This is a genomic window from Antribacter sp. NEAU-D49 (assembly GCF_057158775.1).
On record NZ_JBXTSN010000013.1, the window covers coordinates 1 to 57,129 of the forward strand.

Annotated in this window: 51 protein-coding genes, 4 tRNA genes, 1 pseudogene and 1 riboswitch (1 of these 57 only partly in view); of the genes and pseudogenes, 44 read left to right on the forward strand and 12 right to left on the reverse strand. The window is 70.7% G+C overall.

Annotated features, from left to right (window positions below; all coding sequences use genetic code 11):
- The 11 genes and pseudogenes from AC060K_RS11465 to AC060K_RS11515 all read left to right on the forward strand — a co-directional run.
- A partial coding sequence (locus AC060K_RS11465; RefSeq protein WP_483765559.1) for a hypothetical protein occupies window positions 1-216 on the forward strand: 216 nt, incomplete at its 5' end.
- Window positions 217-307: 91 nt separating this feature from the next.
- Window positions 308-1,315 carry a WXG100 family type VII secretion target gene (locus AC060K_RS11470; protein WP_483765560.1) on the forward strand — a complete coding sequence of 336 codons (1,008 nt, stop codon included), beginning with the start codon at window positions 308-310 and terminating at the stop codon, window positions 1,313-1,315.
- Complete coding sequence (locus AC060K_RS11475; protein WP_483765561.1) at window positions 1,312-2,109, forward strand: hypothetical protein; 798 nt, start codon at window positions 1,312-1,314, stop codon at window positions 2,107-2,109. The genes AC060K_RS11470 and AC060K_RS11475 overlap by 4 nt, the downstream gene beginning before the upstream one ends.
- Entirely contained in the window at window positions 2,106-2,324 is a 219-nt protein-coding gene (locus tag AC060K_RS11480; protein ID WP_483765562.1) for a hypothetical protein, read from the forward strand. Before AC060K_RS11475 ends, AC060K_RS11480 begins: the two co-directional genes overlap by 4 nt.
- Before the next feature lie 196 nt (window positions 2,325-2,520).
- Entirely contained in the window at window positions 2,521-2,799 is a 279-nt protein-coding gene (locus AC060K_RS11485) for a WXG100 family type VII secretion target (protein ID WP_483765563.1), read from the forward strand.
- A 103-nt stretch (window positions 2,800-2,902) separates the two neighbouring features.
- A complete protein-coding gene (locus AC060K_RS11490) occupies window positions 2,903-4,150 on the forward strand; it encodes a WXG100 family type VII secretion target (protein WP_483765564.1) in 1,248 nt (415 codons plus the stop codon).
- A 38-nt stretch (window positions 4,151-4,188) separates the two neighbouring features.
- The gene (locus AC060K_RS11495) at window positions 4,189-4,662 is read left to right on the forward strand and encodes an LpqN/LpqT family lipoprotein (protein ID WP_483765565.1); all 474 of its coding nucleotides are present in this window, start codon (window positions 4,189-4,191) and stop codon (window positions 4,660-4,662) included.
- Between the two features lie 217 nt (window positions 4,663-4,879).
- A complete protein-coding gene (locus tag AC060K_RS11500; protein WP_483765566.1) occupies window positions 4,880-6,286 on the forward strand; it encodes an FAD-dependent oxidoreductase in 1,407 nt (468 codons plus the stop codon).
- 142 nt (window positions 6,287-6,428) lie between these two features.
- Window positions 6,429-7,346 carry a zinc metalloprotease HtpX gene (htpX, locus tag AC060K_RS11505; protein ID WP_483765567.1) on the forward strand — a complete coding sequence of 306 codons (918 nt, stop codon included), beginning with the start codon at window positions 6,429-6,431 and terminating at the stop codon, window positions 7,344-7,346.
- 93 nt (window positions 7,347-7,439) lie between these two features.
- Window positions 7,440-7,934: pseudogene (locus AC060K_RS11510) on the forward strand (YajQ family cyclic di-GMP-binding protein).
- Window positions 7,935-7,965: 31 nt separating this feature from the next.
- Window positions 7,966-8,784 carry an HAD family hydrolase gene (locus tag AC060K_RS11515; RefSeq protein ID WP_483765568.1) on the forward strand — a complete coding sequence of 273 codons (819 nt, stop codon included), beginning with the start codon at window positions 7,966-7,968 and terminating at the stop codon, window positions 8,782-8,784.
- A gap of 82 nt (window positions 8,785-8,866) precedes the next feature.
- Here AC060K_RS11515 and rarD read toward each other — a convergent pair whose 3' ends face one another.
- Window positions 8,867-9,826, reverse strand: a complete 960-nt coding sequence (gene rarD / locus AC060K_RS11520; protein ID WP_483765675.1) for an EamA family transporter RarD — start codon at window positions 9,824-9,826, stop codon at window positions 8,867-8,869.
- Window positions 9,827-9,969: 143 nt separating this feature from the next.
- Between rarD and AC060K_RS11525 the strand changes: the two genes are divergently transcribed.
- The 6 genes from AC060K_RS11525 (at window position 9,970) to AC060K_RS11550 (ending at window position 11,681) form a co-directional block, all read left to right on the forward strand.
- Window positions 9,970-10,050: transfer RNA gene (locus AC060K_RS11525), tRNA-Tyr, on the forward strand.
- A 203-nt stretch (window positions 10,051-10,253) separates the two neighbouring features.
- Window positions 10,254-10,326, forward strand: a tRNA-Thr gene (locus AC060K_RS11530).
- A 62-nt stretch (window positions 10,327-10,388) separates the two neighbouring features.
- Window positions 10,389-10,465, forward strand: a tRNA-Met gene (locus AC060K_RS11535).
- A gap of 106 nt (window positions 10,466-10,571) precedes the next feature.
- On the forward strand, window positions 10,572-10,742 hold the full coding sequence (gene rpmG, locus AC060K_RS11540) for a 50S ribosomal protein L33 (RefSeq protein ID WP_125773515.1): 171 nt from the start codon (window positions 10,572-10,574) through the stop codon (window positions 10,740-10,742).
- Window positions 10,743-10,773: 31 nt separating this feature from the next.
- Window positions 10,774-11,244 (forward strand): FAS1-like dehydratase domain-containing protein, encoded by a 471-nt coding sequence (locus AC060K_RS11545; RefSeq protein WP_483765569.1) that lies wholly within the window; start codon window positions 10,774-10,776, stop codon window positions 11,242-11,244.
- On the forward strand, window positions 11,241-11,681 hold the full coding sequence (locus AC060K_RS11550) for a MaoC family dehydratase (protein ID WP_483765570.1): 441 nt from the start codon (window positions 11,241-11,243) through the stop codon (window positions 11,679-11,681). Before AC060K_RS11545 ends, AC060K_RS11550 begins: the two co-directional genes overlap by 4 nt.
- Before the next feature lie 41 nt (window positions 11,682-11,722).
- Here the strand turns inward: AC060K_RS11550 and AC060K_RS11555 are convergent, their stop codons facing one another.
- Window positions 11,723-12,910, reverse strand: a complete 1,188-nt coding sequence (locus tag AC060K_RS11555; protein ID WP_483765571.1) for a C39 family peptidase — start codon at window positions 12,908-12,910, stop codon at window positions 11,723-11,725.
- Between the two features lie 61 nt (window positions 12,911-12,971).
- Window positions 12,972-13,077, forward strand: a riboswitch (TPP riboswitch).
- Here AC060K_RS11555 and thiC point away from each other — a divergent pair.
- Window positions 13,075-14,802: a phosphomethylpyrimidine synthase ThiC gene (gene thiC / locus AC060K_RS11560; protein WP_483765572.1), complete on the forward strand. Its 1,728-nt coding sequence runs from the start codon at window positions 13,075-13,077 to the stop codon at window positions 14,800-14,802. (Overlaps the previous riboswitch by 3 nt.)
- Window positions 14,803-14,949: 147 nt before the next feature.
- Here the strand turns inward: thiC and AC060K_RS11565 are convergent, their stop codons facing one another.
- The gene (locus AC060K_RS11565; RefSeq protein ID WP_483765573.1) at window positions 14,950-16,065 is read right to left on the reverse strand and encodes a LacI family DNA-binding transcriptional regulator; all 1,116 of its coding nucleotides are present in this window, start codon (window positions 16,063-16,065) and stop codon (window positions 14,950-14,952) included.
- 165 nt (window positions 16,066-16,230) lie between these two features.
- Between AC060K_RS11565 and AC060K_RS11570 the strand changes: the two genes are divergently transcribed.
- Window positions 16,231-17,589 (forward strand): MFS transporter, encoded by a 1,359-nt coding sequence (locus tag AC060K_RS11570; RefSeq protein WP_483765574.1) that lies wholly within the window; start codon window positions 16,231-16,233, stop codon window positions 17,587-17,589.
- A gap of 94 nt (window positions 17,590-17,683) precedes the next feature.
- Here AC060K_RS11570 and AC060K_RS11575 read toward each other — a convergent pair whose 3' ends face one another.
- Window positions 17,684-18,733 carry a lytic polysaccharide monooxygenase auxiliary activity family 9 protein gene (locus AC060K_RS11575; protein ID WP_483765575.1) on the reverse strand — a complete coding sequence of 350 codons (1,050 nt, stop codon included), beginning with the start codon at window positions 18,731-18,733 and terminating at the stop codon, window positions 17,684-17,686.
- 218 nt (window positions 18,734-18,951) lie between these two features.
- On the opposite strand from AC060K_RS11575, the gene AC060K_RS11580 reads away from it, so the two are divergent.
- Window positions 18,952-20,130, forward strand: coding sequence for a UDP-N-acetylmuramate dehydrogenase (locus tag AC060K_RS11580; RefSeq protein ID WP_483765576.1), 1,179 nt, complete (start codon window positions 18,952-18,954; stop codon window positions 20,128-20,130).
- Between the two features lie 53 nt (window positions 20,131-20,183).
- On the opposite strand, the gene AC060K_RS11585 is transcribed toward AC060K_RS11580, so the two are convergent.
- Together AC060K_RS11585 and AC060K_RS11590 are read right to left on the reverse strand one after the other, a co-directional pair.
- Complete coding sequence (locus AC060K_RS11585; RefSeq protein ID WP_483765577.1) at window positions 20,184-21,128, reverse strand: L,D-transpeptidase family protein; 945 nt, start codon at window positions 21,126-21,128, stop codon at window positions 20,184-20,186.
- Window positions 21,129-21,247: 119 nt separating this feature from the next.
- The gene (locus AC060K_RS11590) at window positions 21,248-22,339 is read right to left on the reverse strand and encodes an adenosine deaminase (protein WP_483765578.1); all 1,092 of its coding nucleotides are present in this window, start codon (window positions 22,337-22,339) and stop codon (window positions 21,248-21,250) included.
- A gap of 102 nt (window positions 22,340-22,441) precedes the next feature.
- Between AC060K_RS11590 and AC060K_RS11595 the strand changes: the two genes are divergently transcribed.
- Window positions 22,442-23,158 (forward strand): lytic murein transglycosylase, encoded by a 717-nt coding sequence (locus tag AC060K_RS11595; protein WP_483765579.1) that lies wholly within the window; start codon window positions 22,442-22,444, stop codon window positions 23,156-23,158.
- Between the two features lie 18 nt (window positions 23,159-23,176).
- Here AC060K_RS11595 and AC060K_RS11600 read toward each other — a convergent pair whose 3' ends face one another.
- From AC060K_RS11600 to AC060K_RS11615, 4 genes are read right to left on the reverse strand one after another with little or no spacing between them, the layout of a single operon-like run.
- On the reverse strand, window positions 23,177-23,803 hold the full coding sequence (locus tag AC060K_RS11600; RefSeq protein ID WP_483765580.1) for a response regulator: 627 nt from the start codon (window positions 23,801-23,803) through the stop codon (window positions 23,177-23,179).
- A complete protein-coding gene (locus tag AC060K_RS11605; protein WP_483765581.1) occupies window positions 23,800-25,053 on the reverse strand; it encodes a sensor histidine kinase in 1,254 nt (417 codons plus the stop codon). The genes AC060K_RS11600 and AC060K_RS11605 overlap by 4 nt, the downstream gene beginning before the upstream one ends.
- Window positions 25,040-25,879, reverse strand: a complete 840-nt coding sequence (locus AC060K_RS11610; RefSeq protein WP_483765582.1) for an ABC transporter permease — start codon at window positions 25,877-25,879, stop codon at window positions 25,040-25,042. The genes AC060K_RS11605 and AC060K_RS11610 overlap by 14 nt, the downstream gene beginning before the upstream one ends.
- Entirely contained in the window at window positions 25,876-26,787 is a 912-nt protein-coding gene (locus tag AC060K_RS11615) for an ABC transporter ATP-binding protein (protein WP_483765583.1), read from the reverse strand. Before AC060K_RS11615 ends, AC060K_RS11610 begins: the two co-directional genes overlap by 4 nt.
- Before the next feature lie 205 nt (window positions 26,788-26,992).
- Here AC060K_RS11615 and AC060K_RS11620 point away from each other — a divergent pair.
- The 5 genes from AC060K_RS11620 to rplA all read left to right on the forward strand — a co-directional run bounded on the left by AC060K_RS11620 (window position 26,993) and on the right by rplA (window position 29,733).
- Window positions 26,993-27,068 (forward strand) — tRNA-Trp (locus tag AC060K_RS11620).
- Between the two features lie 112 nt (window positions 27,069-27,180).
- Window positions 27,181-27,447, forward strand: a complete 267-nt coding sequence (gene secE, locus AC060K_RS11625) for a preprotein translocase subunit SecE (RefSeq protein WP_483765584.1) — start codon at window positions 27,181-27,183, stop codon at window positions 27,445-27,447.
- Between the two features lie 165 nt (window positions 27,448-27,612).
- Window positions 27,613-28,422: a transcription termination/antitermination protein NusG gene (gene nusG, locus AC060K_RS11630; RefSeq protein WP_483765585.1), complete on the forward strand. Its 810-nt coding sequence runs from the start codon at window positions 27,613-27,615 to the stop codon at window positions 28,420-28,422.
- A gap of 85 nt (window positions 28,423-28,507) precedes the next feature.
- Entirely contained in the window at window positions 28,508-28,939 is a 432-nt protein-coding gene (gene rplK, locus AC060K_RS11635) for a 50S ribosomal protein L11 (RefSeq protein ID WP_483765586.1), read from the forward strand.
- Between the two features lie 83 nt (window positions 28,940-29,022).
- A complete protein-coding gene (gene rplA, locus AC060K_RS11640) occupies window positions 29,023-29,733 on the forward strand; it encodes a 50S ribosomal protein L1 (protein ID WP_483765587.1) in 711 nt (236 codons plus the stop codon).
- On the opposite strand, the gene AC060K_RS11645 is transcribed toward rplA, so the two are convergent.
- The gene (locus AC060K_RS11645; RefSeq protein WP_483765588.1) at window positions 29,648-31,000 is read right to left on the reverse strand and encodes a glycosyl hydrolase family 18 protein; all 1,353 of its coding nucleotides are present in this window, start codon (window positions 30,998-31,000) and stop codon (window positions 29,648-29,650) included. The two genes, rplA and AC060K_RS11645, sit on opposite strands and share 86 nt — an antisense overlap.
- Window positions 31,001-31,279: 279 nt before the next feature.
- Here AC060K_RS11645 and AC060K_RS11650 point away from each other — a divergent pair, with 279 nt between their 5' ends.
- From AC060K_RS11650 to AC060K_RS11660, 3 genes are all read left to right on the forward strand, one after another.
- Window positions 31,280-31,918, forward strand: coding sequence for an RNA polymerase sigma factor (locus tag AC060K_RS11650; protein WP_483765589.1), 639 nt, complete (start codon window positions 31,280-31,282; stop codon window positions 31,916-31,918).
- Window positions 31,906-32,460, forward strand: coding sequence for a hypothetical protein (locus tag AC060K_RS11655; protein WP_483765590.1), 555 nt, complete (start codon window positions 31,906-31,908; stop codon window positions 32,458-32,460). The genes AC060K_RS11650 and AC060K_RS11655 overlap by 13 nt, the downstream gene beginning before the upstream one ends.
- Window positions 32,461-32,575: 115 nt before the next feature.
- The gene (locus AC060K_RS11660) at window positions 32,576-34,084 is read left to right on the forward strand and encodes a S8 family peptidase (RefSeq protein WP_483765591.1); all 1,509 of its coding nucleotides are present in this window, start codon (window positions 32,576-32,578) and stop codon (window positions 34,082-34,084) included.
- 297 nt (window positions 34,085-34,381) lie between these two features.
- On the opposite strand, the gene AC060K_RS11665 is transcribed toward AC060K_RS11660, so the two are convergent.
- A complete protein-coding gene (locus AC060K_RS11665; protein ID WP_483765592.1) occupies window positions 34,382-34,633 on the reverse strand; it encodes a hypothetical protein in 252 nt (83 codons plus the stop codon).
- Between the two features lie 81 nt (window positions 34,634-34,714).
- On the opposite strand from AC060K_RS11665, the gene AC060K_RS11670 reads away from it, so the two are divergent.
- From AC060K_RS11670 to rplB, 15 genes are all read left to right on the forward strand, one after another.
- Complete coding sequence (locus tag AC060K_RS11670; RefSeq protein WP_483765593.1) at window positions 34,715-36,892, forward strand: CHAT domain-containing protein; 2,178 nt, start codon at window positions 34,715-34,717, stop codon at window positions 36,890-36,892.
- Window positions 36,893-37,312: 420 nt separating this feature from the next.
- A complete protein-coding gene (locus AC060K_RS11675) occupies window positions 37,313-39,961 on the forward strand; it encodes a CHAT domain-containing protein (RefSeq protein ID WP_483765594.1) in 2,649 nt (882 codons plus the stop codon).
- A 262-nt stretch (window positions 39,962-40,223) separates the two neighbouring features.
- On the forward strand, window positions 40,224-40,754 hold the full coding sequence (gene rplJ / locus AC060K_RS11680) for a 50S ribosomal protein L10 (protein WP_483765595.1): 531 nt from the start codon (window positions 40,224-40,226) through the stop codon (window positions 40,752-40,754).
- 81 nt (window positions 40,755-40,835) lie between these two features.
- Window positions 40,836-41,219: a 50S ribosomal protein L7/L12 gene (rplL, locus tag AC060K_RS11685; protein ID WP_483765596.1), complete on the forward strand. Its 384-nt coding sequence runs from the start codon at window positions 40,836-40,838 to the stop codon at window positions 41,217-41,219.
- A 406-nt stretch (window positions 41,220-41,625) separates the two neighbouring features.
- Window positions 41,626-45,138, forward strand: coding sequence for a DNA-directed RNA polymerase subunit beta (gene rpoB, locus AC060K_RS11690; protein WP_483765597.1), 3,513 nt, complete (start codon window positions 41,626-41,628; stop codon window positions 45,136-45,138).
- Between the two features lie 30 nt (window positions 45,139-45,168).
- Window positions 45,169-49,050, forward strand: a complete 3,882-nt coding sequence (locus AC060K_RS11695; protein WP_483765598.1) for a DNA-directed RNA polymerase subunit beta' — start codon at window positions 45,169-45,171, stop codon at window positions 49,048-49,050.
- A 417-nt stretch (window positions 49,051-49,467) separates the two neighbouring features.
- A complete protein-coding gene (gene rpsL / locus AC060K_RS11700; RefSeq protein WP_168732023.1) occupies window positions 49,468-49,842 on the forward strand; it encodes a 30S ribosomal protein S12 in 375 nt (124 codons plus the stop codon).
- Window position 49,843: 1 nt separating this feature from the next.
- The gene (gene rpsG / locus AC060K_RS11705; protein ID WP_483765599.1) at window positions 49,844-50,314 is read left to right on the forward strand and encodes a 30S ribosomal protein S7; all 471 of its coding nucleotides are present in this window, start codon (window positions 49,844-49,846) and stop codon (window positions 50,312-50,314) included.
- 95 nt (window positions 50,315-50,409) lie between these two features.
- The gene (fusA, locus tag AC060K_RS11710) at window positions 50,410-52,512 is read left to right on the forward strand and encodes an elongation factor G (protein ID WP_483765600.1); all 2,103 of its coding nucleotides are present in this window, start codon (window positions 50,410-50,412) and stop codon (window positions 52,510-52,512) included.
- Between the two features lie 128 nt (window positions 52,513-52,640).
- On the forward strand, window positions 52,641-53,837 hold the full coding sequence (gene tuf, locus AC060K_RS11715) for an elongation factor Tu (RefSeq protein WP_483765601.1): 1,197 nt from the start codon (window positions 52,641-52,643) through the stop codon (window positions 53,835-53,837).
- A gap of 505 nt (window positions 53,838-54,342) precedes the next feature.
- Entirely contained in the window at window positions 54,343-54,651 is a 309-nt protein-coding gene (gene rpsJ, locus AC060K_RS11720) for a 30S ribosomal protein S10 (protein ID WP_019146773.1), read from the forward strand.
- Between the two features lie 14 nt (window positions 54,652-54,665).
- Window positions 54,666-55,319 (forward strand): 50S ribosomal protein L3, encoded by a 654-nt coding sequence (gene rplC, locus AC060K_RS11725; protein ID WP_483765602.1) that lies wholly within the window; start codon window positions 54,666-54,668, stop codon window positions 55,317-55,319.
- Between the two features lie 5 nt (window positions 55,320-55,324).
- Window positions 55,325-56,023: a 50S ribosomal protein L4 gene (rplD, locus tag AC060K_RS11730; RefSeq protein WP_483765603.1), complete on the forward strand. Its 699-nt coding sequence runs from the start codon at window positions 55,325-55,327 to the stop codon at window positions 56,021-56,023.
- Window positions 56,020-56,322, forward strand: a complete 303-nt coding sequence (rplW, locus tag AC060K_RS11735; protein WP_125773579.1) for a 50S ribosomal protein L23 — start codon at window positions 56,020-56,022, stop codon at window positions 56,320-56,322. Before rplD ends, rplW begins: the two co-directional genes overlap by 4 nt.
- 33 nt (window positions 56,323-56,355) lie before the next feature.
- Window positions 56,356-57,129, forward strand: partial view of a 50S ribosomal protein L2 gene (gene rplB / locus AC060K_RS11740; RefSeq protein WP_483765604.1) — the 5' portion only. 63 nt of this gene lie beyond the right edge of the window; only the first 774 of its 837 coding nucleotides appear in the window; the start codon lies at window positions 56,356-56,358; its stop codon lies off the right edge, out of view.

Consider the following 57,129-nt stretch of genomic DNA (forward strand, 5'->3'; position numbering starts at 1 on the left):
ACCCAGAAGGCGGACGAGGTGGACCAGATCGTGAACCAGGTCTCCTCGCAGGTCGAGTCCGTCTCGTGGAAGGGCCCGGACGCGGAGCGCTTCAAGAACGAGTGGAACAGCCAGCACAAGGTGGCGCTGAAGAAGGCTGCCGAGTCGCTGCGCGAGGCCGGCCGCAACGCGACCAAGAACGCTCAGATGCAGGAGCAGACCTCGAACCAGAGCTGACGCTCTGCATCGAGTCACGGACAGCCACCCCGCGCTGCGGGGTGGCTGTCCTGCGTACGGGAACCCGCGACCACTGGAGAGGATCTGACCGTTGGGGGAGTTCTACGGGGCCGACGTCGCGCAGCTGCGCGCGCTGGCGAAGTCGCTGGACCGGGCGGGGGAGAACCTCGCGTCGCTCGAGCGTGAGATCACCGGCGACGTCATGGCTGCACGCGCCTGGAAGGGGCCGGCCGCCGACGACTTCCGGCGCTCGTGGACGGCCCGCCACCGCCCGTCGCTCGCCGCGGCGTCGACCGGCCTCGACGATGCTGCGCACCGGCTGGCCCTGAACGCCGACGCGCAGGACCGTACCAGCAACACGTACGAGAGGGTCGGCGACCTCGCGCACCCGGCGCTGTGGGGGCCGTTCCCGCCTGACAGCGGTCTGGGCGTGCTGCACGCGGTCCACGGCACCATCTCGGACGGCAAGAAGTTCGTCACGAAGAGCGTCACGATGGCGAAGTGGGCCACGGCGTTCCGGGGGCTGCAGGCGGCTGCGGGTCTGGACGACGCGGCCCGGCTGGCCGCCACGGCCAACGTGTACAAGGCCGTCGGCGGCCTGCACGGCTACACCGCCGGCGCCCTGGGCGTGGCCGAGGAGTTCGGCAGGCTGGGCAAGCTGGGCCCGGTGTTCGGTGGCCTCGGGGGCGTCGCCTCGATCATCGGTGGCGTCAACCAGATGTTCAACACCCAGTACGACGGGGCGCGCGGCGTGGTCGACCGCGTGATGGGCGGGGTGTCGGTCGTCGGCGGTGCGGGTAGCATCGCGATCGCGCTCGGTGGCGCTGCTCTGCTCGGACCGGTCGGTGTAGGCATCGTGGTCGGCGCGGGCGTCGTCGCAGGCGCCTGGGCTCTCGGCAACGCGATCTACGACAACTGGGACGCGATCTCGGCGTTCAAGGACGACGCGGTCGGCGTCGTCACGGACGCCTTCGGCGAGGCCGTCGACCTCGCCGGGGACGCGGCCGGTGCGGTCAAGGACGTGGCCGGTGACGTGGCGGGCGCTGCCAAGGACGGGCTCAAGAAGGCCGGCGACTTCATCGGAGGATTGTTCTCATGACCAACGAGACCCTGCGCTTCTCGCGCGAGGACATCGAGGCTGCCCGGGAGGTGCTGGGCCGGGCCGTCGAGGGCAGTGCGACGCATGTCGTCACGCTCACGGACGAGCAGGTGGTCATCCTCGACGGCCTGCACGTCGAGCAGGTGGTCCCGACGCCCTGGCTGTCGCAGCAGGAGGGCGCGGACCTCGAGCTGGTCGGCAAGGTGGCGCTGCGTGCGCTCCTCTCGCAGGGGCTCGTGGTGCCGGAGGCGCGCGAGGGTGATACCGAGATCGGGCTCCGCGCCGCGACGGAGATCACCGGGCCGCTCGTCCTGCGGCGCACGGCCCAGACCGTCCTCGGGTTCGAGCGCACCACCTCGCTCGACGTGTCGTGGGCGTTCTGCTACGTGCACGACGGCACCACCGTGCTCGAGGAGGAGGTCGTGGACAGCGGTCACCACTCGTTCTCCGTGTACCCAGTCGCCCACCTCGCACAGCGGCTCGGCACCTACCTCGATCCCACGGGCGCGGCCGTGATGAGCGGCGTCCCGCGCACGCTGACCACGACCGAGCTGGAGCAGCAGCCGCTGCCCGAGCTCACCGAGGCCCTCGCAGTGACGCAGGTGTCGGTGGTCCGCAGCGGGAGCGACGTCCTCGACACGCAGACGGTGTACGCGGGGCCCCGCGGGGTCTTCGTGGTCAGGGGCGGGGAGCGCACCTCGGAGCACGAGGAGGCGACCCTGACGCTCACGGAGCTCGGCAAGGCGGCCGTCAGGTCCCTCCCGGTCAGCCTGGCCGCGGGGGAGCAGGCATGAGCCGGATGTGGCGCTCGCGCGCCTTCTGGATCGGGCTGGTCCTCGTCGTCGGCGGGGCTCTCGGCTGGTTCGCCGGGCAGGCCACCTACTCGGACGGGCTCGGGACCGGTGGCTTCCTCGCTCTGCTCGGCGGCCTCGCCGTCTGGGGCGGCAGGGTCTGGTACTACCTGACGGTCGCCACGGATGACCCGGTGCGCCGCCGCGACGAGGGGTGAGAGCGGTGCGGGCGACGTGCAGCCGGTGACGTATTTTCTCCGAGCAAACGTCTGACCTGGCCTTTTATGAGCCACGTTTCCGTATGGGGAGTAATACCCATACGGAAACGTGGCTCTTCTGCTTTTTCTTTGGTTCAGTTCTCCTGTCAACACACCGGTTGCCCTCAGGGGGCGGCTCTGATCGAGGGAGAACATCATGGCTGACGGCGGCATGTGGGGTCTGAACGTCTCGCAGGTTCGTGAGCTGGGTCAGCGTCTGACCCAGAAGGCGGACGAGGTGGACCAGATCGTGAACCAGGTCTCCTCGCAGGTCGAGTCCGTCTCGTGGAAGGGCCCGGACGCGGAGCGCTTCAAGAACGAGTGGAACAGCCAGCACAAGACGGCGCTGAAGAAGGCTGCCGAGTCGCTGCGCGAGGCCGGCCGCAACGCGACCAAGAACGCCCAGATGCAGGAGCAGACCTCCAACCAGAGCTGACCTGGTGATCCGGGGCGCGGGACCGGCAACCGGTCCCGCGCCCCGCTCAGGTCCGGGTCTGCCGACCCGGGCTCGACCGGCCGACTTCTTCCGAGGGGCGCAGATGAACGAGATGTACGGAGCCGATGTGGCGCAGCTCCGCGCCCTCGCCAAGAAGCTGGACGGAGCGAGCGAGGCCCTGGAGAGCGCGGCGCGGACGCTGGGCGACCAGATCACGGCGACGCGCGCGTGGAAGGGTCCCAACGCGGACCGGTTCCGCGCCGACTGGTCGGGTCAGCACCAGCCGGCGATCAAGACAGCCTCTCAGGGGCTGGCCGAGGCCGCCCGCGGCGCGGTACGGAACGCGGACGCCCAGGAGCGCACGAGCACCAGCTACGACGGTTCCGCCGGTGGCAACGGCCACAGCGGCGGTGGTGGTGGCGGTGGCGGCGGCGGGAGCCAGGGCGGCGACAGCGGGGCGGAGAAGCCGGGCGAGGAGAAGGACGACCCCTCGAAGATGCCGAAGGGCGCCGACCCGGACGACATCAAGAGGGGCCACCACTACGACGGTACCGAGGGTGACGACAAGGACCTCCCGGACGACCCGACCCCGGGCGACGGTGACCGCGACGACGACGGTGTCCCCGACACCGAGGACGACTCGGACCACGACGGCATCCCGGACGCCAACGAGGACAACCCGCACGACCCGACGCCGGGCGACGGTGACTCGGACAACGACGGGCGCCCGGACTCCAAGGACAACAAGGTCGAGACGAACGTCAAGATCGCCGAGGCCCAGGCCAGCGGGGTCGTGGGTGCCGAGGGCAAGGTCGAGGGCGAGTTCGGCGACAAGGACGGCCTCAACGGCTCCGGGCACGTGGGCGGCTGGGCCGGTGCACGAGGTGACGCGAACGCCGGCGTGAGCTACGGCGAGAACGGCCTCAAGGCCGAGGCCGGCGCGAACGTGGCCGTGGGTGCCGGCGGGGACGCGCACGGTGAGATCAACTACGGTGTGGTCGGGGCCGAGGGCAACGCCCAGGTGTTCGCCGGGGCTCGTGCGGGTGCCAACGGCTCGGTGTCGTTCGGTCCGGACGGCGTCGGTATGGACATGGGCGTCGAGGCCTTCGCGGGTGCGGAGGCGAGCGCCGACGGTTCGGTCAAGGTCTCCGGCGTCGGGGTGGGCGCCGAGGGCAACGTGTACGCCGGGATCGGTGCCAAGGCCAACATCGACGGCAACATCGGCTGGGAGAAGACCTCGATCGACGTCGACCTCGGCCTGGCGCTCGGCGTCGGCGCCGGTGGCTCCTTCAAGATCGACATCGAGCCCAAGAAGATCGTCGAGGACGTCAAGGACCTCTGGCCCTTCTGAGCTCGGCTGGCTGACGGACAACAGGACGGACGGATCTCATGACCACGGTCTCCTTCCCGAGCGCGGACTTCCCGGCGTTCCCGAGCGTGACGATGGACTGCCCGGACGGGTGGTCGCCCCTGCCCGCGCCGGCGGTACAGCTCGCCGTCGCCAAGGACGTGGTGCCGGGCGAGTTCCGGCCCAACGTCGTCGTGGTGATCTCGCGGCTCCAGGCCGGGCAGACCCTCGAAGCGGCGGTGGCCGAGGCCGCGGCGCGGCTCGAGCCGCTGCCCGGGTACGCCGAGATCGGGCGCGAGGAGCGGGAGATCAGCGGCTTCAAGGGCTTCCGGCTCGAGGCGGCCTGGCGCGACGAGCGCGTCGGGACCGTGACCCAGGCGGTGCGCCTCGCCGTGGTGGAGCAGGGGCCCGTGGCCGACCTGGTCCAGATCACGGGCACGTGCGCGGGAACGCAGGCGCGCGAGCTCTGGGGCCAGGTGCGGGCCGTGCAGGACAGCGTGGCGATCTCCGTCTGACCGGAGCGGACCGTGGGGCGAGGGCTTCTCAGCACCTGAGACGCCCCTGTTCGCAGCGCGAGACGTGAGGCACAGTAGGGGAACTGGGGGCCCGGTCGGTAAGGCGTACCTCACCTGGTCGATAGAATCGGCAGGGTCCCCGCGGCCCTCGGCTGCGTGCGGCGGTCGGGCGAGCCGACCCCGGGCCACCAGTCCTCGATCGGAAGGCGCACACTCAGTGAGCACCACTCGTCCCTTGCGCGTCGCCGTCGTCGGCGCCGGTCCTGCCGGCATCTACGCGGCCGACATCCTGTCCAAGACCGACCTCGACGTGAGCATCGACCTGTTCGAGCGGCTGCCCGCGCCGTTCGGCCTGGTCCGCTACGGCGTCGCTCCGGACCACCCGCGGATCAAGCAGATCATCGTCGCGCTCCACAAGGTGCTGTCGCGCGGAGACATCCGCCTGCTGGCGAACGTGGACTTCGGCGTGGACGTCAAGCTCGAGGACCTGCGGCAGTTCTACGACGCCGTGATCTTCTCCACCGGCTCCATCAAGGACGCCGAGCTCAACATCCCGGGCATCGACCTCGACGGCTCCTACGGTGCCGCCGACTTCGTCTCCTGGTACGACGGCCACCCGGACGTGCCGCGCACCTGGCCGCTGGAGCACAAGGAGGTCGCGGTGCTCGGCGCGGGCAACGTGGCGCTGGACGTCGCCCGCATCCTGGCGAAGCACGCGGACGACCTGCTGCCCACCGAGATCCCGGCCAACGTGTACGAGGCCCTCAAGGCCTCGCCGGTCACGGACGTGCACGTGTTCGCGCGCCGCGGCCCCGCTCAGGCCAAGTTCTCGCCCCTCGAGCTGCGTGAGCTCGGTCACGTCCCGGACGTGGACGTCATCGTCTATCCGGAGGACTTCGACTTCGACGAGGGCTCCGAGGCGGCGATCAACTCGTCCAACCAGACCAAGCAGGTCGTCAAGACCCTCGTGGACTGGACGCTGAAGGACCCCGCGCAGAACACGGCCTCCCGCCGCCTGCACCTGCACTTCCTGCACGCGCCCACCGAGGTGCTGGGCGAGGACGGCAAGGTCGTGGGCCTGCGGACCGAGCGCACGGCGCTCCAGGGCGACGGCACCGTCAAGGGCACCGGGGAGTTCCACGACTGGCCTGTCCAGGCTGTCTACCGCGCCGTGGGGTACTTCGGCTCGCCGCTGGCGGAGATCCCCTTCGACGAGGCCAAGGGCGTCATCACAAACCGCGAGGGCCGCGTCGTCGACCTGGACGGCGCGCAGGTCGAGGGCGTGTACGCGACCGGCTGGATCAAGCGCGGCCCGGTCGGCCTCATCGGCCACACCAAGTCGGACGCGTCCGAGACCGTCCGCCACCTGGTCGAGGACGTGACCGGGGTGGGTGACGGCGGCGACGTCGCGACGGGCGACCTCACCGGCGGCCGTACCGCTCCGCAGGGTGACCCGCAGGCCGTCACCGACTTCCTCGCCGAGCGGGGCGTCGAGGTCATCGAGTGGACCGGCTGGGAGCTGCTGGACGCGCACGAGCGCGGTCTCGGCGAGGCCGAGGGGCGCGAGCGCGTCAAGGTGGTGCCGCGCGAGGAGATGATCGCGATCGCGCGAGCCCGCGCCTGAGCTCACCGCCCTGGTGCCCGACGCCGGACGGGTCGCCTCCGTACAGGAGGCGACCCGTCCGGCGTCGGGCATCATGCGTCGTGGGGAGCTCGCCGGAACCGGACGACGCGCCGGGACGTTCCGGAGGGTGGAAAGGACTTCGATGCACCAGCACTACAACGGGCTCAAGACGGCGGCGCTGTTCGGCGTGATGTGGGCCGTCATCCTCGGGCTGTGGGCAGTGTTCGGCGCCCAGCGGAACCTGCTGCTCGTCTTCGTCCTGATCGGTCTCGGCACCACCGCCTACGGCTACTGGAACTCGGCCAAGCTGGCGATCCGGGCCATGCACGCCTATCCCGTGACCGAGCTGCAGGCGCCGGAGATGCACCGGATCGTGCGCGAGCTCTCCAACGCGGCACGGCAGCCCATGCCCAAGCTCTACATCTCGCCCACGCAGGCGCCCAACGCCTTCGCCACGGGCCGCAACCCGCAGAACGCGGCGGTCTGCTGCACCGAGGGCATCCTGCGGCTCCTCGACGAGCGCGAGCTGCGGGGCGTGCTCGGCCACGAGCTCATGCACGTGTACAACCGCGACATCCTGACGTCCTCGGTGGCGTCGGCGCTGGCGGGAGTGATCACGTCGGTGGCCCAGTTCCTCATGTTCTTCGGCGGTGACCGCCGCGAGGGCGGCAACCCGCTCGCGGCGCTGGCGATGGCCTTCCTGGCCCCGATCGCGGCGATGCTCATCCAGCTGGCGATCTCCCGCACGCGCGAGTACGACGCGGACGAGGACGGCGCCCGGCTCACGGGCGACCCGCTCGCGCTGGCCTCGGCGCTGCGCAAGCTGGAGCGGGGGACGCAGCTCGCGCCCCTGCCGCAGAACCGCGACCTCACCAACGTGTCGCACCTGATGATCGCCAACCCGTTCCGCGGCGCCGGCCTGGCCCGGCTCTTCGCGACGCACCCGCCCATGGCCGACCGCATCGCTCGGCTCGAGCGCATGGCGGGCGGGCCCGGGGCCGCGGGCCGCGGGTTCACCGGCCCGGAGGACGCGCCGGACTGGGGCACCCCGCCGCGCTGACCGCCCCTGCGCAGGCCGCCGTCGGCGGCCCACGCGAACGCGGACTACGGTTGTCCCAGACCCTGATCCCCGTACCGAAGAAGGAGCACGCCCATGGCCGACTCGTCGTTCGACATCGTCAGCAAGGTCGACCGCCAGGAGGTCGACAACGCCCTCAACCAGGCCTCCTAGGAGATCGCGCAGCGCTACGACTTCAAGAACGTCGGCGCGTCGATCACCTGGAGCGGCGAGGACATCCTCATGGTCGCGAACTCGCCGGAGCGCGTCCTCGCGATCCTCGACGTCTTCGAGACCAAGCTCGTCAAGCGTGGCATCTCGCTCAAGTCGATCGACGCGGGCGACAAGGAGCCCAAGGCCTCGGGCAAGGAGTACCGCCTCGCCGCCTCCGTGAAGGAGGGGCTGTCCAGCGAGAACGCCAAGAAGATCACCAAGATCATCCGCGACGAGGGCCCCAAGGGCGCCAAGACCCAGATCACCGGTGACGAGGTGCGCGTGTCCAGCAAGTCCCGCGACGACCTCCAGCAGGTCATCGCGCTGCTCAAGGGCGCCGACCTCGACGTGGCTCTGCAGTTCACGAACTACCGCTGACCCGGCTCACCGGCCGCGTACCGTGTGCGCCATGAGCACCATCCCGCGCCCCAAGGTGGTGGCGACCGACCTCGACGGCACCCTCCTGCGCGACGACGGCACCGTCTCCGCGCGCAGCCGGGCCGCCCTCGCGGCGGCGGAGGCCGCCGGGATCGAGGTCGTGTTCGTGACGGCTCGCCCGCCTCGCACGCTCGCCCGGCTCGCCGACCTCGTGGGTGGCCACGGGCACGCCATCTGCTTCGGCGGCGGCGCGGTCTGGGACCTCGCCACGGGCTGCGCGCTCGAGTCGTGGGGCTTCGGCGACGACGCGGTGCGTGCCCTGGCCGCCGGCCTGCGGGCCGCCATGCCGGACGTGGCGCTCGCGGTCGAGCGGGTCGACGGCGCGTCGTTCGACCCCCACTTCGTGGTGTCCCCGAGCTTCGAGGAGCCCGGGATGACCACGGAGCGCAGCGCCGCCCTGATCGAGGAGACGCTCGGTGGCGAGCCGGTGCTCAAGCTGCTCGCCCGGTCGGACACCACGGACCCGGTGCGCCTCCAGGAGGTCGCTGCGGCCGTCGCGGCGGACCGGGCGCACCTCGCCTACTCGGGCGCCGTCGGGCTCGCCGAGCTCATGCCGCCCGGGGTCACCAAGTCGGCCGCCCTGGCCGGCTGGTGCGCCCGGCTCGGGGTCGAGCCGGCAGACGTCTGGGCGTTCGGCGACATGCCCGTCGACCTGCCGATGCTGGAGTGGGCGGGCCGGGGCGTCGCCGTCGCCAACGCGCACCCGGACGTGCTCGCCCGGGTGCGCGACGTCGTCGGGTCCAACGAGGAGGACGGCGTGGCCGCGGCGATCGAGGCGGCGCTCGCCTGAGACCGTTGTGGGTATGGCTGTGGGGGGGGGGGCCGCGGGGGGGGACCCCCCCCCCCCACCCCCCACCCCCACCACGACGAGGTCAGGCGCGCGACGGGCGCGGCTGCGAGCGGGCGGCCCGCAGGCCGTCCACGGTAAGGATCACCAGGGCGACCCAGACGAGCGCGAAGCCTGCCCACCGCACAGGCGGCATGTGCTCGTGGAAGACGAGCACGCCGAACAGGAACTGCAGCGCCGGGCCCAGGTACTGGAGCATCCCCACCACGGAGAGCGGGAGCCGCCGGGCGGCGCCGCTGAACAGCAGCAGCGGGAGCGCGGTGATGATGCCCGACGACACCATGAGCAGCGCGTGGCCCGTCCCGTGGTTGCCGAACGCGCCGTCGGCCCCCAGCCAGACCAGGAACACCGCGGCGAACGGGGCGGCGACGGTGGTCTCGACCGCCAGGCCCGGCAGGGCCTGGACGGTGCGGCCCACGCGGTTCTTGACGAGCCCGTAGACCCCGAACGTGCAGGCCAGCGTGAGGGCGATCCACGGGAGGCCGCCCACTCCCAGCGAGATCACGACGACGGCCGCGGCGCCCGCGCCGACCGCGACCCACTGGGCCGGGCGCAGCCGCTCGCGCAGCACGAGCACCCCGAGGAGCACCGTGAGCACGGGGTTGAGGAAGTAGCCGAGAGCGGCGTCGAGGACCCGGTCGGTGAGCACGCCGTAGACGTAGACGGTCCAGTTGGCCACGATGAGCGCCGACGCCAGCGCGAGCGTGGCGAGGGTCCGCGGCGTGCGGAGCGCTGTCCAGTAGGCCCGCAGGTGCCGGGTCGCGGCCAGTCCCAGCAGGCAGAACAGCAGGCTCCACACGATGCGGTGCGCGATGATCTCGAAGGCGCCGGCCGGTTGCAGCAGCGGGAAGAACAGGGGCATGCCGCCCCAGATGAAGAAGGCGCCGATGCCGAGCGGCAGCCCCCAGCGGTCCGCGGTGCCCGACGGCGGAGCCTCCTTCGCGAGCGCGGTCGCGTCTGCCTGGGGCTCGGTGGGGGAGGGGATGCTCACCTCGTCACGATAGGTGCCCAGGACGACGACGGCGGACGGGCGCCTGACCGGCGGCTGTGTGGCGCTGGTCACGGCCCGGCGCCCGGATTCGATTTCGCCTCAGGGCGGTGGACGCGTTAATGTTGCACCCGCACCACGGCAGGTTGCCCGAGCGGCCAAAGGGATCTGACTGTAAATCAGACGCGTAAGCTTCGGGGGTTCGAATCCCTCACCTGCCACAGCCGGCCAGAGGCCCGGAACCACACGGTTCCGGGCCTCTCGCGTGTTCGGCGGCTGCGGAGCTCCAGGCCGTCCCGGGGCTGTCCAGGGGCGGTGCGGGCACCGTTCCCGGACGGGCTCCGGGCCGTCGTCCGCGGTGTGACGCAGGCCCTCCACATCCGATTTCACACGTGCCGCCGGACCGTGTAATGTTCTACCCGCTGCCCCGATAGCTCAGTCGGCAGAGCATCTCCATGGTAAGGAGAAGGTCAAGGGTTCGATTCCCTTTCGGGGCTCTGTGATCGGCGCGGGGCCGCCCCCTGGAACACGGGCGGGCGGCCTCGCGTTAGTCACGTGCGGCGGGGTAGCTCAGCTGGTCAGAGCGCACGACTCATAATCGTGAGGTCGCGGGTTCGAGCCCCGCCCTCGCTACCAAGCACATCCTTCACGGTCCAGCCTGCCTGGATCACCGTACGGCGGCCGGAGTCGTACGGCCCGAGACACACATGCGCCTCTCCGTGAGGCGCGAGAGGTGAGAACCATGGCAAGCAAGAGCGCCGACGTCCGCCCGAAGATCACGATGGCGTGCGTGGACTGCAAGGAGCGGAACTACATCACGAAGAAGAACCGCCGCAACGACCCCGATCGTCTCGAGCTGGCGAAGTTCTGCCCGCGCTGCGGCAAGCACACCGCGCACCGCGAGACCCGCTGATCCCGCTGCGGTAACAACTCTTCATACCGACGTGGCGAACACTCTGCCCGACCCCGGCTTCGCCGGGCGCGAGTACCCGGCGACGAGCCCGTACTCCGTAGGCCGCGAGAAGATTCGTGAGTTTGCCTCAGCCGTCGGTGCGGCCCACCCCGCGCACCACGATCTCGTGGCGGCGCGGGGTCTCGGCTATCCGGACCTGGTTGCGCCCGCCACCTTTGCGGTGGTCGTGGCGCAGCGCGCAGAGGCGCAGTACATCCAGGACCCGGCGGCCGGCATCGACTTCTCCCGCGTGGTCCATGCCGACGAGCGGTTCACGCACCACCGTCCCATCGTCGCCGGCGACGAGCTCGTGACGGTGCTGCACGTCGACTCCGTGGCGACGCGGGGGGCCATCTCGCTGGTCACCACCCGCTGCGAGATCTTCGCCGAGTCCGGAGACGGCGTGCGCGAGCCCGTCTCCACGGTCACCTCCACGCTCGCGGTCCGGGGTGAGGGCGCATGAGCACGCAGGAGACTGCGGTGCCGCGGCTCGCCGACGTGGCCGTCGGCGACGTGATCGGCACCCGCACCATCGAGCTGGACCGCTCCCGGCTGGTCCGCTACGCCGGTGCGAGCGGCGACTTCAACCCGATCCACTGGAACGACTCGTTCGCCGAGGGCGTGGGCCTGCCCGGCGTCATCGCGCACGGGATGCTGACCATGGGCTCCGCCGTGGGCCTGGTGGAGGACTGGGCGGGCGACCCGGGCGCCGTCGTCGACTACCGCACGCGCTTCACGCGGACCGTCACCGTCCCCAACCCCGGCACCGCGACCGTGGAGGTCACGGGCACGGTGGCCGTGGTAGACGCCGACGCGGGCACGGTCCGCATCGACCTGACCGTCGTGTCCGACGGCCAGGCCGTCCTGGGCCGCGCCCAGGTGCTGGTCCGCCTGTCCTGACTGTCCCGCGGGACGCCCCGCGGCCCGGCGCGCACGGCCGATCACCAGTTCGGCGTGGCCCCCGGCACGTTCTCCGGCAGCGGCAGGTCCGCCGGCCGCACCACGTAGGTGAGCCCCCGGGTCGACCTCTGCCAGACCCGCTCCAGGCTCGCGCGCGGGTACACGTCCCGCACCAGCCCGTCCGACGCCCGGTTGGGGTCGTTGACGATCGCGTCGCCGTCGGCGGTGAACCCCACCAGCACGAAGAGGTGCCCTTCGGTCGCGTACCCGGCCTCGGGCAGGTCCTCCTTCGCCCACGACCCGGAGAGCACGAGCGGGATCCCGGCCGCGATGAACCGCTCGGCCTCCGCGAGCGACCGCAGCCGGGTCACCAGGCCGAGGAGCCCGAAACGGTGCGCGTAGGCGGTGCTGAACGCCCAGTTCCCCGCCCCGCCGTACGCGTGGTCCCAGGTGCCCAGGGCGGCGTACGCGACCTGCGGGTGCGCCGCGGCGTCGATCCGTGCGAGCTCGTCGGCCGGGACCGCGTACGCAGGCCCGTAGAAGTCCTGCACCATCGTGACCGAGGTGGGAGAGCACCACACCGTCCCGCCCCCGCCGAAGGCCGGGTACTCGCCCGAGTGGACCAGCTGCGAGTACGCCGGCACACCGAGCTCCACGTGCCGGCCGAGCGTGAAGGCGCTCGTCGCGCCGGGCTCCGGCGATGGCCCCGTGGCCAGCAGGGAGAGCTGGCGCAGGTGTGGTGCGGCCGCCGAGCCCGACGGCCGGAACATCGTCACCCGCGCGCGGAGCGCCACGGGCTCTCGGCCCGCGCGGGCCACGTAGCTGTCGGTCGAGATGGCGGCGTCCTCGTCGTCCTGACCGGGCACGGACGCCCGGCGGATGTCGCCCGCCGCGTGGTCGCACCCCGAGGCCCAGCGCCCCAGGACGAACCACCGGGTCCACCGGTCGTCGGCCACGCGGCCCTGGAGCTCGACCTGGAGCCAGGTCCCGGGCGGGGTCCTCGCGTTCCACGACGGCACCGCCTCCCGGACGGCGTAGCCCGCCTCGACCACCGGGGACGTCCAGGTCCCCGCCTCGTACACCACGGGCGAGCCGTCGCCGTACGGGTCGGTGAACTCCACGGGGGCGCCTCCGCGCCCCAGGGCGACCCCGGCGTCGTCGGGCAGGAGGTGCTCCGCAGCCCCTCCGGTGAAGCCGTCAGGCCCGGCCCACGTGGTCAGCGTGATCATGGCGGGAACCTGCCAGAGAACGGACGATCCACGCGGAAGGCGCGCGGTGCTAAGGTCGGCATCGATCCCACGGGTGCCCTCGTAAGGGCTGAGATCGGGCTGTCACGGCCCGGGACCGTCGAACCTGACCGGTTAGCACCGGCGTAGGAAGCAGGAGTTCTCTCATGGAGACAGCACAGTCCCGCACGCTCGCGTACGAGCACGACACCGAGGCCGGCCTGCGGGTGCCGGTGACCGAGATCGCCCTCGCGCCGTCCCCGGACGGCACGCCCAACGGGCCGGTGCGGGTGTACCGCACCCAGGGTCCGGGGGCGGACCCCGTCCGCGGCCTCCCCGCGCTCCGGGAGCCGTGGGTGGTGGCCCGCGGTGACACGGAGGAGTACGAGGGCCGACGCCGCGACCTGGCCGACGACGGCCGAGGAGCCCTGCGCCGTGGTGCGGCGTCGGAGGAGTGGCAGGGGGTCCGACGTCGGCCGCGCCGGGCCGCCGAGGGCCGGACCGTCACCCAGATGCACTACGCCCGCCGGGGCGAGATCACGCCAGAGATGCGGTTCGTCGCCCTGCGCGAGAACTGTGACGTCGAGCTGGTGCGCAGCGAGGTCGCGGCGGGCCGGGCGATCATCCCCAACAACGTGAACCACCCCGAGTCCGAGCCGATGATCATCGGCAAGGCGTTCCTGGTGAAGATCAACGCCAACATCGGCAACTCGGCGGTGCACAGCTCCATCGCGGAGGAGGTCGAGAAGCTCGAGTGGGCCACCCGCTGGGGCGCCGACACGGTGATGGACCTGTCGACCGGCGACGACATCCACACCACCCGCGAGTGGATCCTGCGGAACTCGCCGGTGCCGATCGGCACCGTGCCGATCTACCAGGCGCTCGAGAAGGTGAACGGTGACGCGAGCGCGCTGACCTGGGAGGTCTACCGCGACACGGTGATCGAGCAGTGCGAGCAGGGCGTCGACTACATGACGGTGCACGCGGGCGTGCTGCTGCGCTACGTGCCTCTCACCGCGGACCGCGTGACGGGCATCGTGTCGCGCGGCGGCTCGATCATGGCGGGCTGGTGCCTGGCGCACCACCAGGAGAACTTCCTCTACACGCACTTCGACGAGCTGTGCGAGATCTTCGCCCGGTACGACGTCGCCTTCTCCCTGGGCGACGGCCTGCGGCCCGGGTCCCTCGCGGACGCCAACGACGCCGCGCAGTTCGCCGAGCTCGACACGCTGGCCGAGCTGACGAAGCGGGCCTGGGCGTACGACGTGCAGGTCATGGTCGAGGGCCCCGGCCATGTGCCGTTCCACCTGGTGCGGGAGAACGTCGAGCGGCAGCAGGAGCTGTGCGACGGCGCGCCGTTCTACACGCTCGGCCCGCTGGTGACCGACGTCGCCCCGGGGTACGACCACATCACCTCGGCCATCGGGGCCACGGAGATCGCGCGGTACGGCACCGCGATGCTCTGCTACGTCACGCCCAAGGAGCACCTCGGCCTGCCGGACCGGGAGGACGTCCGGACCGGGGTGGTGACCTACAAGATCGCGGCGCACGCGGCCGACGTCGCGAAGGGCCACCCGGGCGCGCGCGACCGGGACGACGCGCTCTCGAAGGCGCGGTTCGAGTTCCGCTGGCGGGACCAGTTCGCGCTGTCGCTCGACCCCGAGCGAGCCGAGGAGTACCACGACGAGACGCTGCCCGCCGAGGCGGCCAAGACCGCGCACTTCTGCTCGATGTGCGGTCCCAAGTTCTGCTCGATGCGCATCTCGCAGGACATCCGCTCGGAGTTCGGCGGCATGTCGGAGCAGGAGCAGATCGCCGGCATGGCCGAGCGCTCCGAGGCGTTCCGCGAGGCGGGGTCGAGCGTCTACCTGCCGGAGCCGCGCGTCCGCTCCTGACCCCTCCGTCTTCCCGCTGTGGGTATGGCTGTGGCGACAATTCCGGCCGGAATTGTCGCCCCCCGCGGGGCGGGGGGGGGGGTGCGGGTGGCGCTCATGGCGGCCCCCCCCCCCCCCCCACCCCAAACCCCACCGCGAGGGGTGGGGTCAGAGCTCCGGGACCGGGCCCGTCGTCGTGCCCTGTACCAGGCCCACCTCCAGCGTGACGGTCTCCGGCTCGTCGCCCGCGAGGAGAGCGATGACGGCGCGGCCCAGCGCCTTGCCCTTCTCGGTCAGCGGCTGGTGCACGCTGGTGAGGACGTCGGGGGAGAGCCACGGCAGGTCCAGGCCGTCGAACCCCGCGATGGAGACGTCCTCCGGGATGCGGAGCCCCAGCTCGCGGGCGGCGATGACCGCACCGGCGGCGAGGAGGTCGGAGTGCGCCACGATCGCCGTGGGCCGCTCCGACGAGGGCACCCACGCCCCGAGGATCTCCATGGCGGCGTCGCGACCGTGCTCCACGAGCGAGGCGGGCGTCTCCCACGACAGCACCGGCTCGATGACGTCGCGCACCCCGGACAGGCGGTTGCGGGTGGGCGTACGGTCCGCCTGCTCCAGGCGCTCGGGCGACACGGGGCCGGACCGCTCGTCACGGCCGAAGGGCAGCGCGATCTCGGCGATACGCGTGTGGCCGAGCTCGACGAGGTGCCGCACGGCCTCGGCCGCGCCCCGGCGGTCGTCGATGGCGACCAGCGGCGCGCCGGGCACGGCATGGCCCTCGCCGATCACCACGGGCACACCGCGGCGCTGCAGCGCCGCGACGTTGGGGTCGTCGGTGAGCGCGCCCCACACGAGCACCGCCACGTCCATCGCCGCCGCCTCGACCAGCGGGTCGACGGCGGGCGGCAGACCCACGGTCTCGAGCCCCGCGAGCTGCAGCGACCCCTGCGGCGTGCCGGGGACGAGGAGGACGCCGAGACCCTGCTCGCCGATCGTCGACACGAGGCCGTGGAGCACCTGGACCGACACCGGGTCACGGAACGAGCGGCCCAGCTGGTCCCCGATCAGGACCCCCACGATCCCCGAGCGGCCCGACCGGAGCTGGCGGCCCAGCGGGTTGGGGCCCGAGTACTCGAGGTCGCGTGCCGCCTGCAGCACCCGCTCGCGGGTCTCGGCGGTGATGGGCCCGGCGCCGGAGAAGGCGAGCGACGCCGTGGACACGGACACGCCTGCCAGCTCGGCTACCTTGGCCAGGGTCGGGCGGCTCCCGCGTTCTCGGCTCATCGAGGCTCCTCGGTGGCGTCGTCTCGGCGGCCGCCGGAATCCGCTGGACCGCACGCTGGTTGTCGTGTGTGCTGGCTGTCGAATCGTTGCGCGCCTCGTCGGCGACGGCGCGCCCGCCAGCGTACCCGCACGTCGGGCCGCTCGCCCTGAACCACGAGGAGTTTTGTGCCTATCACCCCCGGTGCTGCCACCAGCGCCGTTCCCCGGTCCGCGACGGCGGCCGCCCGTGCCGTGTTCGCCGTCTTCGCCGCGAGCGGCTTCGGCTTCGCGAGCTGGGCGTCCCGGTTGCCGGCCGTGCGCGACGGCCTGACCTTCGGCGAGGGGGAGATGGGGCTGCTACTCCTCACCGGGGCCATCGGCTCCGTGATCGCCATCCCGCTGTCGGGACTGGTGGTCGAGCGCCTCGGCACGTCCCGCACCGTGGTGGTCTTCGCCCTGATCTTCACCGTCGGGGTCGCGGTCGCGGCGTTCGGCGTGCACTCCGGCGACCACCTCGCCGTCCGGGCAGGTCTCGTGGTGTTCGGGGTGGGCGCCGGCGTCTGGGACGCCGGCATGAACCTGGAGGGCGCGGCGGTGGAGCAGCGGCTCGGCCGCGCCGTCATGCCGGTCTTCCACGCCGGCTTCTCCTTCGGCACCGTCCTCGGCGCGGGCGTCGGTGCGCTCGCGGCGCGCTTCGCGCTGCCCGTCGAGTGGCACGTACCCGCGGCCGGTGTCGTTGCTCTTCTCACTGTCGTGGTCTCCGTCCGGTTCTTCCTGCCCGAGCCTGCGCCCGACGCCGCCCGCCCGCCCCAGGTGCAGCCCGTCGCCGACGCGGCGGCGCACCGTGCGGCTCCCGACCTGCAGGCCGACCCGGCTGCTACCGCCCTGATCAGCGCCCCCACGGACGCGACCGGGCCGGACGAGCGACCTGCATCGGGCGGCACCGGGCCCCAGGGCGCTCGCGGCCTGCTCGCGGCGTGGCGGGAACCCCGCACCCTTGCGGTGGGCCTCGTGGTGCTGGGCGCGGCCCTGACCGAGGGCGTGGCGAACGACTGGGTGGGGCTGGCGGTCGTGGACGGCTTCCACGTGCCCGACTCCGTGGGGGCGATCGGCCTGGCGGTGTTCCTCACCGCGATGACGACGGCTCGCCTCCTCGGCACGCGGGCCATCGACCGGTTCGGCCGGGTAGTGACGCTGCGGGTCTCCGCGGTGCTCGCGATCGTCGGCGTCGCGGTCTTCGCGCTCGTGCCGTCGCTCTGGGTGGCGCTCGTGGGCGTGGCGCTCTGGGGTGCGGGTGCGGCCCTCGGGTTCCCCGTCGGCATGAGCGCGGCGTCGGACGACCCGGCTCGGGCGGCGATGCGGGTCGCGGTGGCGTCGACCATCGGGTATTCGGCGTTCTTCGTCGGCCCGCCGCTCATCGGGTTCCTGGCCGACCTCACGGGCTACCGCCTCGCCGTGCTCGTGCTGGCTCTTCCGGTGGCGCTCGGCCTCGTGGCGGCCGGGGCTGTACGGCCCCTCGCCACTGCGGCGGGCTCGGCGCGCTGACGTTGCCGTCGTAGCGCAGACGAGAACAACACTGTGCAGGCAACCGACAGCGGTTGCCTGCACAGTGTTGTTCTCACTGCCCTCGTCTGCTCGGCTACGCTGCCGCGCAGGTGGCGGTCAGCCCCGAGGAGCTGCCGCTGCCGAGGAACCCGGCCGTGGCCGTGCCCCCTGCCTGCAGGCTGCCGTTCCACTGGACGTTGGCAATGGTGTTACCGCCGGAGACGGTCCCGTTCCAGGCCTGCGTGATCGTGGCGCCGGGGACGGTGACCCGCCAGCCGTTGATCGGGGCGGAGCCGGCCGTCACGCGGACCTCAGCCTGGTAGCCACCGCTCCACGAGTTCGTCACGACCACGGCGGCCGTGCACTGCCCGGTACCCGGCGTGGGCGTCGGGGTCGGGGTCGGGGTCGGCGTCGGCGTGGGGGTCGGGGTGGGCGTGGGGGTGGGCGTGGGCGTGGGCGTCGGGGTCGGCGTCGATCCGGTGCCGCCGATGTTGATGTCCGAGCACAGGTAGTACGGCTGGTCGAGGTGGCTGGCCTGCCAGATCGTGAACAGGACCGCACGGCCGCTGCGGCCCGCGAGGTTCACGTCGGTGACGTACGGCGACGTCGTCGGGTAGCGGCCGGTCTCCTTGACCAGGTCGAGGTCGTCCCAGCCCAGCGCCTCGCGCGTCGGGTCGAAGCCCGCCTTGGAGACGTAGATCCGCAGGTAGTCGGCGCCGTGGTTGGCACCGTCGGTGAGCGTCAGGCGGAACTGCTGCGCCACGTTCTTGGCGACCCAGGCGCCCGGGGTGTCGAGGGAGGCGTAGAGGCCGCCCTGCGTCCGGCCGCCCGAGCAGAGCTGGCCGTTCGGGATGACCTGCTCGTGCCGGCCGCCCACACCCTCACGGAAGAGGCCGTTCCAGTTCCACATGGTGTTGGGGTTGGCCTGCCAGGCCTGCCAGCACATCGGGTCCGTCTGGGCCATGGTGGGGTTCATGTGGTCGTCGCCCCAGCGCTCCCAGCAACCGTAGTTACGGGTGGGCGGGTCGGTGACTGAACCGTGGGCCGTGGCCGTCGGCGCAGCGACGGTCATGGCCAGGAAAGGGGCCAGCACCGCCACCGACAGGGCGGCGGCGAGATTGCGTAGTCGCGTGCGGGTGGACATGACGTTCCTCCAGGGTGATCGTGCTTTCGGGGGTGCAGCACCTCACTGTGGAGACCCTCCTCCCGGGTGAAAACCGTCCGAACCGTTTAGGCTCCGGAACAGCTCTCGACACCCCGATCGAAGGACACGCCGGTCATGTGCAGAACATCGGCAGACCTCACCCGCTCCATGTCGAGAATGTGCACAAGGTCTTGGCGTTCGGTAGATAGGCTTGCAGGGTGAGGCTTTACCCGTCGCAGACCGTCGTCCCCAGTCTCGCCGACCTGACCACCCTCCGGGTCGGTGGGCCGGCCGCTTCCTTCGTCGAGGCGGCCGCGGAGGAAGAGCTCGTCGCCGCAGTTCAGGAGGCTGACGACGAGGGTGTGCCCCTGCTCGTGGTGGGAGGCGGCTCCAACCTGCTCGTGGCCGACGAGGGCTTCGACGGCGTGGTCGTCCGCGACGCCCGGTCGGGCATCACGGTCGAGTCGACGGACTCGTGCGGCGGTGCCGTCGTGTCCGCTCCGGCGGGTCAGAACTGGGACGAGCTGGTGGAGCGCGCCGTCGGCGAGGGCTGGGTGGGCGTCGAGTCGCTGTCCGGCATCCCGGGCACGGTGGGCGCCGTGCCGGTCCAGAACGTGGGGGCGTACGGCCAGGAGGTCGCGGGCGTGATCGCCACGGTGCGCACCTGGGACCGGGCGGAGCGGCGCAAGCGGACGTTCAGCGTCGGCGAGCTCGACTTCGGGTACCGCACCTCGCTGCTGAAGCGCTCGATGCACGTGGCGGCGCGGTCGGTGGACCCGCAGGCCCCCTGGTACCCGTCACCGCGCTACGTGGTGCTCGAGGTGCAGTTCCAGTTCCGCCTGGGCTCGATGTCGGCGCCCGTGGGTTACTCCGAGCTGGCGCGCCGCCTCGGCGTCGAGGTGGGTCAGAAGGCGCCGTCGGCGGACGTGCGTGAGGCGGTGCTCGCGCTGCGCGCCGGCAAGGGCATGCTGCTCGACAAGCCTGCCCCGGGCGGCGAGCCGGATCACGACCGGTGGAACTCCGGCTCGTTCTTCACCAACCCGGTCGTGCCGGTCGAACACATGGACCTGCTGCCGGCCGAGGCGCCCCGCTACCCGGTGCGCTCAGCGCTGCCCGCCACGTCGACCGGACCCGCGCTCGGCGCGGTGGATCCCGCCCTGGTCAAGACGAGCGCCGCGTGGCTCATCGAGCACGCCGGCTTCGGCAAGGGCTTCGGCCTGGCGGGCGAGCGCAGTCCCGCGCGCCTGTCGACCAAGCACACCCTCGCGATGACGAACCGCGGAGGCGCCCGGGCCGAGGACGTCGTCGCCCTCGCACGTGCCGTGCGCGACGGCGTGCGCGACCGGTTCGGCGTCACGCTGGTCCCCGAGACGGTCCTCGTGGGCGTCACGCTCTGACGAGCACGGTCCTGTGGCCCGGGCTGGGCCCAGAGGTCAGGGCCCTTGGTGGGTCAGTAGACGATGACAGTGGTGCCCTGCGGGGCACCCCACGAATCCCAGATCCAGTTCATCGCGGCGTTCGACACCCGGATGCACCCGTGCGACGCGGGGTGCGGCGGGATGGACCCGGACCCGTGCACCGCGATGCCGCCGGTGAAGAACTTGGGCCGCCACATGTCGCCCAGCTCGAGGCTCGACGAGTGCATCCCGTCCACCTGCCGGCCTACGGCGAACGTGCCGCGCGGCGTGGAGGCCCGGTAGCTGCGCCCCTGCGCCTCGAACCTCTCCCCGTTGCCTGATGACGCGTTGATGACGCGCACCACCTGGCCGTTCTCGACGGCGAGCAGGAGCTGGCGCTCGAGGTCGATCTCGATCACCTTGCCCTGGGACGTCCGGGCCTGCGGCCGGACGCCCTGGTCGAGCGCGGCCTGCGTCTGCGGCCCGACGACGCCGTCGCGGTACAGGCCGGCGGCCTTCTGGAGCGCCCAGACCGCCTGCTGGGTGTTGTGCCCGAAGTCGCCGTCCACGTCGGTGATGAAGTACCCGAGGTCGGCGAGCCGCTGCTGCAGCGCGGCGACCCGTTCGCCCTGGGCACCGGAGGCGAGGTCCGCCGGCGGCTCGGGCGCGGGCGGGGGCGCCGCCTCGGGCGGCGGCGTGGAGGCGGCCGGGCTCGGCGTGGGGGTTGCCTCGGGCGTGGGGGTGTCCGACGGCGTCGGGCTCGCCTCCGGCGTCGGCGTCGCCTCGGGGGTGGTCTCACTGGGCGAGGGCTCCGGCGACGGGCTCGTGCTCGGCTCGCCGGTGGGGCTCGCGGACGGCGAGACGGTCGCGGTCGGGCTCTGACCGCCTGCCTCGGGCGTCCCGCTGCCGCAGGCGGCGAGCAGCCCTGCGCTCACCGCCACGGCGCTCATCGCACCGATCGCGCGCAGCGCGCCCGGAGCTCGTCGTGCGTCCCTCATGTCCGTCCCCTCACACAGTCGTCCCCGCGAGGTCGCGCCTGCCGGCGCGTCCCTGCTCCCCTGTGTCTAACAGACGCACGGCGCGCCGAAGCCGTTGTCCCCCGACGGCGTGGCGTTCGTCACCAAATCGAGACCGGATTGTCCCTTTCGGAGCGGGTTCGGTCGGGGTCCTCCGCTGCGGCGGCGTCCGGGTCGGGCTGGGAGAGCCAGCTCTCGACCCCCGCGAGCAGCCGCGCCTTGGTGGACGACGACGCCCGGCTCGCCCTGATCGAGGACCTCGCCAGGGCCGCGAGCTCCCCGTCCGAGAAGCCGTGCTCGTGCCGGGCGGTCTCGTACTGGGCCACGAGCCGCGAGCCGAACAGCAGCGGGTCGTCCGCGCCGAGCGCCACCTGCGCCCCGGCGTCCACGAGCGTGCGCAGGGGAACCTCGCCCGGATCGTGATAGACCCCGAGGCTCACGTTCGACGCGGGATTCACCTCCAGGCTGACGCCCCGCTCCACCACCTCGGCCAGCACGCGTGGGTCCTCCGCCGCACGGACCCCGTGGCCCAGGCGGTCCGGGACCAGCTCGGCGAGCACCTCCCGGACATGGTCCGGGCCGAGCAGCTCACCACCGTGGGGGACGGCAGCCAGGCCAGCCCGCCGGGCGATGTCGAACGCGGGCCCGAACTCGGCGGTGTCGCCGCGACGCTCGTCGTTCGACAGGCCGAAGCCCACCACCTCGCCGGAGCCCTCGCCTGCGTACCGGGCGGCGAGCCGGGCGAGCGTGCGCGCGTCGAGAGGGTGCCGCATGCGCGAGGCCGCCACGATCACCGCCACCTCGATCCCGTGGGCGCGGCCCGCCTCCCGGGCGGCGTCGAGGACGATCTCGACGGCAGGCGTGATGCCGCCCACGAAGGGCGCGTAGGACGTGGGGTCCACCTGGAGCTCGAGCCGGCCAGAGCCTTCCGCCGCGTCGTCGGCCGCCGCCTCGTCGACCAGCCGCCGCATGTCCGCCTCCGACCGGACGCACGCCCGGGCAGCGTCGTACAGACGCTGGAACCGGAACCAGCCACGCTCGGTCGCGGGCACCCGGAGCGGGTCGTCGTCGACGAGCGCCTCAGGCAGCCGCACACCGTGCTGTGCCGCGAGGTCCACGAGCGTCGGGACGCGCATCGAACCGGTGAAATGGAGGTGGAGGTGAGCCTTCGGCAAGGTGGCCAGATCCCGCATCCGTGAAGTATGGCGAACGGGCGCCCCGCTGGCACCTCCAGGTGTGATCTGCATCATCCCCGCTTGTACCATTCGTCGCATCGTTGCTACGGGCGGGGGAGCATGGCGCAGACTCGGAGGAGCGGCGGAGTCGTCACCTGGGTGGTGCTCGGAGTGGTCGCCTGCGCCGCCCTGAGCGGCTTCGCCCGGGCGGCAGAGGGCGGCTCGGGCGGCCCGGGGGTGCCGGGCAGCCCCCCGGTGGCCGCCCCCGAGGGCGGGCCCGACGCCGGCTGGCTCGCCGCCACGGCCCGGGCGACCGACGTGCCGGCCCGCGCCCTGGAGGCGTACGCCCGCGCCGACCTCACCCTCTCCGTGACCGAGCCGGGCTGCGGCCTCCGCTGGACCCTCCTGGTCGGCGTGGGCGCCGTCGAGTCGTTCCACGGCACCTACGGCGGATCCCAGGTGGACGCCGACGGGCTGTCGCACCCACCCATCCTCGGCCCTGCGCTCGACGGCCGGCCCGGGTTCGCCTCGATCCCCGCCACCCGCCGCTCCACGGCGATGCACGGTGACCCCGTGTGGGACCACGCCGTCGGCCCGCTCCAGTTCCTGCCGTCCACCTGGGACCGCTGGGGGTCCGACGGCGACGGGGACGGCGACCGCGACCCCCACGACCTCGACGACGCGGCGCTCGCGGCGGGCCGCTACCTCTGCGCGTCGGGAGGCGACCTCACCACGGGCGACGGCGTCCGGCGCGCGCTCCTCGCCTACAACCGGTCGACGGAGTACGGCGAGCAGGTCCGGGAGAAGGCGTCAGCCGCCGCCGCGGCCGCGAGGTAGTGCCCTCGTCCGGCGTCTTCAGATCCAGCCGCGTTCACGGGCGACCGTCACCGCGGCGGTCCGGTCGGTGACGCCCAGCTTGGCGAACGCTCGGATGAGGTGCGTCTTGACGGTGGCCTCGGCGATGTACAGCTCGCGCCCCACCTCCCCGTTGGACAGCCCGCGGGCCACGAGCGCGAGGACCTGGGTCTCACGCGGCGTGGGTCGCTCGGCCACCGAGCGCACCGTGGACACGAGCCGCGTCGCCACGCTCGGCGCGAGCACCGTCTCGCCGCGCGCCGCCGCCTGCACGCCCGCCACCAGGTCCGCCCGGGGCGTGTCCTTGAGCAGGTACCCGGTGGCACCCGCCTCGACCGCCCGGAGGATGTCGCCGTCCGTGTCGTAGGTGGTGAGGACCACGACGCGGGGACGCGACCCGTGCGATCCGCCACCCGACAGGATCGCCGATGTGGCGGCCACCCCGTCCAGGACCGGCATGCGGAGGTCCATGAGCACGACGTCGGGTGCGAGCTCGGCGGCGAGAGCCACCGCCTCCGCGCCGTTCGCGGCCTCGCCCACGACGTCCAGGTCCGGCTCGACCGACAGCAGGCCCACGAGGCCGGACCGCACCACCGGATGGTCGTCGACCACCAGCACCCGGATCATGCCGAGCCTCCCGGGAGGGCGGCGCGCAAGGTCGTCCCGCCGGACGGTCCCGGGCCGACGTCGAGCGTCCCGCCCGCCTCCGTCACCCGTGCCCGCATGCCCGCCAGCCCGAAGCCGTCGGCGACGCCCTCGGGAAGTCCGCGGCCGTCGTCGGACACGCTGAGGACCGTGCGGTCCCCCTCCTGCGCGAGCCGCACGACGACGGCGCTCGCCCCGGCATGGCGCCGCACGTTGGCGAGCGCCTCCTGGGCCGCGCGGAGGAGCACCACCTCGGTGGGCGCGGAGAGAGACGGGACGTCGTCGGCCCGGACGTCGACGTGGACGCCGGTCTCGGCGCCGAACCGGGAGCCCAGCCGGGCGAGCGCCTGGGGGAGCGACGCGTCCTGGAGCGGCACCGGTGCGAAGGCCGCGACCAGCGCCCGTGCCTCGGCGAGGTTGTCGCGTCCCGTCTCCTCGACGATCCGGAGCCGCTCCCGGGCGTCGTCGTCATCCCCGCGGTCGAGGGCCGCCGCAGCGGCCTGTGCCTGCATGACCACGCTGGTGAAGCCCTGCGCGAGCGTGTCGTGGATCTCGCGCGCGAGGCGCTCCCGCTCGGCGAGCGCGCCCGCCTCGCGGTGCGACCGCGCGAGCTCGGCCTGGGCCGCGCGCAGCTCGCCCCACAGCCGCGCGTGCTCGTCCGCGCGCCGCATCGTCACCGACGTCCACAGGCCGAGGCCGACGGCGAACACCAGGGCCACGAGCAGCTGCGGCACCACGTGGACCAGGGTCGGGAGGTCGAAGCCGTCCGCGGAGGCGAGGCCTACCGCGATCGCCGCCGTGAAGACCACGCACGCGAGGACCGAGCGACGGAACGGCTCCAGCAGCATCCAGATGTGGGTGAAGGCGATGAAGAGCAGGAACTGCGCCGCGCCGCTCTGCGTGACGGCCACGGCCGCGCCGGCGATGAGCACGGCGACGTAGGCGGTCGCGCGTCGCTGGTCGCGGGACCGGGCGGCCGGTGCGCCCCACCCGACGTACGCGGCGACGATCGCGCCGAGCGCGCCGTAGACCAGGGCCAGCCGTTCCCCGGGCAGGTCTTCCAGCCACAGCGAGACGGCGGTGAGCAGCATGATCGCCCCGAACGCGACGTCCCACCAGACCACCTGGCGGCCCCAGGTGTCGTAAGGGCCGCCAGGTGCGGGCTCCTCGCCCGGGCCCGGGTGCGACCACCGGTTGCCCGACGACGAGCCGACGCGCTCAGCCGTCGTCACGGCGCCGCCACCGGAACGTGCGAGTGCCGACGACGAGTCCGACCAGGAGCCATGCCGCCAGTACAGCAGCCGTGAGGCCCTGCTGCCAGGTCCCCGACAGCTCCAGGACCACGAGCTCCTCGGGCAGGAAGACCGACCGCATACCCTGCGCCAGCCACCGCAGCGGGAAGACGGACGCCACGGCCTGCAGCCAGCTCGGCAGCGTGTAGAACGGGAAGAACACGCCCGACGTGAACTGCAGCACCAGGACCACCGGCGTGACCACCGCGGTCGCGGACCGGCCCGACCGGGGGACGGACGAGAACGCCACGCCCAGCACCGTTCCCGCGGCGGTGCCCAGCACGTAGACCCAGGTGAAGGTGAACCACCGGTCGGCGTCGGTGGGCAGCGGCACGTCGTACGCCAGGGCGGCGAGCGCGAGCAGGAGCGCCGTCTGGAGCGCCGACGTCACGAGGACCTGCACCACCTTGCCCAGGAAGTAGGCCGACGCCGGCAGCGGTGTGGCCCGCAGCCGCTTGAGCGTGCCGTCGTCGCGCTCCACGGCGATCGAGATGGCCATCGACTGGAAGCTCGTGAGCATCACGCCTGTGGCGATCATGCCGGGCAGGAAGTACCGCACGAAGTCGACCGTGACGTCGCCGGAGCCCTCGCCCTCGTTCCCGAAGACGGTGGCGAACAGGGCCAGCATCACCACCGGGTACAGGAAGAGAAAGATGACGGCGTCGCGCTCGCGGACGAAGGAGCGCAGCTCCACGCCGGCGCGGACGAGCGCCAGGGTGCCGATCCCCGGGAGCGGGGCCGTGCCGGCCTCGGGCTGCGCGGTCATGACGCCACCTTCGCGCGCTCGGGGGCGGCGCCGATCAGGTCGAGATAGACGTCCTCGAGGCTCGGCCGGGTCACCTGGAGGCCAGGGATCTCGCCGTCGGGCCACGCCACCTCGCGGGTGAGGCGGGCGACGAGCTCGGTCGGGCGCTCGGTGCGCTCCGAGCGTGGCTGCCCGTCCTGCGTCCAGGTCACCAGCGGTGTCCGGGCCTGTGCACCACCGAGGGTGCCGGGCGGACCCTGGGCGACGAGGGCGCCGTCGTGCACCACCAGCACCCGGTCCGCGAGCTGCGCGGCCTCGTCGAGGTAGTGGGTGGTGAGCAGGATCGTGGTGCCGCCGTCGCGCAGGGACTCGACGAGGTCCCAGAAGGAACGGCGGGCCTGCGGGTCGAAGCCGGTGGTGGGCTCGTCCAGGAAGAGCAGCTCGGGGCGGCCGACGATGCCGAGCGCCACGTCGAGGCGACGGCGCTGGCCTCCGGAGAGACTGCGCACGCGGGTGCGGACCTTCTCGGCGAGTCCGACCGAGGCGATCACCTCGTCCGGGTCGCGGGGCGACGGGTAGTAGCGGGCCGTCGCGCGGATGGTCTCCGCGACGGTGAGCTCACCGAGGTCACGTGACTCCTGCGTCACCACACCGAGGCGCGCCCGCCACGCCCTGCCCGCGTGGGCCGGGTCCTCGCCGAGGACGGCAACCTCGCCGGCGTCACGCTCCCGGAAGCCCTCGAGGATCTCCACGGTCGTGGTCTTGCCCGCGCCGTTGGGGCCCAGGACCGCGACGATCTCGCCACGGTCGATGTCCAGGTCCAGGCCCGCGACGGCGTGCTTGTAGCCCGTGCGTGGCGTGCCGTACCGCTTGCGCAGGCCGCGAACCCGCACGGCGCTGCTCGACGAGATGGTGCCCGTTGTGTCCATGTCGCCACGATGCTCCGCGGAGGGCTCGCGCCGGGACCCTCGCCTGGTGGAACGCTCGTCAACCGGTCGGTGGACGGGTGCGGCGAAGCTGGTTCGACCCACGGGCTCGGGTGCCGTACAGTTGTGCCTCGGTGATTGACGTCCGCGATGCTGAAGCGCACCCAGGGAGACCTGAGCCGGTTCGGTGGAACGGACTCGACCACGAAGGGTAGTGGCGCAATTGGTAGCGCAGCGGTCTCCAAAACCGCAGGTTGCAGGTTCGAGTCCTGTCTACCCTGCCAGCGTGATCCCCAGCGGGGCCGCGCGCAGCGGGGCCACGTCATGTGGCTTCGGCAACGCCAGTCCGCGCCGCCGCCAGGCGGTGCACACCGTGTCACGGAGTGGGGTACACCAGTGAGCGAGTCGCCGGCTGAGGCCGTGGGAGCACCGGCCGAGAGCGCCGCGGAGCGCCCGTCCAAGGGGCGCCCCAACGTGTTCGCCCGGATTGCCATCTTTGTCCGCCAGGTGGTTGCGGAGCTGAAGAAGGTCGTCTCGCCCACTCGCGCGGAGCTGATGACCTACACCTCCGTCGTGCTGGTGTTCCTGGTCGTGGTGATGATCTTCGTGACCGTGCTGGACTACGGCATCGGCGAGCTCGTCTTCTGGGTCTTCGGCGACTGACGCCGAACACCGGTCGCCCCTCAGGGGGCGACGCCCGGCCTCCCGGCCAGGCCAGTGGGCGTGCACGACGAGCGCCGTCCGGCGGCGTCGCGAGACAATTCTCGTCGTAACGCACACAGGTGCCGGGGCGTAGCCCTGGCACGGGAGAAGAAAGCAGGTTCGTTCGTGTCCCAGGATTCGCTGGACCAGACGGAGAACATCGACGTCACGCCCGACGCCATCGGCGACGAGGCGACCGTCGACGTGCCCGCGGACGCCGAGCCTGCCGACGCGGCGGACGCGGCCCAGGACGACGCGACGGAGCCCGAGGGCGACGACGCGGCCGAGGGCAGTGAGGACGAGCGCCCGTCCGACGAGGACGGCGACGTCGTCGAGGACGAGATCGCGGAGTTCAAGCGCACCCTGCGTTCGCAGCCGGGCGACTGGTACGTCATCCACTCCTACGCGGGCTACGAGAACCGTGTGAAGGCCAACCTGGAGAACCGCATCCAGAGCCTGAACATGGAGGACTACATCTTCCAGATCGAGGTCCCCATGGAAGAGGTGGCCGAGATCAAGAACGCGCAGAAGAAGATCGTGCGCCGGGTGCGTATCCCCGGCTACGTCCTCGTGCGCATGGACCTGACGGACGAGTCGTGGGGCGCCGTGCGCCACACGCCGGGCGTCACGGGCTTCGTCGGCCACACGCACCAGCCGGTGCCGCTGACGCTCGACGAGGTCTTCTCGATGCTGGCGCCCACGCTCGCCCCGAAGCCCGAGGCGGGCAAGAAGGCGGGCGGCGCCTCCGCGAAGGCGCCCGTCGAGGTCGACTTCGAGGTCGGCGAGTCGGTCACCGTCACGGACGGCCCGTTCGACACGCTTCCCGCGTCGATCTCCGAGATCAACGTCGAGGCCCAGAAGCTCAAGGTCCTCGTCTCCATCTTCGGCCGGGAGACCCCGGTCGAGCTGTCGTTCAACCAGGTCGCCAAGATCTGATTGCCGGCCGGGACTCCCGGCCGCGGCAGCACTGCAACCGGGTCATCGCCCAGGGCGTCGGCCCACAACACCAGAAAGAAGAGAAATGCCTCCCAAGAAGAAGGTCGCCGGCCTCATCAAGCTCCAGATCAACGCTGGTGCTGCGACCCCCGCGCCGCCGATCGGCCCCGCGCTCGGTCAGCACGGCGTGAACATCATGGAGTTCTGCAAGGCCTACAACGCGGCCACCGAGTCGCAGCGCGGCAACGTGATCCCGGTGGAGATCACGGTCTACGAGGACCGTTCCTTCACCTTCATCACGAAGACCCCGCCGGCCGCGGAGCTCATCAAGAAGGCCGCCGGCGTGGCCAAGGGCTCGGCCACCCCGCACACCACCAAGGTCGCCTCGCTGACCGCGGACCAGGTGCGCGAGATCGCCACCCAGAAGCTTCCGGACCTGAACGCGAACGACCTCGACGCCGCGTCGAAGATCATCGCGGGCACGGCCCGTTCCATGGGCATCACCGTCCAGGGCTGATCCAGCCCGTCCGGCGCCTCGGCGCCGGGCACCACGAGTGGGAGGGCCGTCAGGCCCGACACGACCACAAGGAGAAAAGAAACATGGCACAGCACAGCAAGGCCTACCGGGCCGCCGCGGAGAAGATCGACCGCGACAACCTCTACTCGCCGCTCGAGGCGGTCCGTCTCGCCAAGGAGACGTCCACCACGAAGTACGACGCCACCGTCGAGGTCGCGTTCCGTCTCGGCGTGGACCCCCGCAAGGCGGACCAGATGGTCCGTGGCACCGTGAACCTGCCCCACGGCACCGGCAAGACCGCCCGCGTGCTGGTCTTCGCGAACGGCGCCAAGGCCGAGGAGGCCCGTGCCGCGGGCGCCGACATCGTCGGTGGCGACGAGCTCATCGACCAGGTGGCCGGTGGCTTCACCGACTTCGACGCCGCTGTGGCGACGCCGGACCTGATGGGCAAGGTCGGTCGTCTCGGTAAGGTCCTGGGCCCCCGTGGTCTCATGCCGAACCCGAAGACCGGCACCGTGACGATGGACGTGACCAAGGCTGTCACCGACATCAAGGGCGGCAAGATCGAGTTCCGCGTGGACAAGCACTCGAACCTGCACTTCATCATCGGCAAGGTCTCGTTCGACGAGACCAAGCTGGTCGAGAACTACGCCGCGGCGCTGGACGAGGTGCTCCGTCTCAAGCCGTCCGCCTCGAAGGGCCGGTACATCACCAAGGCCACGATGGCGACGACGATGGGCCCGGGCATCCCCCTGGACCAGTCCCGCACCACGAAGCTCCTCGAGGAGGCCTGAGCCTCCTCGCTGACCGAGGCTGAGCCTCGGTAGAGCAGGCTGCACGACGGCGGCCGGAGTAGGAGACGCGCGCACCGCCCGTGTAGACCGTGGTCGCGGCCCAGGCCGACACGGCGCCGCACGACGCCGGGGGCGGCGTGGGGGTGGGGGTCGGCTTCGGCGTGGGGCTGACCGTGGGCGTCGGGGTGGGCGTCGGGGTCGGGGTGGGGGTCGGGGTGGGCGTGCCGGGCGGCGGGGTGCCGGTGCCGGAGCCGAGCCGCTGGCCGACCACGTTCGCGAGCTGGTAGCTGTTGGTGGCGTCCCAGTTGATCGACCACGTCATGACGCCGCCGATCTTGCCGTACGGCGTGGTGGGCCGGAATGAGCCGCAGCTCGTACCCTTCTCCAGGCAGTCCACCGCGGCGACGACGTTGGCGATCGGCTGGTAGCCGCCGCCCGCCGCCCTCTGGACGGCCGGCACACCGATGCCCACCTGGTCGGGGCGCAGCCCCATCTCGAGCTGGATGCAGGTCAGCGCCGTGAGGAAGTCCACGGTGCCCTGCGAGTAGACCTTCTGGTCGCAGCCCATCATGGTGCCCGAGTTGTAGTACTGGGTGTTGACGATCGTGAGGATGTCCTTGATCTTCAGCGTGAGCTGGTAGTAGGGCATCGTCGTGGCCTGGTAGTCGATGGTCTGCGGGGCCATCGTGATGATCAGGCTCGGGCCGGCCAGGGCTCGGAGCTGGCGCAGCGCCTGCTCCATGTACGTGGCGTTGATGCCGTGCTCGAGGTCGATGTCGACGCCGTCGAACCCGTACTGCTGCATGAGAGCCCAGGCGGAGTTCGCGAAGTTGGTCGCCTGGGTCGCGTTGGTGACGAGGACGTTGCCCTTCTCGCCACCCACGGAGAGCACGACCTTGCGGCCCTGCGCCTTGAGCGCCGCAAGGTCCGTCTTGAACTGCGCGTCGGTGTAACCACCCAGCTCGGAGGAGGCGACGGTGAAGGTGATGCCGCCGGGGGAGGTCGTGGAGGCGTCGGCGAAGGCGACGGCGACCAGGTTGTAGGCGGCGGGGATCTGCGACAGACGCAGGGTCGTGGACCCGTTGTTGAAGTTGTGCCAGTAGCCGGTGAGCCACTGGGCGCCGGTCGCGGCGGGCGCGACGGCGGCGGGAGCGGGGGCCGCGGTGACGGCCGGTGCGGCCGTGGCGACGACGGCGCCGGTGAGCGTGGCGGTGATGCCGGCGGCGACGAGCGCCACCAGCACGCGGGGAATCCGTGGGACGTGCATGTTTCCTCCTTGAGGGGCGGGCTTGTCCACGGTATTCGTTAGGAGTCTTTCTGTGGATGAGGGAAGTCCCGTACATCACCCGCTGGGACGTATCAAGGGGGAGCGCGACCCCTCTTTCCCTGGTGACCGACCATCAGCGCATCGAGCCGGGAGAGGGGTGAAACCCGCATGGGCAGCACCTTTCGCCGCCTGGCCTCAGGAAGGGCCGCTCTAGACTCGGGAGGTCCAAACCCTGTGCGTCCCGTCACGGCGGGCGCCGTGCACCCCATCGGCGATGCGATGACACGACCCACCGATTCCCAGCCGGGCGTCGACGACCAGACCGGGGCAAGCCTCGGTGACCGCGCGGCGTTCGCGCTCCTCGAGTTCCGGGAAGGGCGGCAGCAGGCGCTGGGCGACCTGATCCGCGAGGCGACGCCGCTGCTGTGGCACACGGTCCGCGCCCAGGGGGTCGCCCATCAGGAAGCGGACGACGTGGTGCAGCACACGTGGGCGGCGCTCGTGAAGCACGCCCACACGATCTCCGAGCCGCACGCCGTGCTCAAGTGGCTGCTCGTCACAGCGCGGCGGGCGGCCTGGGAGGCCGTGCGCAAGTCGCGGGACGACCTGAAGCGCCGGACGGAGCTGCCCGACGACAGCCCGGACCACCCGGCGTCGCTCCCGTCCTCCGACCCGCTCCCGGACACCCAGGTGCTCCAGGAGGAGCGGGACCAGATGTTGTGGACCTCGTTCCGGCAGCTGCCGGAACGTTGCCAGGAGCTGCTGCGGCTCGTGTCGCTCGCAGACCGTCCGGACTACCGGGCGATCTCGGCGGCGATCGGCATGCCGATGGGCAGCATCGGATCGACGCGCGGACGCTGCCTTGCCAAGCTGCGCACCATCCTTGACGAGCAGGGGGACTTCTCGTGGACGACCTGACCTTGGGCCCGGACGAGCTGGGCCCCGACGGCCTCGCCTACGACCCCGGCGAGGCACCCGACGACGTGGACGTGGCGGTGCTCGCCGCCGTCGCGCGCCTCAGCAACCTTGTCGACCCGGTGCCGGCCGGGCTCGTGGAGCGGTCGCAGTTCGCGGCCACGCTCGCGAACCTGGAGTGCGAGGTCATGGAGCTCTCGTACATCGACGCTCCCCTCACCGGGGTGCGAGGAAGCGACTCGCTGGGCGGCGGTGAGGCGCCTCCTGTGGAGGCGCGGACCATCACCTTCACGCACGACACGCTGACCGTGATGATCTCCCTCTCCGCCGTCGACGGCGGACGGGTGCGCGTGGACGGCTGGGCGGCCCCCGCGGGTGCCCTGACCATCGAGCTGTTCCGCCCGGGCGCCGACGTGCTGTCCGTGGAGTCCGACGAGGACGGGCGGTTCGCGTTCGAGTCCGTCGACCGCGGGCCTGCGAGCCTCGTGGTGCGTCGGGTCGGTGCCGAAGGCGGCGCCGTGAGCACGCCCGTCATCGAGCTCTGACGCGCACCGCCCCGACCGGGGCGGTGCGTCAACCGGGCGGCTACGAGCCGCCACCACCGGCTGCACGGGGGTACTGCCGGACTCGTGAGACATCCGACGATCGAGAGGTACTTCAGTGAGCGAGCCCATGCCTGAGCGCGTCCTGCGTGTTCGTGACCACGCGGACGGCGGCTGGCGCCCCGTCCGCGAGCTCGACCCCGCGAGCGCGCAGCGCCGCCGCGGCGGCCGTATCGCGCCGACCCGGTACGTGGCTGACCGGCTGATCATCCGCGGCATCCCGGGCGCCGACGACGACGCCGTCATCGCCGCTGCCATCGCCGCCGCCCAGCGCCGTGGTCTTGCCTTCACACTCCAGGAGGCTCCGGTCGCGGCCTCGCGCGGCGAGGTGCGGCGTACCGCCGTGTCGCTCGTCGTAGAAGGCGACGACGCCGACGCCTGGGACCTCCTCGACGAGGCCGTCGCCGAGCTGGGCGACGAGGAGCGGGTGCGGGCGGGGTTGGATCATGTGTTGGTGGGGCACCGGGTCGGCATCGGGTTTGTACAGCCTGGTGGCCCGAAGCCGGGGCATCGGCCAGGGCCTCCGCCGCAGCGAAAGCTTGCCGAGGGCCCCACTCCGTTCGTCTCAGCGGAAGGCGTGCGCCGCCCCGTCGTCGCCGTGGTCGACACCGGCATCGGTCAGCACCCCTGGTTCGACGACAGTGCTGCTGTCCTCCGGGACGTGACGCTCGATGGCAGCCCGATCGGCACCTTCTCGGCCGAGGAGCCGAACGGTGATGCGGTTCCGGAGCGATCCACAGAGGGCGACGTCCTGCCGAGCCACGCTGGCCACGGTACGTTCATCGCCGGCGTTGTGCACCAGGCTTGCCCAGAAGCGGTCCTGCTACCTGTTCGGGTGCTGGGCACCGACGGACTCGTTTCCGAGTGGGATCTGGCAAGGAGCCTGGAGCGGCTGCTTGACTACCACCTGCGCGGTGCGACGGGTGAAGAGGACCACGGTGGTGTCGACGTGGTCATCCTCGCTTGTGGCTTTGCACCTGAGTCGGTCGACGACGACGACTATGACGGCGTGCTGCGCGGTGTGCTCCGCGACCTCCGTCGCGAGGGCGTCCTCATTGTGGTTTCTTCGGGTAACGACGGATCCCAGTCGCCGGTCTTCCCGGCGGCCTGGGCGCCGGAGGTGGTGCATGTTGATGGCTACGTGGCGCCCGCAAACCCAGCCGATATTACGGACGACTACCCGCCGCTGCTCGTCGTCGGGGCAGAGAACCCGAACGGAACACTCGCGGAGTTCAGCAACGACGGCCCCTGGGTCACGACAAGCCGCCCAGGGGTAGAGATTCTAAGCACAATGCCGGTCACGTATGACGGCCCTCTGGCTCCCGAGACTCGTCGTGTTGACGGCGAGCAGGAGTCGCTGGACGTGGACGATTTCACCGGCGGGTTTGCCTTCTGGAGCGGTACCTCGTTCGCGGCCCCCGTGCTTGCCGGTGAGCTCGCGGCCTCGCTGATCGAGCGGCGGGCTCTGGGGCAGGCCGGGGATTACAGCGATCGCTTCTCCCGGGTCTCCGCCTCGTGGGATGCTGTCTACTCTGTGGAGGGGCTGTACCGGGCGCCCGCCGTGTGACGGGAGCCGAGGGGGTGCGTACATCCGATGCCGGAAGCTCTGTGGGACGAGCTCACCGCACGGCTGGAGGAGGCGCGGGAGCACAGCGTCCGCACTGGATCGGCGACCGCCCATGCGTTGTACGAGGCGCTCGCTGCAGACCTTGAGGCGGTACCCGCGCCCGAGGAGCCGGCCCAGGCGGGCATGCACGCCGCGCTGCTCGTTCGCACCTACCTTGGCCTCACGACTTGTCTGATCCGGCAGGCTGGAACTGAGGTGCGGGTTCGTGACGTGCTGGCACGGGCCGACCAGGTGGCGTCATCGTCGGGTCGGCCCGAGCTGTCCGGACTGATTGCCGGTCAGCGTGGGTACCTCCTTATGCGAGCGGGCCGCCCACGCGATGCATTGGACGTCCTCGATCGAGCGCTTGAGCTGCACGGGGCGCAGGACCACCGTGACCGCGCAACGTCTCACCTCAACCGCGGCAACGTCCATGCGGAACTGGGCGAGTTCCAGGCATCGCTCGCCGACTACGAGGCCGCGCACGAGCATGCGGTCGCGCTCGATCATGCGTTTATCGCGGCTTACGCCTTGCACAACATCGGCGCTGCTCGGCTACTGCTCGGCGATGTTCCGGGTGCTCTGGGAGACATGGCTCGGGCGGCTGAGGTGGACCCCGAGATCTCCGAGGGGGTCGTCCTGCTTGGCCGGGCCGAAGCGCTCTTCGACGCTGGACTCCTCGCCGATGCTGAAGCGCTCCTCGTCCGGGCTATACCCCAGATCACCGCGGAGAGCCTCCGGATCGACCGAGCCGAAGCCGAGTATTACCGTGCGCGGTGCTTGCTTGCTCTCCGGAGGTACGACGAGGCGCAGGCCCTCGCGCGCCAGTCCCGTCGTCACTTCGAGCGCGTCGGCTACACCTCGCGCGCGGTCCTCGCTCGGGTCCTCGAACAGGAGGTCGCGCTCACGCCGACCCGGCTGGAAGGGACCGCCAACCGCGCGACCGCGCGCCGCCGAGCGCGCACCTCCCTTGCGGCGGCTCAGGCGGGGGACGCCGCGGGACCGGTGCTCGGCCACCACCCCGGTCACGCCGCACGCCTGATCGCCTCCCAGTGGTTCCTCGCAGCAGGCGATCTCCCCGCGGCCCGCGAGGCGCTGGAGACGGTCCCACGCGACACCGAAGGCGCACCGCTGACCTTCCGCCTCCAGCGCTACGTCGCCGCCGCCGAGCTCGCCTTCGCCGAGGGCGACCGTCGCCGTGGGCTCCGGGCGGTCCGCGACGGGTTCGCGCTCCTGGCTGAGCACCGCTCGCGCCTCGGCAGCGTCGAGTCGGTGACGGCGGCTGCCGTGCACGGCGTCGAGCTCCAGTGGGTCGACGTCCGCGCAGCGCTCCAGACGGGCCGTGCCACCGCCCTCTTCGATGCGTTGGAGCGCGGTCGCGCGGTGGGCGCGGGAGCCGGCCGCGTCACCCCGCCCGACGACCCCGAGGCGGCTGCCCTCCTCACCGAGGCCCGCGGCCTGCTGGCCAAGGCGCGGGAGCTGCCCGCCACGGGTGGCCGTTCGGTCACCGCCGAGCGCGAGGCGCTCACTCGCAAGGCGCGCCGCCTCCAGGCGGAGGTTCGCGAGCGGTCCTGGCGGCATGCCGGAGAGACCGTCGCCGATCGCGCGGTCACTGCGCGCGAGGTGTCTCGGCTGCTCGCAGCCCGGGACGACGGCGCGGTCGTCGTCAACTTCTCGGTCGTCGACGGTCGCCTCCGTGCGGTCCGTATCGGTGCGCGCGGCACCACGATGCTCGACCTCGGTCCGATCACCGACATCGCCGAGCGCGTGCGCCGCGTGCGAGCCGACCTGGTCATCACCGCGAACGACCTGATCCCTGCTCCGCTCCGGGGCGCCGCACGGGGTTCGCTCGAACGCAGCCTCAAGGCCCTGGACGAGGCCCTCGTCGCGCCCCTCGGCGCGTGTGGCGACCTGTATGTCGCCACGCGCGAGCCACTGCTCAGCATCCCGTGGTCGGCGCTCCCCTCTCGAGCCGGCCGACGCACGTCCGTGCGGTCGTACGTCGCGCGCGGCCGCACCCACGCTGCCCCGACCGGGGGCCGCCGGATCTTCGCGGCTGCGGGCCCCGGAGTTGACGAGGGCGAGTCGGAGGCACGCGCGGTCGGCGCCGTGTGGGCTGGCGCGGTGCTCGACGGCGCATCGCCCGCCGCTGAGAACAACACTGTGCAGGCTCCGGGGCCGGTTAACGAGCACAATGTTGTTCTCGTCGGGGCCTCCGCGTCAGCCCAGGCGGCTCCTGCTCCGGCGACCGTCCCGCCCGAGGCGACCCGTCCGGCGTCGGGCAGCGCGGCCGAGCGCGTGCGGGAGGTGTCCGTGGTGACCGGCGCCGCCGCCACGACTGACGCAGTACGTGAGGCCCTCGCCACGGCCGACGTGGTGCACCTCGCCACTCACGGTCAGCACGACGCCGACAACCCGCTGTTCGCCTCGATCGAGCTGGCCGACGGGCCCCTGTTCGCCCACGAGCTGGACGGCCTGCGGCTTCCGGGCTCGGTGGTGGTGCTCTCGTCGTGCGAGGTGGGCGGTCACACGGCCGTGCTCGGGGGAGAGGTCCTGGGGCTCACGTCTGTCCTGCTGCGGCTCGGCGCCCGTGCCGTGATCGCCTCGGTGGCCCCGCTCTCCGACGCGCTCGCCGCCGAGGTGATGCCGAGGCTCCATGAGCACTTACGCGACACCGACGACCCCGAGGCGGCGCTCGCGGCTGCCGTCGCCGACGTGTCCGAACCTGTCCCGCTGGTCTGCTTCGGGTCGGTCGAGGGCCTGGTCTGAGGCCTTTGTCGATATACACCCTTTTTCGAGTAACGTGTGATCGCCATGGAAGATCCAAGTTCGAGGCAAGGAAAAATCTTGATGCGCAGGTTTCTTGGGCGTGCGGCCGTTGTCGCCGTCGTCGCGTTCGGGGCCCTCGGGATGCCGGCGACCGCTGTCGCATACGACGCGCCGGTGGTCGTTGAAGGCGAAGGCGGAGAGGTGACCAACCCGTACACGGTCGGTCACTGAGCCACCGCAGCACGGTCGAGGCCCCACCGCAGACGCTGCGGTGGGGCCTCGCCCATTTGAGTCCGACTCCCGCCGTCCGGCAAACGCTTCCCCTGTAACGATCCATACCGCCGATTGAGGACCCAGGCTCAGCGCCCGTACCGTTGCCCCGGTCTGCCCCGCCGGGGCGCGGGAAGAGGTGGACGCGAGGTGTGGCCCGAGCTCGAGGCGGAGCTGCTCGCTGCCCGCGACCTGCACTTCCGGTCACGGCTCGCGGAGGCGTTGCGGCTGTTCCGGCGGATCCTGGCCCGTCTGCGTCAGGTCGACCCCGCCACCCTGACCACGGAGGACCGCGCCCGCTGGTCCGACGCGATGGTCCGGTCGCTCATGGGCGAGGCGTTCGGGGTGCATGCGCAGACGTCGGACCTGGATGCCGCCCTGACGATCCTCGACGACGCGGCCCGGCACGCCGCGCAGGCGCCGGACGACCTGCGCCCACGGCTGGTGGCCGTCGCCACCGGCTACCGGGGTCTTGTTCTCCTGCGCTCGGGCAGGTCAGCGGCCTCGGTGCCGCTCTTCGACAGCGCGCTCGCCACCGCCGGTGCGGTCGCCACCGCCGGGAGCCCTGCGACCACGTCGCCCTTCAGCGCGACGACCCTCCCCGACCGCGACCTCGCAACGCTCCACGTGAACCGGGGTGCGGCGCTCACCGACCTCGGCAGGCTGGCGCCCGCGATCCGCGACTACGAGGCGGCGATCGCCGTCGCCCGCCGCGGCGGCCTCCCCGCCATCGCCGCGCTGGCACTGCACAACATCGGGTTCGTCCGCTACGCGCTCGGCGACCTGCCGGGCGCGCTCCGTGCGATGAACGACGCTCGGGCCACCGCGCCCGACCGGGAGGACGGCGTGCTCGACATCGGCCGGGGTGCCGTCCTGTTCGAGGCCGGACTGCTGGAGGACGCAGAGCGGGTCCTTGCCGCGGCTCTCGGCCGGATGCGGGGCGCGGGGCGCAGCCTGGACCGGGCGGAGGTCGAGTACTACCGCGCACGCTGCCTCCTCGCCCTCCACCGGTACGACGAGGCCCGGCGCAGTGCCGCCTTCATCCGCCGGCACGACGTCCGCAGCGGCCACGGGCCGCGCGCAGCCCTGGCGCGCGTCTTCGAGCTCGAGGTGGACGCGGCCGAGGTGCGGGACGCGGTGCGAGCCGGCAGGTCGGTTCCGCGCGCGCTCGCCCGGCGCCGCGCCCGCCGCGCGCTGGCCGTCGCCTCGCACGCGGACGGCGCCGGAAAGGTGCTCGGACGGGAGTCCGGCGGCGCGGCCCGGCTCGTCGCCGCGCAGTGGTACCTGGTCGCCGGCGACGTGGAGGAGGCCGCACAGCTCCTCGGGGCGCTGCCCCGGGGCTTCGCCGGCGCGACCCTCACCCACCGCGTCCAGTACTACGGCACGCTCGCCGAGCTGGCGTTCGCCACCGGGCGGCGCGCGGCCGGACTCCGCGCCGTCCGCTCCGGCTACGGGTTGCTCATCGCCCACCGGGCGCGGCTCGGCGCCGTCGAGTCGATCGCGGCCGCGGGCACGCACGCCGTGACGATCCAGCTCGTCGACGTCCGCGCCGCCTTCGCCACGGGGCGCGCCTCGGCCGTCTTCGACGCGATCGAGCGGGGCCGGGCGATGGGCGCGGGGTCGGGACGGCTCACGCCGTCGGGCGACCCGGGCGCGGCCGCGCTGCTCACCCAGGCCAGAGGGCTCCTCGCCCAGGCGAGGCACCTGCCGGCGGGGTCCGCCGAGCGCGAGCGGCTCACCGCCACCGCACGCGCCCTGCAGGAGCAGGTCCGCGAACGCACCTGGGTGCACGCGGGCGACGCGGACGTGATTCGGCCCGTGACCGCGCGGGAGCTGCGCAAGGCTCTGGCCGACGGCGGCGCGGGCACCGTCGTCGCGAGCCTCGCCACGTTCGGTGGCCGGGTGGTCGCGGTCCGCGTCGACGCCCACGGCACCCGCCTGCTCGACCTCGGCGACCCCGCCGTGGTGGCCGAGCAGGCGCACCGCGTCCGGGCCGATCTGGCGGTCGTCGCCAACCCCTTCGTCCCGGCCCCGCTCCGGGCCGCAGCCTGGCGCTCGCTCGCTCGCGGCCTGGACCGCCTCGACACGACGCTCGTCGCGCCCCTGAGGGCGTCCGGGCCGCTGCATGTCGTGGCGCGGCACCCGTACGTCAGCCTGCCGTGGTCGGCGTTCCCGTCGCGGCGGGGCCTGGCCACCTGGGCTCGGTCCTACGTGGCGCGCGGCCGCCCGGTCCCGCCCGACGACGGCGGTGCTCACCGCGTGCTCGTCGCCGCCGGCCCGCGCGTGGCCGAGGGGCCGGCCGAGGCGCTCGCGGTAGGGGCGGTCTGGCCGGGCTCCCTCGTCCTCCTGGGCGCGGACGCCACCACCCAGGCGGTGCGCGACGCGCTGGCCACGCACGACGTGGTGCATCTCGCGGCCCACGGCCGGCACGACGCCGCCAACCCGCTCTTCGCCTCCGTCGACCTCGCCGACGGCCCGCTGTTCGCCCACGAGCTCGACGGCAGCCGGCTCCCAGGGTCCGTGGTGGTGCTGTCGTCCTGTGAGGTGGGCGCGTCCTCGCCGCGTGGCGGGGGAGAGGTGCTGGGGCTGACCTCCGTCCTGCTGCGCCTCGGGGCCCGTGCGGTGATCGCGTCGGTCGCGCCCCTGTCCGACGCGGTCGCCGCCAAGGTCATGCCCCGGCTCCACGCGGAGCTGCGGGCGGGGCGGTCGCCTCAGGCAGCGCTCGCGACGGCGCTCGCGGAGGAGCCGGAGCCGGTGCCGCTGGTCTGCTTCGGTTCGGTGGAGGGGCTGGCGCCGTGAGGTGTGGCGCGATGCACAGGCCCGCGAGTGTGCAAGACCCCCCAGCCATCGTGTAAGTTGACCTAGTAACCCAAGACCGCCGGTCGTCCGACGCTGCCTGGCAACAGGAGAGCAGAAGACCGAAGTCCCGCGAATGCGGAGCCTGCGTAGGTGAACGAACTCGAGCACGGCTTGCCGTGCTGCCCGAGCCCCGTGCGCCTGCGCCGGGGCTCTTTTCTTTCGGGGCGGAGATGCCGGTGGTACCACCACCGGAAGGATTGCCATGGCGAGGCCGGACAAGGCAGCCGCCGTCGCGGAGATCGCGGAGAAGCTCCGCGGTTCGAACGCGGCCGTGCTGACCGAGTACCGCGGGCTCACCGTCGCGCAGCTGAAGACGCTGCGTCGGTCGCTCAGCGGCAACGCAACCTACGCCGTGGTGAAGAACACGCTGACCGCCATCGCGGCGAAGGAGGCCGGTGTCGAGGGTCTCGACGCCGAGCTGGCTGGTCCTTCCGCGATCGCGTTCGTGACCGGTGACCCGGTCGAGGCCGCGAAGGGTCTGCGTGACTTCGCCAAGGCGAACCCTGCACTGGTCATCAAGGGCGGTGTCCTCGACGGACGCGCCCTGACCGCCGCAGAGGTCACCAAGCTCGCGGACCTCGAGTCCCGCGAGGTCCTGCTGGCCAAGGCGGCCGGCGCGATGAAGGGCAAGCTGTCCCAGGCTGTCTACGCCTTCACCGCGAAGCCCGCCCAGGTCGCCCGCATCATCGATGCCCTGCGTCAGAAGCAGGAATCGGAGGGCGCAGCCGCCTGACCAGGTGGCAGCGCCGATAAACACCCCCTGCTTCTGGCGGGCTGACAGCCCGCGAAGCGATTACCGAAAGGAACGCCGATCATGGCGAAGCTCAGCACCGACGAGCTCCTGGCCGCTTTCGAGGAGCTCACCCTCATCGAGCTCTCCGACTTCGTGAAGGCCTTCGAGGAGAAGTTCGACGTCACCGCCGCCGCTCCGGTGGCCGTTGCCGGCGTTGCCGGCCCCGCGGCCCCCGCCGAGGAGGTCGAGGAGAAGACGGAGTTCGACGTCATCCTCGAGGCCGCCGGCGACAAGAAGATCCAGGTCATCAAGGAGGTGCGCGCCCTCACGTCCCTCGGTCTCAAGGAGGCCAAGGACCTGGTGGACGGCGCCCCCAAGCCCGTCCTGGAGAACGTTGCCAAGGACGCCGCCGAGAAGGCCAAGGCCGCTCTCGAGGGCGCCGGCGCCACGGTCACCGTCAAGTGATCTCGCGGGCGGCCTGAGGTCCTCGTGCCCCACGGCGCCCGCACTGTTTGACGCGAGGCCCGCACCCCTGGTGGGGTGCGGGCCTTCGCGTGTCTTCTGCTCGTACGTCTCGTAGGCTCACTCAGACGCCCCACTGGACGGTGGACCGGTTGCGGATACGCACCAATTCACCGGTTCGACGTGCGCGTACTGAGGCAAGTAGACATACTTGAACTCATTAGGTATGCTAGCGCTTTGCGCCCGCGTGTGCCCTCGACGCCTCCACTGCCATCACGTATCCCCTGGTCATCAAGCCACCCGCATCCCTGTTGAGGGATGCCCTGTGGCGACCGGTCACGTGGCAGTTTGCATCCTGCAGCACCGCAGAGCGTACAGCGTTCACCCGAACTGCAGGGAAGGACCCCTCTTGGCTGCCTCGCGCACCCCTTCAGCTCCGTCCGCCGACGCCATCGCGAACCGCACCGCCTCCCGTCGCGTCTCTTTCGCCAAGATCTACGAGCCCCTCGAGGTCCCCGACCTGCTCGGTCTGCAGACCGAGAGCTTCGACTGGCTCCTGGGCAACTCCGCCTGGCAGTCCAGGGTCGAGGCTGCCCTCGAGGCCGGCCGTAACGACGTCCCTGCGACGTCGGGTCTTGAGGAGATCTTTGAAGAGATCTCGCCGATCGAGGACTTCGGAGCCTCGATGTCGCTGTCGTTCTCCAACCACCGCTTCGAGCCGCCAAAGTACACGGCCGACGAGTGCAAGGAGAAGGACTTCACCTATGCGGCCCCGCTGTTCGTCACCGCGGAGTTCGTGAACTACACCACCGGTGAGATCAAGAGCCAGACCGTGTTCATGGGCGACTTCCCGCTCATGACCGAGCGTGGCACGTTCATCATCAACGGGACCGAGCGCGTCGTCGTCTCCCAACTGGTGCGCTCGCCCGGCGTCTACTTCGAGCGTACGGCCGACAAGACGAGCGACAAGGACATCTTCTCCGCGAAGATCATCCCGTCGCGCGGTGCCTGGCTCGAGTTCGAGATCGACAAGCGGGACGCCGTGGGCGTCCGCGTCGACCGCAAGCGCAAGCAGTCCGTGACGGTGCTGCTCAAGGCGCTGGGCATGCCGGAGGCGCAGATCCGCGAGGAGTTCGCCGACTTCCCGTCGGTCCTGGACACCCTCGAGAAGGACCACGTCCACACCGAGGACGAGGCCCTCGTCGACCTGTACCGCAAGATCCGCCCGGGCGAGCCGCCCACGGTGGAGGCCGGCCGCGCCCTGCTGGAGAACTTCTACTTCAACCCGAAGCGTTACGACCTCGCGAAGGTCGGCCGCTACAAGGTGAACAAGAAGCTCGGCCTGGACGCGCCGCTGTCCGACTCGACCCTCTCGGTCTCCGACGTCGTGGCGACCATCAAGTACATGGCCGCGCTGCACGCCGACCACGTCACGCTGCCCGGCGTCCGCAACGGTGAGCCCGTGGAGGTGCGCGTCGAGACCGACGACATCGACCACTTCGGCAACCGTCGCATCCGCGCCGTCGGCGAGCTGATCCAGAACCAGGTCCGCACCGGCCTGTCCCGCATGGAGCGCGTCGTCCGCGAGCGCATGACCACGCAGGACGTCGAGGCGATCACGCCGCAGACGCTGATCAACATCCGCCCCGTCGTGGCGTCGATCCGCGAGTTCTTCGGTACGTCGCAGCTGTCGCAGTTCATGGACCAGAACAACCCGCTCGCCGGCCTGACGCACAAGCGTCGTCTGTCCGCGCTGGGCCCGGGTGGTCTGTCCCGTGACCGCGCGGGCATGGAGGTCCGTGACGTCCACCCGTCGCACTACGGCCGCATGTGCCCGATCGAGACCCCTGAGGGTCCGAACATCGGTCTCATCGGCTCGCTGGCGTCGTTCGGCCGCATCAACCCGTTCGGCTTCATCGAGACGCCGTACCGGAAGATCGTCGATGGCAAGGTCACGGACGACGTCCTGTACCTGACGTCGGACGACGAGGACCGCCACATCATCGCGCAGGCCAACACGCCGCTCGCGGCGGACGGCTCGTTCGCGGCCGACCGCGTCCTGGTCCGCACCAAGGGTGGCGAGACCAACGACGTGCCGAGCAGCGACGTCGACTACATGGACGTCTCGCCGCGCCAGATGGTGTCGGTCGCGACGGCCCTCATCCCGTTCCTCGAGCACGACGACGCGAACCGCGCCCTCATGGGTGCCAACATGCAGCGTCAGGCCGTGCCCCTGGTCCGTTCCGAGGCGCCGCTCGTGGGCACCGGCATGGAGCGCCGTGCGGCCATCGACGCCGGCGACGTCATCGTGGCCACCAAGCCCGGTGTCGTCACCGAGGTCTCGGCCGACCTGGTGCTCGTGGCGAACGACGACGGCACGACCGGCTCGTACCGCATCAAGAAGTTCGTGCGCTCCAACCAGGGCACGAGCTACAACCAGCGCGTCCTGGTCGACGCCGGCCAGCGGGTCGAGATCGGCTCCGTCCTCGCGGACGGCCCGGCGACCGACGAGGGCGAGCTCGCGCTCGGCCGCAACCTTCTCGTGGCGTTCATGTCGTGGGAGGGCCACAACTACGAGGACGCCATCATCCTCAGCCAGCGCCTGGTGGAGGACGACGTCCTCTCCTCGATCCACATCGAGGAGCACGAGGTCGACGCGCGCGACACCAAGCTGGGCCCCGAGGAGATCACGCGGGACATCCCGAACGTCTCCGAGGACGTCCTCGCCGACCTGGACGAGCGCGGCGTCATCCGCATCGGCGCCGAGGTGGGCGCGGGCGACATCCTCGTCGGCAAGGTCACGCCCAAGGGTGAGACCGAGCTGACCCCGGAGGAGCGCCTGCTGCGCGCCATCTTCGGCGAGAAGGCCCGCGAGGTGCGCGACACGTCCCTCAAGGTGCCTCACGGCGAGTCCGGCACGGTCATCGGCGTGCGCGAGTTCAACCGCGAGGACGGCGACGAGCTGCCCGCCGGTGTGAACCAGCTGGTCCGCGTGTACATCGCCCAGCGCCGCAAGATCACGGTGGGCGACAAGCTCGCCGGCCGTCACGGCAACAAGGGCGTCATCTCGAAGATCCTGCCCCAGGAGGACATGCCGTTCCTCCCGGACGGGACCCCGGTCGACGTCGTCCTCAACCCGCTCGGTGTGCCCGGCCGTATGAACGTCGGCCAGGTCCTCGAGACGCACCTCGGCTGGGTCGCCAGCCGCGGCTGGGACGTGAGCCTCGCCGAGGACCCGAAGGCGTCGTGGCTCGAGAACGTGCCGGAGATCGCCCGTACGGGCGAGCCGCGCACGCCCGTGGGCACGCCGGTGTTCGACGGTGTGCAGGAGGACGCGCTGCGCGGCCTGCTGTCCACCACGCTGCCCAACCGGGACGGCGACCGGATGGTCGGCGAGGACGGCAAGGCGCACCTGTTCGACGGTCGCTCCGGCGAGCCGTTCCCCGAGCCGGTGTCCGTCGGCTACATGTACATCCTGAAGCTGCACCACCTGGTGGACGACAAGATCCACGCGCGCTCGACCGGTCCGTACTCGATGATCACGCAGCAGCCGCTGGGTGGTAAGGCGCAGTTCGGCGGTCAGCGATTCGGTGAGATGGAGGTCTGGGCTCTCGAGGCGTACGGCGCTGCCTACACGCTCCAGGAGCTCCTCACCATCAAGTCCGACGACGTCCCGGGCCGCGTCAAGGTCTACGAGGCGATCGTCAAGGGCGAGAACATCCCAGACTCGGGCATCCCGGAGTCCTTCAAGGTGCTCCTCAAGGAGATGCAGTCGCTCTGCCTGAACGTGGAGGTGCTGTCCAGCGACGGCGTCTCCATCGAGATGAAGGAGTCCGACGACGAGGTGTACCGCGCGGCGGAGGAGCTGGGCATCGACCTGTCCCGCCGCCCGAACGCTGCGTCCAGCATCGACGAGATCTGATCGTTCAAGAGACTTAGGAAGTAGGAAACCTTGCTCGACGTCAACGTCTTCGACGAGCTGCGCATCGGTCTGGCCACGGCCGACGACATCCGTGCCTGGTCGCACGGCGAGGTCAAGAAGCCCGAGACCATCAACTACCGCACCCTGAAGCCGGAGAAGGACGGGCTCTTCTGCGAGAAGATCTTCGGTCCCACCCGGGACTGGGAGTGCTACTGCGGCAAGTACAAGCGCGTGCGCTTCAAGGGCATCATCTGCGAGCGCTGCGGCGTGGAGGTCACCCGCTCGAAGGTCCGCCGTGAGCGGATGGGCCACATCGAGCTGGCGGCCCCCGTCACGCACATCTGGTTCTTCAAGGGCGTGCCCTCGCGGCTCGGCTACCTGCTGGACCTGGCCCCGAAGGACCTCGAGAAGGTCATCTACTTCGCGGCCTACATGATCACCGCGGTCGACGACGAAGCCCGTCAGGAAGACCTCCCGAACCTCCAGAACGAGATCGACCTGGAGAAGAAGGAGATCGCGGACCGTCGCGACAACGACATCAACACCCGCGCCCAGAAGCTCGAGGCCGACCTGGCCGAGCTCGAGGCCGAGGGTGCCAAGGCCGACGCTCGCCGCAAGGTGCGCGACGCCGCGGAGCGTGAGATGTCGTCGATCCGCAAGCGTGCGGACGCGGAGATCGACCGGCTCGACCAGGTGTGGGACCGCTTCAAGAACCTCAAGGTCGCTGACCTCGAGGGCGACGAGATGCTGTACCGCGCCCTGCAGGACCGCTACGGGACGTACTTCGAGGGCTCCATGGGCGCCGCGGCGATCCAGAAGCGCCTGGAGAGCTTCGACCTGGAGGCCGAGGCCGCGTCGCTGCGCGAGACCATCCGCAGCGGCAAGGGCCAGCGCAAGACCCGTGCCCTCAAGCGCCTCAAGGTCGTCAACGCGTTCCTGACCACCACCAACTCGCCCACGGCGATGGTGCTGGACGCTGTCCCGGTCATCCCGCCGGACCTGCGTCCGATGGTGCAGCTGGACGGTGGCCGCTTCGCGACCTCCGACCTGAACGACCTGTACCGCCGCGTCATCAACCGGAACAACCGCCTCAAGCGGCTCCTGGACCTGGGCGCGCCGGAGATCATCGTCAACAACGAGAAGCGGATGCTCCAGGAGGCCGTGGACTCGCTGTTCGACAACGGCCGCCGCGGCCGCCCGGTCACGGGCCCCGGCAACCGTCCGCTGAAGTCGATCTCCGACATGCTGAAGGGCAAGCAGGGCCGGTTCCGTCAGAACCTGCTCGGCAAGCGCGTGGACTACTCGGGCCGTTCGGTCATCGTGGTGGGCCCGTCGCTCAAGCTGCACCAGTGCGGCCTGCCCAAGCAGATGGCCCTCGAGCTGTTCAAGCCGTTCGTGATGAAGCGCCTCGTGGAGCTCAACCACGCGCAGAACATCAAGAGCGCCAAGCGCATGGTCGAGCGCACGCGCCCGGTCGTGTGGGACGTGCTCGAAGAGGTCATCACCGAGCACCCGGTGCTGCTGAACCGTGCGCCCACGCTGCACCGTCTCGGCATCCAGGCGTTCGAGCCGCAGCTCGTCGAGGGCAAGGCCATCCACCTGCACCCGCTCGTGTGCGCCGCGTTCAACGCGGACTTCGACGGTGACCAGATGGCGGTCCACCTGCCCCTGAGCGCCGAGGCGCAGGCCGAGGCCCGCATCCTCATGCTCTCGAGCAACAACATCCTCAAGCCGTCGGACGGCCGTCCGGTGACCATGCCCGCACAGGACATGATCATCGGTCTGCACCACCTCACGAGCGACCGTCCGGGCGCCGTGGGCGAGGGGCGCGTGTTCTCGTCCCAGGCCGAGGCCATCATGGCCTTCGACCAGGGCTCGCTGGACATCAACGCGCTCATCAAGGTCCGTATGACGGACCTGGTGCCGCCGGCCAAGGGCTTCGAGGCGCCGGAGGGCTGGGAGCAGGGTCAGCCGATCCTCTTCGAGACCACGCTGGGCCGCACGATCTTCAACGAGACGCTGCCGATCGACTACCCGTACGAGAACGGTGTGGTCGACAAGAAGCGCCTCTCGACGATCGTCAACGACCTCGCCGAGCGGTACCCCAAGGTCGAGGTCGCGGCGTCGCTCGACGCGCTGAAGGACACCGGCTACAAGTGGGCAACCCGCTCGGGCGTCACGATCGCGATCTCCGACGTCGCCATGCCGGACGTGAAGAACGCGATCCTCGACGAGCACGAGGCGCGCGCGCTCAAGGTCCAGCAGCAGTTCGACCGTGGTCTCATCACGGACGACGAGCGCCGTCAGGAGCTCATCGAGATCTGGACCCAGGCCACCGACAAGGTCGCCTCGGTCATGCGCGAGAACCTCGAGTCCAACCCGCGCAACACGCTGCTGCGCATGGTCGGCTCGGGCGCCCGTGGTAACTGGATGCAGGTTCGTCAGATCGCCGGTATGCGCGGTCTCGTGGCGAACCCGAAGGGCGAGATCATCCCTCGTCCCATCAAGTCCAACTACCGCGAGGGCCTGTCCGTCCTCGAGTACTTCATCGCGACCCACGGTGCCCGTAAGGGTCTGGCGGACACGGCTCTCCGTACCGCTGACTCGGGCTACCTGACGCGTCGTCTGGTGGACGTCTCGCAGGACGTGATCATCCGCGAGGAGGACTGCGGCACGGAGCGTGGCCTCACGCTCCCGGTCGCGGAGCGCATCGGCGACACGCTGGTCCCGCACCCGCGTGTCGAGACGAGCATCTACTCGCGCACGTTCGCCACGGACGTCGTGGACGCTGACGGCAACGTCATCGCCGCGGGCGGTTCGGACGCAGGTGACGTCATCATCCGTGAGGTGATGGCGGCCGGCATCGAGAGCGTCAAGGTGCGCTCGGTGCTGACCTGCGAGTCGCGTGTCGGCACGTGCGCCAAGTGCTACGGCCGCTCCCTGGCCACGGGCAAGCTCGTGGACATCGGCGAGGCAGTCGGCATCATCGCCGCGCAGTCCATCGGTGAGCCGGGTACCCAGCTGACGATGCGTACGTTCCACACCGGTGGTGTGGCCTCCGCGGACGACATCACGCAGGGTCTGCCGCGTGTCACCGAGCTCTTCGAGGCCCGTACCCCCAAGGGTGAGGCGCCGATCGCGGAGTACACGGGTCGCGTCACGATCGAGGACACGGAGCGCACGCGCCACCTGGTCCTCACCCCGGACGACGGTTCCGAGGAGATCAAGTACCCGGTGACGAAGCGTTCCACGCTGCTGATCCGGGACGGCGACCACGTCGAGGTCGGCACCCAGCTCGTCAAGGGCGCGGTCGACCCCAAGAAGGTGCTGCGCATCCTCGGCCCGCGCGCCACGCAGAAGCACCTGGTGGACGAGGTCCAGGAGACCTACCGCAGCCAGGGTGTGGACATCCACGACAAGCACATCGAGGTCATCGTGCGGCAGATGCTGCGTCGCGTGACCGTGCTCGACTCGGGTGACGCACCGCTCCTGCCGGGCGAGCTCGCGGAGCGCACGCGCTTCGAGGACGCCAACCGCCGGGCCGTGGCGGAGGGTGGCCAGCCGGCCTCCGGCCGTCCCGAGCTGATGGGTATCACGAAGGCGTCGCTCGCGACCGACTCGTGGCTCTCGGCGGCCTCCTTCCAGGAGACCACCCGCGTGCTCACCGAGGCCTCCATGAGCGGTCGTCGCGACCCGCTGCTGGGCCTCAAGGAGAACGTCATCATCGGTAAGCTCATCCCCGCCGGCACGGGCCTCGCCCGGTACCGGAACGTCGAGGTCGAGCCCACCGAGCAGGCCAAGGCCGAGCTCTACCCGAGCTTCGGCTACGACGAGATCGACTTCCCGACGCTCGGTATGGGCTCCGGCGAGGCGATCCCGCTCGAGGACCTGGACTTCGGCGACTTCCGCTGATGTCCTTCGTGAGGTGATGCGCCCGCCTGCGGTCCGCACGGCAGCTGTCGTGCGGACCGCAGGCGGGCGCCCTGCTTCGTGAGCAGGGTCGGGCATCTCACAAGCATTTGTTTTGACCGCCCGTGAACGCACGGGTAATCTTGGAAACCGTGCCCGCGCCGTCGGGTCGCAACCCCTGAGAGCCGCCGAGAAGTGGCTCCGGGAGCGGCCGATGTGAGTGCGCAGGCATTCCGGTGAATCCTTCCGCCGACGTCTTTTCGTCGCGGCCGGGGACCCGGACCATCGAGCCGGTGGTAAGTGGCGATGCGGTCCCCGCGTGGGGCTGTGGGTGCCGCGTGCTGTCGGCACGCACAAGCCACAACCATCGGGGTCCGGCCGGGCCGGCCCCCGGAAGCTCGAGAAGACGACGGAGACGTAGTGCCTACGATCCAGCAGCTCGTCCGCAAGGGGCGGACCTCGAAGGCCGGGAAGTCGAAGACCCCGGCCCTCAAGGGTTCCCCCCAGCGGCGCGGCGTGTGCACCCGTGTGTACACCACCACCCCCAAGAAGCCGAACTCCGCCCTCCGCAAGGTGGCCCGAGTGAAGCTCTCGTCCCAGGTCGAGGTCACCGCGTACATCCCCGGTGTCGGCCACAACCTGCAGGAGCACTCGATCGTGCTCGTGCGTGGCGGCCGTGTGAAGGACCTTCCCGGCGTTCGCTACAAGATCGTGCGCGGCGCGCTCGACACCCAGGGTGTCAAGAACCGCAAGCAGGCACGCAGCCGCTACGGCGCCAAGAAGGAGAAGTCCTGATATGCCTCGTAAGGGTCCGGCCCGCAAGCGGCCGCTCATCGTCGACCCGGTGTACGGGTCCCCGGTCGTCACGCAGCTGATCAACAAGGTCCTGCTCGACGGCAAGAAGTCCACCGCCGAGGCGATCGTCTACGGCGCCCTCGAGGGCGTCCGTGCCAAGACGGACGGCGACCCGGTCGTCGTGCTCAAGCGTGCGCTCGAGAACGTCCGCCCCGCCCTCGAGGTGCGTTCGCGCCGCGTCGGTGGCGCCACCTACCAGGTGCCGGTCGAGGTTCGCCCCGTGCGCTCGACGACGCTCGCGCTGCGCTGGCTCACGGACTACTCGCGCGCTCGCCGCGAGAAGACCATGACCGAGCGTCTCATGAACGAGATCCTCGACGCCTCGAACGGTCTCGGTGCCGCGGTCAAGCGCCGCGAGGACATGCACAAGATGGCCGACTCCAACAAGGCCTTCGCGCACTACCGCTGGTAGTCGCTCCCGCACGGCCCCGGGCAACCCCCGGGGCCGTGCGTGGACTCTCCCCGGCCGCCGAGGCCGACAACCCACAGACCAAGGGGTAAGACACCGTGGCACTCGACGTGCTGACCGACCTGAAGAAGGTCCGCAACATCGGCATCATGGCCCACATCGATGCCGGCAAGACCACGACCACCGAGCGCATCCTCTTCTACACCGGCATCACCTACAAGATCGGTGAGGTCCACGAGGGCGCCGCGACGATGGACTGGATGGAGCAGGAGCAGGAGCGCGGCATCACGATCACGTCGGCCGCGACGACCTGCTTCTGGAAGAACAACCAGATCAACATCATCGACACCCCCGGGCACGTCGACTTCACGGTCGAGGTCGAGCGCTCGCTGCGCGTCCTCGACGGTGCTGTCGCGGTGTTCGACGGCAAGGAGGGCGTCGAGCCCCAGTCCGAGACGGTGTGGCGTCAGGCCGACAAGTACAACGTGCCGCGCATCTGCTTCGTCAACAAGATGGACAAGCTCGGTGCCGACTTCTACTTCACGGTCGACACGATCATCAACCGCCTCAAGGCCAAGCCGCTGGTCATCCAGCTGCCCATCGGCTCCGAGAACGACTTCATCGGCGTCGTCGACCTGATCGAGCAGAAGGCTCTGGTCTGGCGCGGCGAGACGAAGCTGGGCGAGGAGTACGCGGTCGAGGAGATCCCGGCCGACCTCGTCGAGAAGGCGGCGCAGTACCGCGTCGACCTCATCGAGGCCGTCGCCGAGTCGTCCGACGAGCTCATGGAGAAGTACCTCGCGGGCGAGGACCCCACGAACGAGGAGCTGAAGGCCGGCATCCGCAAGCTGACGGTCTCCGGCGAGGCGTTCCCGGTGCTGTGCGGTTCGGCGTTCAAGAACAAGGGCGTCCAGCCCATGCTCGACGCCGTGATCGACTACCTGCCCACGCCGCTCGACGTCCCCGCGACCGAGGGTGTCGACGTCAAGGACGCGGAGAAGGTTCTCGAGCGTCACCCCGACGCGACGGAGCCGTTCGCGGCCCTGGCGTTCAAGGTGGCGACGCACCCGTTCTTCGGCAAGCTGACCTACGTCCGCGTGTACTCCGGCAAGGTCGAGCAGGGCGCCCAGGTGCTCAACTCGACCAAGGGTAAGAAGGAGCGCATCGGCAAGCTCTTCCAGATGCACGCGAACAAGGAGAACCCGGTCGAGAGCGCTTCGGCCGGTCACATCTACGCGTTCATCGGTCTCAAGGACGTCACCACGGGTGACACTCTCTGCGACCAGGCGAACCCGATCATCCTCGAGTCGATGACCTTCCCGGAGCCCGTCATCGACGTGGCGATCGAGCCGAAGACGAAGGCCGACCAGGAGAAGCTGTCGATCGCGATCCAGAAGCTCGCCGAGGAGGACCCGACGTTCCGGGTCAAGCTCGACGAGGAGACCGGCCAGACCGTCATCGGCGGCATGGGCGAGCTCCACCTCGACATCCTCGTCGACCGCATGCGTCGCGAGTTCAAGGTCGAGGCCAACGTCGGCAAGCCGCAGGTGGCTTACCGCGAGACCATCCGCCGTGCGGCGGAGAAGGTCGACTACACGCACAAGAAGCAGACCGGTGGTTCGGGTCAGTTCGCCAAGGTCCAGGTGACCTTCGAGCCGCTCGACACCGCAGAGGGCGAGCTGTACGAGTTCGAGAACGCGGTCAGCGGTGGCCGCATCCCGCGCGAGTACATCCCCTCGGTCGACGCCGGTATCCAGGCTGCCATGCAGCAGGGTGTGCTGGCGGGCTTCCCGATGGTGGGCGTCAAGGCGATCCTGCTCGACGGTGCCTACCACGACGTCGACTCCTCGGAGATGGCGTTCAAGATTGCCGGCTCGATGGTCTTCAAGGAGGGCATCAAGCGGGCGGACCCGGTTCTGCTCGAGCCGGTCATGGCGGTCGAGGTCCGTACGCCCGAGGAGTACATGGGCGACGTGATCGGCGACCTCAACTCACGTCGTGGGATGATCCAGTCCATGGAGGACGCCACCGGTGTCAAGGTGGTCCGTGCCCACGTACCGTTGAGCGAGATGTTCGGGTACATCGGCGACCTCCGGTCCAAGACCCAGGGCCGCGCCGTGTACTCGATGCAGTTCGACAGCTATGCCGAGGTTCCTCGGAACGTTGCCGACGAGATCATCAAGAAGACCCGGGGCGAGTGAGTCCCCACAGGTCGACGACCCGCACAACCATCAACCTGTAGGAAACCCGCAACGCCCCGCAGCTGTAGGCTTCTTGGCCGAACAACTGCAACGTTCGGAACATCTACCCAAGTCCCAGGAGGACCCCAGTGGCTAAGGCCAAGTTCGAGCGGACCAAGCCGCACGTCAACATCGGCACCATCGGTCACGTCGACCACGGTAAGACGACGCTGACGGCTGCCATCTCGAAGGTGCTGGCGGACACGTACCCGGATCTGCCGGCCAACGTGCAGCGCAACTTCGACGAGATCGACGCCGCGCCGGAGGAGAAGCAGCGCGGTATCACGATCAACATCGCGCACATCGAGTACGAGACGCCGGCGCGCCACTACGCGCACGTCGACGCTCCCGGTCACGCCGACTACATCAAGAACATGATCACCGGTGCGGCCCAGATGGACGGCGCGATCCTCGTGGTCGCGGCGACCGACGGTCCGATGGCGCAGACGCGTGAGCACGTGCTGCTCGCCCGTCAGGTGGGCGTGCCCTACCTGCTCGTGGCCCTCAACAAGTCCGACATGGTCGACGACGAGGAGATCCTCGAGCTCGTCGAGATGGAGGTGCGCGAGCTCCTCTCCTCGCAGGAGTTCGACGGTGACAACGCGCCCGTCGTGCGCGTCTCCGGCCTCAAGGCCCTCGAGGGTGACCCCGAGTGGACCGGCAAGATCCTCGAGCTGATGACGGCCGTGGACGAGAACGTGCCCGAGCCGCTGCGCGAGCTCGACAAGCCGTTCCTCATGCCGATCGAGGACGTCTTCACGATCACCGGTCGTGGCACCGTCGTCACCGGCAAGGTGGAGCGCGGCACGCTCGACCTGAACTCGGACGTCGAGATCGTCGGTATCCGCAACCCGCAGAAGACCACGGTCACGGGTATCGAGACGTTCCACAAGCAGATGGACCAGGCTCAGGCCGGCGACAACACCGGTCTGCTCCTGCGCGGCATCAAGCGCGAGGACGTCGAGCGCGGCCAGGTCGTCGTGAAGCCGGGTTCGATCACCCCGCACACGCAGTTCGAGGCGCAGGTCTACATCCTGGGCAAGGACGAGGGTGGCCGTCACAACCCGTTCTACTCGAACTACCGCCCGCAGTTCTACTTCCGCACGACGGACGTCACCGGCGTCATCACGCTGCCCGAGGGCACCGAGATGGTCATGCCCGGCGACAACACCGAGATGACGGTCGAGCTGATCCAGCCGATCGCCATGGAGGAGGGCCTCGGCTTCGCCATCCGTGAGGGTGGCCGCACGGTCGGTTCCGGCCGTGTCACCAAGATCCTCAAGTGATCTTGGGAGCCTTGAGCTCCGCTGACTGACGTCGGCTGACGGGTGGGCCCGGGTGCCTGATGGCACCCGGGCCCACCTGCGTCCGGCGTCACACTGGTTCCGCTTGGAGTTCCGCGGGATCATATGGCAAGATTGCACAGTTGCCTGTCACGGGCGCGCTCTTTCTTGTATCGAACAGTGTGCTGAACCGCAGTCACGACCACGGGTCGTTCTGACTGAAGCGGACCTCTCCCGGTGGGGGAGTCGCGGGGTTTTGTTGCCGGCTGTCGATGCATGGAGCGCCCCGCGGAGCACACGTCTCCGGACTTCACGTCCGGTTGCCACTGTTCCGAGCAGGCTCGGCAAACGTTGTGGTCGGCCCAGAACTGTTTCGGTTCAGGGTGGATCACTTTCCAACGGCCCCGCACCGGGTAGGTGCGTGCGCCTCGGGTGCGTCGCACTGAGCGACACGCCCGAGCGCGGGGGTCGGACAGTAGCGGTTCGAGAGAGAGAGTCAGACGACGCCATGGCGGGACAGAAGATCCGCATCCGGCTCAAGTCCTACGACCACGAGGTGATCGACAGCTCGGCGCGCAAGATCGTCGACACGGTCACTCGCGCTGGTGCGACGGTCGTGGGCCCGGTGCCGCTGCCGACGGAGAAGAACGTCTTCGTCGTGATCCGGTCGCCTCACAAGTACAAGGACAGCCGCGAGCACTTTGAGATGCGTACGCACAAGCGGCTCATCGACATCATCGATCCCACGCCCAAGGCTGTCGACTCGCTCATGCGGCTCGACCTGCCGGCGGACGTGAACATCGAGATCAAGCTCTGAGGCTGGAGGACATCATGACCAACCAGCAGATGAACGTGACCGCTGTGCTCGGGACCAAGCTCGGCATGACCCAGCTCTGGGACGAGGCCGGGCACCTGGTGCCGGTGACCGTGGTCGCCGTGGGCACCAACGTGGTGACCCAGGTCCGCACGGAGGACGTCGACGGCTACGCGGCTGTGCAGCTCGCGTACGGCCAGATCGACCCGCGCAAGGTCACGAAGCCCCTCAAGGGCCACTTCGAGAAGGCCGGCGTCACGCCGCGCCGTCACGTGACCGAGATCCGCACCTCCAACGCCTCCGAGTTCGCGCTCGGTCAGGAGATCACCGCGGCGGCCTTTGAGGCCGGCTCTGTGGTCGACGTGATCGGCACGACCAAGGGCAAGGGCACCGCCGGCGTCATGAAGCGCCACGGCTTCTCCGGCGTGGGTGCCTCGCACGGTTCGCACCGTAACCACCGCAAGCCCGGCTCGATCGGTGGCGCTTCGACGCCGTCGCGCGTCTTCAAGGGCATGCGGATGGCTGGTCGGATGGGCAACGTCCGTCAGACCACCCAGAACCTGACCGTCCACGCGGTCGACGCTGAGAAGGGTCTGCTGCTCATCAAGGGCGCGGTTCCCGGCCCCAAGGGCGGCGTCGTCCTCGTGCGTAACGCCTCGAAGGGAGCGTGACACCGATGGCTGCTCTGACCGTCGACGTCCTGGATGCCCAGGGCAAGAAGACCGGCACCGCCGAGCTCCCCGCTGAGGTGTTCGACGTCACCGTGAACATCCCGCTGATCCACCAGGTCGTCGTCGCGCAGCGCGCTGCGGCACGCCAGGGGACCGCCTCCACGAAGACTCGTGGTGAGGTCCGCGGTGGTGGGCGCAAGCCGTACAAGCAGAAGGGCACCGGCCGCGCCCGTCAGGGTTCGACCCGCGCTCCGCAGTTCGCCGGCGGTGGCGTCGTCCACGGCCCGCAGCCGCGCTCGTACGACCAGCGGACCCCCAAGAAGATGAAGGCCGCCGCCCTGCGCGGTGCCCTCTCCGACCGCGCCCGCGCGGGTCGCGTGCACGTCGTCGCCGGTTTCGGTGTCGACGGGACGCCGTCCACGAAGACCGCCGTCGCCACCCTCAAGTCGCTGTCGCCCCGCCCCCACGTCCTCGTGGTGACGGAGCGGACCGACGAGGTGACGATCAAGTCGCTGCGCAACGTCGCCGAGGTGCACCTCCTGGTCGCCGACCAGCTGAACACCTACGACGTTCTCGTCTCTGACGACATCGTCTTCACCGAGGGTGCGCTCAACGCGTTCCTCGAGGGCCCCACCAAGGGCGCGAAGGCCGTCGCTTCCTCGTCGGAGATCGAGTCCGAGCCCGCTGAGGAGTCCGCCAAGTGACCACCGTGACGAAGGACCCGCGCGACATCCTGCTCGCGCCGGTCGTCTCCGAGAAGAGCTACGGCCTGCTCGACGAGGGCAAGTACACCTTCATCGTCGACCCGCGCGCCAACAAGACCGAGATCAAGATTGCGATCGAGCAGGTCTTCGGCGTCAAGGTCGCCTCGGTGAACACGATCAACCGCAAGGGCAAGACGCGTCGCACGCGTTTCGGCCTCGGCAAGCGTAAGGACACCAAGCGTGCGATCGTCACCCTCCGCGAGGGAACGATCGACATCTTCGGCGGGCCGGTCGGCTGAGCCGGACGAGAAGCAGATTGAGGACAGGTTTCCATGGGAATCCGTAAGTACAAGCCGACGACGCCCGGCCGCCGCGGCTCCAGCGTCGCCGACTTCGTCGAGATCACGCGCTCGCAGCCGGAGAAGTCGCTGGTCCGCCCGCTCAGCAAGACGGGTGGCCGCAACAACACCGGTCGCATCACGACGCGCCACAAGGGCGGCGGCCACAAGCGCGCCTACCGAGTCATCGACTTCCGTCGCCATGACAAGGACGGCGTGCCTGCCAAGGTCGCGCACATCGAGTACGACCCCAACCGCACGGCGCGCATCGCGCTCCTGCACTATGCGGACGGCGAGAAGCGCTACATCATCGCGCCGAACAAGCTGTCGCAGGGTGACGTGGTCGAGGCCGGTGCCGGTGCCGACATCAAGCCCGGCAACAACCTGCCGCTCCGCAACATCCCGACCGGTACGGTCATCCACGCCATCGAGCTTCGGCCCGGCGGCGGCGCGAAGATCGCCCGTTCGGCCGGTGTGTCGGTCCAGCTGGTGGCGAAGGACGGCCCGTACGCGCAGCTGCGCATGCCGTCCGGCGAGATCCGGAACGTCGACCTGCGCTGCCGCGCCACGGTCGGCGAGGTCGGCAACGCCGAGCAGTCGAACATCAACTGGGGCAAGGCCGGCCGCATGCGCTGGAAGGGCAAGCGCCCGACCGTGCGTGGTGTCGCCATGAACCCGATCGACCACCCGCACGGTGGTGGTGAGGGCAAGACGTCCGGTGGTCGCCACCCCGTGAGCCCGTGGGGTCAGGCCGAGGGCCGTACCCGC

Bases quoted from the DNA above. Each gene is read 5' to 3' on its own strand.
- rplA (WP_483765587.1), top strand. From the start codon at position 29,023: ATGGCACAGCACAGCAAGGCCTACCGGGCCGCCGCGGAGAAGATCGAC.
- rplJ (WP_483765595.1), top strand. From the start codon at position 40,224: ATGGCGAGGCCGGACAAGGCAGCCGCCGTCGCGGAGATCGCGGAGAAG.
- AC060K_RS11475 (WP_483765561.1), top strand. From the start codon at position 1,312: ATGACCAACGAGACCCTGCGCTTCTCGCGCGAGGACATCGAGGCTGCC.
- AC060K_RS11515 (WP_483765568.1), top strand. From the start codon at position 7,966: ATGAGCACCATCCCGCGCCCCAAGGTGGTGGCGACCGACCTCGACGGC.
- AC060K_RS11480 (WP_483765562.1), top strand. From the start codon at position 2,106: ATGAGCCGGATGTGGCGCTCGCGCGCCTTCTGGATCGGGCTGGTCCTC.
- rpmG (WP_125773515.1), top strand. From the start codon at position 10,572: ATGGCAAGCAAGAGCGCCGACGTCCGCCCGAAGATCACGATGGCGTGC.
- rplD (WP_483765603.1), top strand. From the start codon at position 55,325: ATGGCTGCTCTGACCGTCGACGTCCTGGATGCCCAGGGCAAGAAGACC.
- AC060K_RS11585 (WP_483765577.1), bottom strand. From the start codon at position 21,128: ATGAGGGACGCACGACGAGCTCCGGGCGCGCTGCGCGCGATCGGTGCG.
- AC060K_RS11670 (WP_483765593.1), top strand. From the start codon at position 34,715: ATGGCTCGGGCGGCTGAGGTGGACCCCGAGATCTCCGAGGGGGTCGTC.
- rplK (WP_483765586.1), top strand. From the start codon at position 28,508: ATGCCTCCCAAGAAGAAGGTCGCCGGCCTCATCAAGCTCCAGATCAAC.
- AC060K_RS11600 (WP_483765580.1), bottom strand. From the start codon at position 23,803: ATGATCCGGGTGCTGGTGGTCGACGACCATCCGGTGGTGCGGTCCGGC.
- htpX (WP_483765567.1), top strand. From the start codon at position 6,429: ATGCACCAGCACTACAACGGGCTCAAGACGGCGGCGCTGTTCGGCGTG.
- AC060K_RS11615 (WP_483765583.1), bottom strand. From the start codon at position 26,787: ATGGACACAACGGGCACCATCTCGTCGAGCAGCGCCGTGCGGGTTCGC.
- AC060K_RS11550 (WP_483765570.1), top strand. From the start codon at position 11,241: ATGAGCACGCAGGAGACTGCGGTGCCGCGGCTCGCCGACGTGGCCGTC.
- thiC (WP_483765572.1), top strand. From the start codon at position 13,075: ATGGAGACAGCACAGTCCCGCACGCTCGCGTACGAGCACGACACCGAG.
- AC060K_RS11665 (WP_483765592.1), bottom strand. From the start codon at position 34,633: ATGATCGAGCGCGACCGCATGCTCGTGCGCGGCCTCGTAGTCGGCGAG.
- AC060K_RS11555 (WP_483765571.1), bottom strand. From the start codon at position 12,910: ATGATCACGCTGACCACGTGGGCCGGGCCTGACGGCTTCACCGGAGGG.
- AC060K_RS11645 (WP_483765588.1), bottom strand. From the start codon at position 31,000: ATGCACGTCCCACGGATTCCCCGCGTGCTGGTGGCGCTCGTCGCCGCC.
- AC060K_RS11495 (WP_483765565.1), top strand. From the start codon at position 4,189: ATGACCACGGTCTCCTTCCCGAGCGCGGACTTCCCGGCGTTCCCGAGC.
- AC060K_RS11650 (WP_483765589.1), top strand. From the start codon at position 31,280: ATGACACGACCCACCGATTCCCAGCCGGGCGTCGACGACCAGACCGGG.
- rplL (WP_483765596.1), top strand. From the start codon at position 40,836: ATGGCGAAGCTCAGCACCGACGAGCTCCTGGCCGCTTTCGAGGAGCTC.
- rplC (WP_483765602.1), top strand. From the start codon at position 54,666: ATGACCAACCAGCAGATGAACGTGACCGCTGTGCTCGGGACCAAGCTC.
- AC060K_RS11610 (WP_483765582.1), bottom strand. From the start codon at position 25,879: ATGACCGCGCAGCCCGAGGCCGGCACGGCCCCGCTCCCGGGGATCGGC.
- AC060K_RS11590 (WP_483765578.1), bottom strand. From the start codon at position 22,339: ATGCGGGATCTGGCCACCTTGCCGAAGGCTCACCTCCACCTCCATTTC.
- AC060K_RS11575 (WP_483765575.1), bottom strand. From the start codon at position 18,733: ATGTCCACCCGCACGCGACTACGCAATCTCGCCGCCGCCCTGTCGGTG.
- AC060K_RS11595 (WP_483765579.1), top strand. From the start codon at position 22,442: ATGGCGCAGACTCGGAGGAGCGGCGGAGTCGTCACCTGGGTGGTGCTC.
- rpsG (WP_483765599.1), top strand. From the start codon at position 49,844: ATGCCTCGTAAGGGTCCGGCCCGCAAGCGGCCGCTCATCGTCGACCCG.
- AC060K_RS11485 (WP_483765563.1), top strand. From the start codon at position 2,521: ATGGCTGACGGCGGCATGTGGGGTCTGAACGTCTCGCAGGTTCGTGAG.
- rpsJ (WP_019146773.1), top strand. From the start codon at position 54,343: ATGGCGGGACAGAAGATCCGCATCCGGCTCAAGTCCTACGACCACGAG.
- AC060K_RS11490 (WP_483765564.1), top strand. From the start codon at position 2,903: ATGAACGAGATGTACGGAGCCGATGTGGCGCAGCTCCGCGCCCTCGCC.
- AC060K_RS11565 (WP_483765573.1), bottom strand. From the start codon at position 16,065: ATGAGCCGAGAACGCGGGAGCCGCCCGACCCTGGCCAAGGTAGCCGAG.